General features: G+C 70.7%; 48 protein-coding genes and 1 tRNA gene (1 of these 49 running past the window's edge). 28 read left to right on the forward strand and 21 right to left on the reverse strand.

Annotated features, from left to right (window positions below; all coding sequences use genetic code 11):
- The 4 genes from BR85_RS15580 to BR85_RS14480 form a co-directional block, all read left to right on the forward strand.
- A partial coding sequence (locus BR85_RS15580) for a hypothetical protein (RefSeq protein ID WP_197057199.1) occupies positions 1-192 on the forward strand: 192 nt, incomplete at its 5' end.
- Between the two features lie 186 nt (positions 193-378).
- Positions 379-1,062 carry a hypothetical protein gene (locus tag BR85_RS15040; RefSeq protein WP_051956225.1) on the forward strand — a complete coding sequence of 228 codons (684 nt, stop codon included), beginning with the start codon at positions 379-381 and terminating at the stop codon, positions 1,060-1,062.
- Positions 1,063-1,220: 158 nt separating this feature from the next.
- Complete coding sequence (locus BR85_RS14475) at positions 1,221-3,098, forward strand: dynamin family protein (RefSeq protein WP_051526428.1); 1,878 nt, start codon at positions 1,221-1,223, stop codon at positions 3,096-3,098.
- A 2-nt stretch (positions 3,099-3,100) separates the two neighbouring features.
- Positions 3,101-4,804 carry a dynamin family protein gene (locus BR85_RS14480; RefSeq protein WP_081782841.1) on the forward strand — a complete coding sequence of 568 codons (1,704 nt, stop codon included), beginning with the start codon at positions 3,101-3,103 and terminating at the stop codon, positions 4,802-4,804.
- Between the two features lie 340 nt (positions 4,805-5,144).
- On the opposite strand, the gene BR85_RS14485 is transcribed toward BR85_RS14480, so the two are convergent.
- From BR85_RS14485 to BR85_RS15050, 3 genes are all read right to left on the reverse strand, one after another.
- Positions 5,145-5,924, reverse strand: coding sequence for an IniB N-terminal domain-containing protein (locus BR85_RS14485; protein WP_051526429.1), 780 nt, complete (start codon positions 5,922-5,924; stop codon positions 5,145-5,147).
- A 121-nt stretch (positions 5,925-6,045) separates the two neighbouring features.
- Positions 6,046-8,568 (reverse strand): helix-turn-helix transcriptional regulator, encoded by a 2,523-nt coding sequence (locus tag BR85_RS15045; RefSeq protein WP_092897039.1) that lies wholly within the window; start codon positions 8,566-8,568, stop codon positions 6,046-6,048.
- Positions 8,565-10,466: an Hsp70 family protein gene (locus BR85_RS15050; RefSeq protein WP_081782842.1), complete on the reverse strand. Its 1,902-nt coding sequence runs from the start codon at positions 10,464-10,466 to the stop codon at positions 8,565-8,567. Before BR85_RS15050 ends, BR85_RS15045 begins: the two co-directional genes overlap by 4 nt.
- A 308-nt stretch (positions 10,467-10,774) precedes the next feature.
- Here BR85_RS15050 and groES point away from each other — a divergent pair, with 308 nt between their 5' ends.
- From groES to BR85_RS14510, 3 genes are all read left to right on the forward strand, one after another.
- The gene (groES, locus tag BR85_RS14500; protein WP_028497279.1) at positions 10,775-11,071 is read left to right on the forward strand and encodes a co-chaperone GroES; all 297 of its coding nucleotides are present in this window, start codon (positions 10,775-10,777) and stop codon (positions 11,069-11,071) included.
- A 150-nt stretch (positions 11,072-11,221) separates the two neighbouring features.
- Entirely contained in the window at positions 11,222-12,142 is a 921-nt protein-coding gene (gene rarD / locus BR85_RS14505) for an EamA family transporter RarD (RefSeq protein ID WP_028497280.1), read from the forward strand.
- 120 nt (positions 12,143-12,262) lie between these two features.
- Positions 12,263-13,531, forward strand: a complete 1,269-nt coding sequence (locus BR85_RS14510; RefSeq protein ID WP_028497281.1) for an ABC transporter substrate-binding protein — start codon at positions 12,263-12,265, stop codon at positions 13,529-13,531.
- 275 nt (positions 13,532-13,806) lie between these two features.
- Here the strand turns inward: BR85_RS14510 and BR85_RS14515 are convergent, their stop codons facing one another.
- The 4 genes from BR85_RS14515 to BR85_RS14530 are packed head-to-tail and all read right to left on the reverse strand — an operon-like array spanning position 13,807 to position 17,885.
- Positions 13,807-14,571 carry an ABC transporter ATP-binding protein gene (locus tag BR85_RS14515; RefSeq protein ID WP_028497282.1) on the reverse strand — a complete coding sequence of 255 codons (765 nt, stop codon included), beginning with the start codon at positions 14,569-14,571 and terminating at the stop codon, positions 13,807-13,809.
- Entirely contained in the window at positions 14,568-15,578 is a 1,011-nt protein-coding gene (locus BR85_RS14520) for an ABC transporter ATP-binding protein (RefSeq protein WP_081782843.1), read from the reverse strand. The genes BR85_RS14515 and BR85_RS14520 overlap by 4 nt, the downstream gene beginning before the upstream one ends.
- Before the next feature lie 52 nt (positions 15,579-15,630).
- On the reverse strand, positions 15,631-16,620 hold the full coding sequence (locus BR85_RS14525; RefSeq protein WP_028497284.1) for a branched-chain amino acid ABC transporter permease: 990 nt from the start codon (positions 16,618-16,620) through the stop codon (positions 15,631-15,633).
- 5 nt (positions 16,621-16,625) lie between these two features.
- On the reverse strand, positions 16,626-17,885 hold the full coding sequence (locus BR85_RS14530) for a branched-chain amino acid ABC transporter permease (RefSeq protein WP_036273267.1): 1,260 nt from the start codon (positions 17,883-17,885) through the stop codon (positions 16,626-16,628).
- 291 nt (positions 17,886-18,176) lie between these two features.
- Here BR85_RS14530 and guaB point away from each other — a divergent pair, with 291 nt between their 5' ends.
- The 6 genes from guaB to guaA all read left to right on the forward strand — a co-directional run bounded on the left by guaB (position 18,177) and on the right by guaA (position 25,161).
- Positions 18,177-19,679 carry an IMP dehydrogenase gene (guaB, locus tag BR85_RS14535; protein ID WP_028497286.1) on the forward strand — a complete coding sequence of 501 codons (1,503 nt, stop codon included), beginning with the start codon at positions 18,177-18,179 and terminating at the stop codon, positions 19,677-19,679.
- A gap of 174 nt (positions 19,680-19,853) precedes the next feature.
- A complete protein-coding gene (locus BR85_RS14540) occupies positions 19,854-20,966 on the forward strand; it encodes an FAD-dependent oxidoreductase (RefSeq protein ID WP_028497287.1) in 1,113 nt (370 codons plus the stop codon).
- A gap of 178 nt (positions 20,967-21,144) precedes the next feature.
- Positions 21,145-22,263, forward strand: coding sequence for a GuaB3 family IMP dehydrogenase-related protein (locus BR85_RS14545; RefSeq protein WP_028497288.1), 1,119 nt, complete (start codon positions 21,145-21,147; stop codon positions 22,261-22,263).
- A 1-nt stretch (position 22,264) separates the two neighbouring features.
- Positions 22,265-23,089 (forward strand): SURF1 family cytochrome oxidase biogenesis protein, encoded by an 825-nt coding sequence (locus tag BR85_RS14550; RefSeq protein WP_036273204.1) that lies wholly within the window; start codon positions 22,265-22,267, stop codon positions 23,087-23,089.
- 9 nt (positions 23,090-23,098) lie between these two features.
- Positions 23,099-23,581 carry a DUF3817 domain-containing protein gene (locus BR85_RS14555; protein WP_028497290.1) on the forward strand — a complete coding sequence of 161 codons (483 nt, stop codon included), beginning with the start codon at positions 23,099-23,101 and terminating at the stop codon, positions 23,579-23,581.
- Positions 23,578-25,161, forward strand: coding sequence for a glutamine-hydrolyzing GMP synthase (gene guaA, locus BR85_RS14560; protein WP_028497291.1), 1,584 nt, complete (start codon positions 23,578-23,580; stop codon positions 25,159-25,161). The genes BR85_RS14555 and guaA overlap by 4 nt, the downstream gene beginning before the upstream one ends.
- 124 nt (positions 25,162-25,285) lie before the next feature.
- On the opposite strand, the gene BR85_RS14565 is transcribed toward guaA, so the two are convergent.
- Complete coding sequence (locus BR85_RS14565) at positions 25,286-26,206, reverse strand: Bax inhibitor-1/YccA family protein (RefSeq protein WP_028497292.1); 921 nt, start codon at positions 26,204-26,206, stop codon at positions 25,286-25,288.
- Positions 26,207-26,341: 135 nt separating this feature from the next.
- Here BR85_RS14565 and BR85_RS14570 point away from each other — a divergent pair, with 135 nt between their 5' ends.
- The 4 genes from BR85_RS14570 to BR85_RS15820 all read left to right on the forward strand — a co-directional run bounded on the left by BR85_RS14570 (position 26,342) and on the right by BR85_RS15820 (position 32,682).
- Positions 26,342-27,349 (forward strand): glycerophosphodiester phosphodiesterase family protein, encoded by a 1,008-nt coding sequence (locus BR85_RS14570; protein WP_028497293.1) that lies wholly within the window; start codon positions 26,342-26,344, stop codon positions 27,347-27,349.
- Positions 27,350-27,419: 70 nt separating this feature from the next.
- Entirely contained in the window at positions 27,420-28,352 is a 933-nt protein-coding gene (locus BR85_RS14575) for an ABC transporter ATP-binding protein (RefSeq protein WP_028497294.1), read from the forward strand.
- Entirely contained in the window at positions 28,349-29,431 is a 1,083-nt protein-coding gene (locus BR85_RS14580) for an ABC transporter permease (RefSeq protein WP_028497295.1), read from the forward strand. The genes BR85_RS14575 and BR85_RS14580 overlap by 4 nt, the downstream gene beginning before the upstream one ends.
- A gap of 131 nt (positions 29,432-29,562) precedes the next feature.
- Positions 29,563-32,682, forward strand: a complete 3,120-nt coding sequence (locus BR85_RS15820; RefSeq protein WP_028497296.1) for a S8 family serine peptidase — start codon at positions 29,563-29,565, stop codon at positions 32,680-32,682.
- A gap of 65 nt (positions 32,683-32,747) precedes the next feature.
- Here the strand turns inward: BR85_RS15820 and BR85_RS14590 are convergent, their stop codons facing one another.
- The 5 genes from BR85_RS14590 to BR85_RS14610 form a co-directional block, all read right to left on the reverse strand.
- A complete protein-coding gene (locus BR85_RS14590) occupies positions 32,748-33,164 on the reverse strand; it encodes a hypothetical protein (RefSeq protein ID WP_028497297.1) in 417 nt (138 codons plus the stop codon).
- A 109-nt stretch (positions 33,165-33,273) separates the two neighbouring features.
- Positions 33,274-34,224 carry a manganese catalase family protein gene (locus BR85_RS14595; RefSeq protein WP_028497298.1) on the reverse strand — a complete coding sequence of 317 codons (951 nt, stop codon included), beginning with the start codon at positions 34,222-34,224 and terminating at the stop codon, positions 33,274-33,276.
- Positions 34,225-34,345: 121 nt separating this feature from the next.
- Positions 34,346-34,921, reverse strand: a complete 576-nt coding sequence (locus BR85_RS14600) for a DUF3618 domain-containing protein (protein ID WP_028497299.1) — start codon at positions 34,919-34,921, stop codon at positions 34,346-34,348.
- The gene (locus BR85_RS14605) at positions 34,918-35,331 is read right to left on the reverse strand and encodes a phage holin family protein (protein WP_028497300.1); all 414 of its coding nucleotides are present in this window, start codon (positions 35,329-35,331) and stop codon (positions 34,918-34,920) included. Before BR85_RS14605 ends, BR85_RS14600 begins: the two co-directional genes overlap by 4 nt.
- The gene (locus BR85_RS14610; RefSeq protein ID WP_155947990.1) at positions 35,328-36,071 is read right to left on the reverse strand and encodes a hypothetical protein; all 744 of its coding nucleotides are present in this window, start codon (positions 36,069-36,071) and stop codon (positions 35,328-35,330) included. The genes BR85_RS14605 and BR85_RS14610 overlap by 4 nt, the downstream gene beginning before the upstream one ends.
- Before the next feature lie 223 nt (positions 36,072-36,294).
- Here BR85_RS14610 and BR85_RS14615 point away from each other — a divergent pair, with 223 nt between their 5' ends.
- The 4 genes from BR85_RS14615 to BR85_RS15500 all read left to right on the forward strand — a co-directional run bounded on the left by BR85_RS14615 (position 36,295) and on the right by BR85_RS15500 (position 41,645).
- Positions 36,295-37,383 carry an FUSC family protein gene (locus BR85_RS14615; RefSeq protein ID WP_028497301.1) on the forward strand — a complete coding sequence of 363 codons (1,089 nt, stop codon included), beginning with the start codon at positions 36,295-36,297 and terminating at the stop codon, positions 37,381-37,383.
- A gap of 42 nt (positions 37,384-37,425) precedes the next feature.
- Positions 37,426-37,815: an ester cyclase gene (locus BR85_RS14620; protein ID WP_028497302.1), complete on the forward strand. Its 390-nt coding sequence runs from the start codon at positions 37,426-37,428 to the stop codon at positions 37,813-37,815.
- Between the two features lie 124 nt (positions 37,816-37,939).
- Positions 37,940-41,305, forward strand: coding sequence for a DEAD/DEAH box helicase (locus BR85_RS15055; RefSeq protein ID WP_166657814.1), 3,366 nt, complete (start codon positions 37,940-37,942; stop codon positions 41,303-41,305).
- A gap of 49 nt (positions 41,306-41,354) precedes the next feature.
- Positions 41,355-41,645, forward strand: a complete 291-nt coding sequence (locus BR85_RS15500; RefSeq protein ID WP_155947991.1) for a hypothetical protein — start codon at positions 41,355-41,357, stop codon at positions 41,643-41,645.
- Positions 41,646-41,649: 4 nt separating this feature from the next.
- On the opposite strand, the gene BR85_RS14635 is transcribed toward BR85_RS15500, so the two are convergent.
- From BR85_RS14635 to BR85_RS14645, 3 genes are all read right to left on the reverse strand, one after another.
- The gene (locus BR85_RS14635; protein WP_051526434.1) at positions 41,650-42,132 is read right to left on the reverse strand and encodes a dienelactone hydrolase family protein; all 483 of its coding nucleotides are present in this window, start codon (positions 42,130-42,132) and stop codon (positions 41,650-41,652) included.
- 6 nt (positions 42,133-42,138) lie between these two features.
- Positions 42,139-42,214 (reverse strand) — tRNA-Met (locus BR85_RS14640).
- An 89-nt stretch (positions 42,215-42,303) separates the two neighbouring features.
- Positions 42,304-42,705 (reverse strand): YccF domain-containing protein, encoded by a 402-nt coding sequence (locus BR85_RS14645; RefSeq protein ID WP_028497304.1) that lies wholly within the window; start codon positions 42,703-42,705, stop codon positions 42,304-42,306.
- A 103-nt stretch (positions 42,706-42,808) separates the two neighbouring features.
- Between BR85_RS14645 and BR85_RS14650 the strand changes: the two genes are divergently transcribed.
- The 4 genes from BR85_RS14650 to BR85_RS14665 are packed head-to-tail and all read left to right on the forward strand — an operon-like array spanning position 42,809 to position 46,665.
- The gene (locus BR85_RS14650) at positions 42,809-43,972 is read left to right on the forward strand and encodes a PP2C family protein-serine/threonine phosphatase (protein WP_028497305.1); all 1,164 of its coding nucleotides are present in this window, start codon (positions 42,809-42,811) and stop codon (positions 43,970-43,972) included.
- Positions 43,969-45,927, forward strand: a complete 1,959-nt coding sequence (locus tag BR85_RS14655) for a glycosyltransferase family 2 protein (RefSeq protein ID WP_028497306.1) — start codon at positions 43,969-43,971, stop codon at positions 45,925-45,927. Before BR85_RS14650 ends, BR85_RS14655 begins: the two co-directional genes overlap by 4 nt.
- On the forward strand, positions 45,924-46,256 hold the full coding sequence (locus BR85_RS14660; protein WP_028497307.1) for an STAS domain-containing protein: 333 nt from the start codon (positions 45,924-45,926) through the stop codon (positions 46,254-46,256). Before BR85_RS14655 ends, BR85_RS14660 begins: the two co-directional genes overlap by 4 nt.
- Positions 46,246-46,665, forward strand: coding sequence for an ATP-binding protein (locus tag BR85_RS14665; protein WP_036273206.1), 420 nt, complete (start codon positions 46,246-46,248; stop codon positions 46,663-46,665). The genes BR85_RS14660 and BR85_RS14665 overlap by 11 nt, the downstream gene beginning before the upstream one ends.
- A gap of 92 nt (positions 46,666-46,757) precedes the next feature.
- Here BR85_RS14665 and BR85_RS14670 read toward each other — a convergent pair whose 3' ends face one another.
- Positions 46,758-48,245: a serine/threonine-protein kinase gene (locus tag BR85_RS14670; protein WP_231478755.1), complete on the reverse strand. Its 1,488-nt coding sequence runs from the start codon at positions 48,243-48,245 to the stop codon at positions 46,758-46,760.
- A gap of 119 nt (positions 48,246-48,364) precedes the next feature.
- Positions 48,365-49,897 (reverse strand): M16 family metallopeptidase, encoded by a 1,533-nt coding sequence (locus tag BR85_RS14675; RefSeq protein ID WP_028497309.1) that lies wholly within the window; start codon positions 49,895-49,897, stop codon positions 48,365-48,367.
- A gap of 96 nt (positions 49,898-49,993) precedes the next feature.
- Between BR85_RS14675 and BR85_RS14680 the strand changes: the two genes are divergently transcribed.
- The 3 genes from BR85_RS14680 (at position 49,994) to ligD (ending at position 54,591) form a co-directional block, all read left to right on the forward strand.
- Positions 49,994-52,438 carry an ATP-dependent helicase gene (locus BR85_RS14680; protein WP_028497310.1) on the forward strand — a complete coding sequence of 815 codons (2,445 nt, stop codon included), beginning with the start codon at positions 49,994-49,996 and terminating at the stop codon, positions 52,436-52,438.
- A 74-nt stretch (positions 52,439-52,512) separates the two neighbouring features.
- Entirely contained in the window at positions 52,513-53,511 is a 999-nt protein-coding gene (locus BR85_RS14685) for an SseB family protein (RefSeq protein ID WP_028497311.1), read from the forward strand.
- 54 nt (positions 53,512-53,565) lie between these two features.
- Positions 53,566-54,591 (forward strand): non-homologous end-joining DNA ligase, encoded by a 1,026-nt coding sequence (ligD, locus tag BR85_RS14690; RefSeq protein ID WP_028497312.1) that lies wholly within the window; start codon positions 53,566-53,568, stop codon positions 54,589-54,591.
- A gap of 3 nt (positions 54,592-54,594) precedes the next feature.
- Here ligD and BR85_RS14695 read toward each other — a convergent pair whose 3' ends face one another.
- From BR85_RS14695 to BR85_RS14705, 3 genes are all read right to left on the reverse strand, one after another.
- Positions 54,595-55,785 (reverse strand): AI-2E family transporter, encoded by a 1,191-nt coding sequence (locus BR85_RS14695; protein ID WP_051526436.1) that lies wholly within the window; start codon positions 55,783-55,785, stop codon positions 54,595-54,597.
- Between the two features lie 32 nt (positions 55,786-55,817).
- Positions 55,818-57,128, reverse strand: a complete 1,311-nt coding sequence (locus BR85_RS14700; protein WP_028497313.1) for a threonine/serine exporter family protein — start codon at positions 57,126-57,128, stop codon at positions 55,818-55,820.
- Between the two features lie 195 nt (positions 57,129-57,323).
- Positions 57,324-57,671, reverse strand: the final stretch of a protein-coding gene (locus BR85_RS14705; protein ID WP_028497314.1) for an ATP-dependent DNA ligase. The gene runs 693 nt beyond the window's last position; only the last 348 of its 1,041 coding nucleotides appear in the window; its start codon lies beyond the right edge, outside the window — the gene reads right to left on this strand; it ends in the stop codon at positions 57,324-57,326.

A 57,671-nucleotide genomic window follows, 5' to 3' on the forward strand; every position in this document is an offset into this window, starting at 1 on the left:
GTCAACGGGTGGGCGAACAACTCGGACAACTCGTACACCGACAACTCGGACAACTCCGACAACTCCGATAACTCGGACAACTCGGACAACTCCGACAACTCGATGACGGACAACTCCGACAACTCCGACAACAGCGACAACTCGGACAACTCCGACAACTCCGACAACTCGGACAACTCGGTCAACGGCTAGGCGAACAACTCGGACAACTCGTACACGGACAACTCCGACAACTCCGACAACTCGACGACGGACAACTCCGACAACTCGACGACGGACAACTCCGACAACTCCGACAACTCCGACAACTCGGACAACTCCGACAACTCGGACAACTCGATCAACGACTCGCAGAACCACGGCTCGTACAACCAGCACATGGACTACGACCAGGACAACTCGATCCACGACTCCGCGAACGACAACTCCGTCAACGCCGGCATCCGGGAGTACGGCAACATGTTCAGCGGCGCCGCGGCCGGCGCGCCCCTCGCCGGGCTCGGCACGGTGAGCGGTGGGATGTCCGTCAGCAGCAACGCGACCGTGATCGACCAGTCCGTCAACGCGAACGTCAACGCCGGCGGAGACGTCGGGCTGGAGTCGGCCTCGTCCGCCATCGCTGCGACGGCGCCGAACGCCAATGCGGCCGGAGGCGACATCGTCTTCGACAGCTCCGTCGACAACTCGGTGGACTACACGATCGGCGGGGACGCGCACATCGGCAACACGACGACGATCGAGAACACGTTCGGGTCGTACAACAGCGCGGTCGACAACTCGACGACGGACAACTCCCTGCACACGGAGATCATGGATTCGTTCAACCACGAGCTGACGAACACCCTGGGCTCCTACAACACCGACAACAGCTCGGTGGACGAGAGCGTCACCACGACGATCTCCGAAACGTTCAACGACTCGTTCAACGAGGAGTTCGCCCCCACGATGACCAACACGCAGTCGTGGAACGACGAGTCGAGCAGCATCTGGACGTCGGGCGACGACGCGGACATCGTCGATGGAGGAGCGACGAACACTGAGACGGACGTGGACACGTTCTGAACGTTCGCAACCGCCTCACCGACCAGCGCCCCGGGTGGCCACCACCCGAGGCGCTGGTCGCGTCGCGACCCGATCGCCGGCTCTTGAGGCGTGCGTGTCGAACAGCTACGTTGGCCGCGGGGGCGTCCGCGACGGCGTGGACAGCGGAATGAGTATCCATGGCTGAACCGACGACGGACGCCACGACCGACGAGGCGTCGCAACGGGAGACGGCCGAGCTCGTGCGCTACTCGGAGACGCTGGCGGCGCTCAGTCGCGCGGCGGGTCGGGAAGACCTCGCGGATCGGCTCCGGCACACCCGTGCGCGCCTGCTGGACCCGTACGTGCGCGTCCTGGTGGTGGGGGAGTACAAGCAGGGGAAGAGCAAGCTCATCAACGCCCTCGTCGGCGCGCCCGCGTGCCCCGTGGACGACGATGTCGCCACCCGTGTTCCCACGGTCGTGGCCTACGGTGAGACGCCATCCGCAGCCCTGCTCGTGCGCGCGACGGCCGGCGGCGAGGTCGCCCGCCGGGAGGTCCCGCTCGACGATGTGGCGGAGCACATCACGAGTCATCCCGCCACGTTCGACGGCGAGGAGGTCGTCGGCGCGGAAGTCCTGCTGCCGCGGGAGATCCTCAAGGGCGGCCTCCGGCTGGTCGACTCGCCGGGCGTCGGGGACGTCGAGTCCTTCCGCGCCCTGGCCACCCTTTCCGCCCTCGCCGGGGCGAGCGCCATGCTGCTGGTCTCCGACGCCTCCCAGGAGTACACGGCATCCGAGCTTCGGCTGATGGGCCAGGCGCTGCGGATCTCGCCGCAGGTCTCGGCGGTCCTCTCGAAGACGGACGTCTACCCGCACTGGCGCCGCATCGAGGAGATCGACCGGGGGCACCTCTCCTCGCTCGGCGGTATCCCGGTGTTCGCCGTCTCCAGCGATCTGCGGCTGGCCGCCGGTGCGACGAACGACGCGGGGCTCAACGACGAGTCCGGGTTCCCCGCCCTGGTCCAGCACCTCCGGCGCGAGGTGGTGGCGCCCGCCGACGACCTGCAGCGCCGCGCGGCCGCGCTCGACCTCGCGTCCGTGGTCGATCAGCTGGCCATGGCGGTGCAGTCGGAGCAGCACGCTCTGCAGCATCCGGAGCAGACCCCCGAGCTCATCGCTCGACTCGAATCCGCACGTCAGCAAGCGGAGGACTTCCGCAGCCGATCCTCGCGCTGGCAGGTGATCCTCACGGACGGCATCGCCGACCTGATCGCCGACACCGAGCACGACCTGCGCGACCGCCTCCGTCGCGTGCAGCGCCAGGCCGAAGAGGCGATCGAGGAAGGCGACCCCTCACCGATCTGGGACGAGTTCTCCCAGTGGCTGGACGAACGCGTCGGGGAGGCGGTGGCGGACACGTTCATCTGGACGAATGAGAGGCAGCAATGGCTGACCCAGGAGGTCGCTGCGCAGTTCCTCGAGGGCGAGCACGACATCCCGGACATCGATGTGAGCGACATCACCGGTGTGCTCGACCCCGTCGACGAGATCGCCGGGATGGATGCCGCACCCCTGTCGGCCGCGGAGAAGATCTACATCGGCGTCCGCGGCTCGTACGGCGGAGTGCTGATGGTCGGGCTGGCCACGAGCGTGCTGGGGATGGCGGTGCTCAATCCGCTGTCGCTCCTCGCGGGCGTTCTCGTGGGGCGGCGGGCCTATCGCGAGGACAAGCAGGCCCGGCTCTCGCGGCGGCAGTCCGAAGCGAAGAACCTCGTGCGTCGCTACATCGACGAGGTGGCCTTCCAAGTCGGCAAGCAGCTGCGCGACCGCCTTCGCGTGGTGCAGAGGGCGACGCGCGACCACTTCGGCGCACGGGCCGATGAGATCCACCGCTCGCTCACGGCCGCCGCCGATGCCGCTCGTCAGGCGGCGAGCGTCTACACGAAGGATCGCGACGTGCGACTGGAGCAGCTCCGCCAGCACGCTCAGGCGCTCACGGAGCTGAGAAAGGCGCTGCCCGCGGTCACGAGCGCCGCGGGCACGGGCGAGCGGCCCAGCATCGCGAGGCGCGCGTGAACATGGCGCTCCTGGACGACGCGGCGGGCCTCGTCCGTGTCGCGGCGGAGGTCTACGGCGACCACCCGCGGAGCGCTGCGCTCCTGGAGGAATGGGGGAAGCGGCTTCGAGAACCGCTCCGGCTCGGGGTGGCGGGCATGGTCAAAGCCGGGAAGTCGACGCTGCTGAACGCGCTCCTCGGTGAGCGCATCGCCCCGACCGACGCGGGCGAGTGCACGCGCGCGATCACCTGGTACCGGTACGGGGACACCCCGGCCGTCTCCGCGCTGCTGTCGGACGGGTCGGCGAAGCGGCTCGCGGTGCGCCGGACCGACGGCCGGCTCGCCTTCGACCTGGGCGGCACGGGTGTCGATGAGGTCGAGCGGATCGACGTCCGCTGGCCATCGGCGGGCCTGAGATCCACGGTCCTGATCGACACCCCGGGGATCGAGTCCGTGTCCGAGCGCATCGCGGCACGGACCGTGTCCTTCCTCACGCCCACCGAGGGCGCCTCGAACGCGGACGCGATCATCTACCTCATGCGCCACGTGCATCCGTCGGACCTCACGTTCCTGGAATCGTTCCGGGATACCGCTGCGGGCTCCGCGCACACCGTGAACGCCATCGCGGTCCTCTCCCGCGCCGACGAGGTGGGCGCGGGCCGCATCGACGCCCTCCTGTCTGCGCGCAAGATCGCCGACCGCTATCGCGCCGACCCTCGGATGCGCGTCCTCGCCCTCACCGTCCTGCCGGTCGCGGGCCTGCTCGCCGAGACCGCCCGGACCCTCCGAGAGGGCGAGTTCGCTGCGGTGCGGTCGCTCGCGCACCTCGACCGCGCACGGCGGGACTCCCTGCTGCTGTCGGTGGACCGGTTCGTCGGAAACGACGTCATCGATGGGGTCGACTCCGCAGCGCGGCGGGGTCTCATCGACCGGTTCGGGGTCTCCGGCATCCGTCTGGCGATGTCGCTCGTGCGCGGGGGCGCGCGGTCCGCGCAGGAGCTCTCCGAGCAGCTCGTGCTGCAGAGCGGGCTGGAGGAGCTCCGCGGGGCGATCCGTCAGCAGTTCCGGGCCCGGCAGGCCGCCCTCAAAGTGCGCGCGGTCGTGGCCGGGCTCGAGGCGCTCCTCGCCGAAGAACCCCGGCCGGGCACTGCGCCGATCGCCGAGGGGATCGAGCGGATCATGGCCGCGTCCCACGAGCTGCGGGAACTGGAACTGCTGGCTCGAGCGCGCACGGAGGGTCTCGCCCTCCCGGTGGAGGTGGCGGGAGAACTCGAGCGCCTCCTCGGCGCGGACGGCACGGAGGCCGCCGAACGGCTCGGCCTCAGGGCGGGAGCCGACCGGGAGGAGGTGCGGGCGCGGAGCGAAGCCCTGCTCGCCGACTGGCGGGCCCGGCTGGAGTCGCCCTCGACCACGCGGGCGGCGGCCCGCGTGTGCGGCGAGGTCGTCCGGACCCTGGAGGGACTCCTGTCAGAGGTCGCCGGTACCGACGGCCTCCGGGCCGCGGCGGATGTCGACTCCGCGGGCCGTCCACCGCAGCGCGGCGGGGATGAGGGAGACCAGCAGACCGAGCGCGGCGAGACCGAGCTCGGCGAGCAGGATGAGCCTCAGGGGCTCGGCAGAGGTCTCCAGCGCCGCGAACTCCACGGCCACCACGAGCAGTCCGCCGTGCAGCAGCATGCTGCCGAACAGCCACCAGCGCGCACGCGGTCGGCGGTTGGCGAATGACACCAGGAACACCAGCTGCACCAGGAGCACGGCGACCAGACCGCCGAAGAGCGACCAGTAGAGGATGTCGGATGTGAGGGTCACGGTCTCCTCGGCGCGGCCGGGATCGATCGCCAGCACCCGCTCGCCGATCACATCGAGAAGATCCTTCCGCACGATGAACGCGTAACCCACGCCGACGCCCCCGGCCGCGAGACTCAGGATCCACAGGAGCTGGCTGGCGCGCACCGACAGCGGTGGCGGGACGTGGGCCACGACGGGTGCGTGGTTCCGTGTCGTCAGGGCCGGTCGGTCGGGCTGGTCGCGTGTCGTGCGGAGGCGGCCGACCGGCACACGCGGTTCAGTACTCATCGTCCGCCAGCGGGTCGTCCAGCGGGGCCGCTTCCACCATCGCCGCGCTCTCGTCCACGAACGGCTCGGACTCGACGAGCGGCTCGGGCGCGGGCGCAGGCTCGGCTGCGGGCTCGGGTGCGGGCGCGGCCGCCGCGGCGGGGGCCGTGGCCTCGACCGTCACGGTCGAGTCGGTGATCTCCGTCGTCGTGGAGTTGTCCGTGGCCGACGAATCCGTGGCCTGGTTGTACGAGTCCGTGATGGTCGTGGAGTCGAACGTGCTGTCCACCGTGGCATCCCCGCCGGCGACGATCGTCGTGGAGGAGTCCGTGCTGTCGTCGTAGACGACATCGTTGCCGGCGGCGGTCGATCCCTCCCCGCTGGCGATCACCGCTTCGTTGTCGAACAGCTGCATCACATCGCCCTCGGCCCAGATGTTCTGGTTCACCGACTGATCGAGCACGGTGGCGTTGTTCGTGATGTAGGAGTTGTTGTTGATGACGTTCTGCAGCTCGCGGATGATGTTCGAATGCTCCTCGACGGAGGGCCGGGGGCTCACCGGCGGCGGGGTGCTGGCCGGCGTCGGGTCACTCCGCTGCACGACGCTCGGGTGGTCGTAGACGAGCGGCAGCACCGAGCACACGTCGGCGTAGCTGACCCCGTCCAGGCCCCGGTTCGTCAGGGTGGCCTCCGGATCGGCCTCGAATTCGGCAGCCGTGTCCGGATCGCGGAGCAGGCTGAGGATGAATTCGATCAGGGCGTTCGCGATGGTCGAGATCACGGTGCTCATGAGGCTTCCTTCGAGTCGCTGGCCGACACTCCCACGTTAGGGATGTCGGCGGTGGAAGGCATCGGGGAGGTCCCCCTCCGCTGCGGGGCTTCGGTAGGGGCTGGGCCCCTGTGCGGCGCGCTCATGCGACACCCTCCTTGTCGGACGGCGGCTGCGCACCGAGCGCGTGGTGGAGCTTGGTCAGCAGATCCGATCGGGACGTGGCATCGAGGCGGCGACGGATGCGGGCGATGTGGTGCTCGGCGGTTCGGGGCGAGATGAAGAGCGTCTGCCCGATCTCGACATATGTCCTGCCCTGCAACACGAGCCGGGCCACTTCGACCTCGCGAGCGCTCAGCAGCGTCCCATCGCCGGTATCCCCGAACGGCTCGGGCCGGTCGGCCTCGGGCTGGAGCAGCTGGCGCGGGTGGAGCTCGCGCGCGCACGCCAGCAGCTGCGTGTACGACGGACGATCGGACGAGCGCGCGGCGCCGTGGGCGGCCAGGCGCGCGCCGTCCCATGCCATGCCGTCCCGCGCGAGCGCGTGTGCGGCTGCTTCGACCGCCATGGTGTCCACCCGTCCGGCCAGCACCTCGGTCCAGATCCGGCCGGCCTCGGCCAACTGCGCGGCGAAACCGCTGTGCGGTGCCGCAGCGAGCAGGGCGCGCGCGTGGGGCACGAGCAGCTCCGGCCGGTTGGTGAGGATGCCGTGCTGCACGCCGCTCCAGTGCAGCAGCGGCGTCCACAGCGGCGGGTTCCCGAGCCGGTCGAGCGTCGCCTGCGCTTCGCGCATGTGCAGGTGGGCCGACGCGGCGCCGACGCGGGCCGCAGCCAGCATGAGCTCCCCGAGAAGGGGATGCAGGTACAGATCGAACCGCTGCCGGAGGAGATGCTGAGAGGCGTCGCGGAAGACGCCCATGAGCGTGGCCGTATTCGCGTACCGACGAGCCAGCGCCGTCTCGCAGGCCGCCGCGATCAGGCGGTCGCGCGGCGTCGCCGCGCCCCCTTCCGCGGCCAGGCGATCCAGGATCGACCGGGCGTCGTCAGGCTGTGCTCCGTGGATATGCGTCCAGGCCCGCCACAGGAGCAGCCGACGACGCGCCCACGGTCCGGCTTGGCCGGCCTGGATCGCCGCGTCGAGGACCGCTGACGCCACCGCCGGTCTCCCCGATCCGAGCGCCGCGAGCGCCGCCACCACCGCGGGCGGCTCGACGAGCGGGAAGTCCGAGTGCGTCAGGCTGTACAGCTCGGAGGCGTGGACCAGGTCGTCCACGGCTCGTTCGGTGTCGTGGCCCAGGGAATCGCGCACCGCGGACGCGAGTGCCGCCGAAGCGATCGAGAGAGTGTCGCGCGGGCGGGCCGCCGTGCGCCCGGCCGGCTCGGGCCGTTCGCCGACACCGAGCTGGGCGAGCGCCGTGCGCGCCGCGGAGACCGGCGAGGCCGGCGGCAGCAGCGCTCCCGCGGTCGCCTGCAGGCTGCCGCGCGCAGCCCAGATCGCGTGCGTCGCGTCGACGGCGTCCGCCAGTGCCGGGTGATCGGGGTGCGAAAGGATGTCGTCGAAGCATGCCGCGGCGCCCTCGACGTCCCCCGCGTTCATCGCGGCCACACCGTATCGCCCCGCCAGCGGCACGGGGTCGGCGCCGGCGGCGACGGCCTCCCGATACAGGGCGATCGCGCGGGTGGGCTCGGTCAGGCGCTCCCGGTCGCCGCGAGCGGCGAGTCGTGCGCCGAGGGAGTCGGATGCCGGGCCGCCCCAGCGCTCGTGGCCGGCCTCGGCATCCACCATCGCCCGCGCGACGAGCTCGGTGAGACGATGCGGGGGAAGAAGGGTGCGGACGGCGTCGCGCACCGCCACGGGGGGCCGCCCATTCTGCGAGAGGAGACCCGCGGCGTAGCCGGCGGCGATGGCTTCGTCCCAGGAGATGCGCGGCGGATCCAGCCGCGAGATCTCCGCGGGCGCGAACACGCAGAGCGCTTCGATCGCGCTGCGGACGTCGGCGTCGAGGGAGTCCAGGCGGTGCGCGATGTGCGCGCGCAGGCGGCGCGAGAGGCTGTGGTGGTCGGCGGGCCCCGCGCACTCCGCCTCGTGATGGGCGTCCGCGGCGATGAGGGCGAGCCACGTGACACCGTCGGTCAGCCGGACGATCCCCTCCGCGCATGCACGGTGGATGTCCGCGGCGGCCGTGACGGCGGCGTCGTCGACCTCGCCGAGGAGAACGGGCGGGCGACTCTTCTCGAGCTCTGCGGCGAGCAGCTGCACGTGGGGAGCGGGACCGGGGCGATGTGCGATGACGATCGCCGTCGTCTGATCGGCGGCGAGGTCCAGCAGGGCGCGGGCCTCATCGGCGTCCAGCCCATCGGCGTCGTCGATCACGACGGCGTGGGCGGAGTGCGGGCGCGGGCCCGCCGTGACCGATACGCCGCGGCTGCGCAGCACGGCGCGCAGGCCGCGCAGCGTCGCCGACTTCCCCGATCCGGAGGGGCCGACCACCACGCCGCGGATGGGGCCATCGCCGGCGAGGAGGTCGGCGAGCGCCTCGTCGACGATGTGGGCGACCAGTGCATCGGCCGGCCGGTGCCGGCGCGGGACCGCGGCCACCGCTGCGAGCCGCGTGACGTGGGCCGGCGGTGTCTCCCTGGGGTCGTCCTCGGGCGGCCTCGTCATTGCGGCACCTCGGGGCCGGGCTGGGGCGTGGGCTCAGGCGTCGGGGAAGGCTCCGGCTCGGGTGTCGGAGTCGGCTCCGGCTCGGGTGTCGGAGTCGGCTCCGGTTCGGGCTCGGGCGTGGGCTGCGGATCCGGTTGCGGTTCGGCGGTGGGCTCCGGGTCCGGTGCCGGGTCGGGTGCGGGTGCCGGGTCCGGCTCGGGCGTCGCGGGTGGCTCGGTGGCTGCCGGCGTGGGCGCGGGGGCGGGGGTCGGACTCGCCGGCGCGGCGACATCCGGTGCGGGCACCGACCGTGCGGGCGTCAGCACGGGCTGACCGGGGGTCGATCCGCCGGGGGCCGGTGCGACCGGCTTGAGGGGAGGCTGGCCGACCTGCCCCGCCTTCGGATTCGCCGGCGGCGGGCGGAACCCTGCGCCCAGTCGCTCGGCCGGGTTCGATCGGCGCACGTCGGGGAGCAGGCGTGGCGCGGGAGCGGGCTCGCGCGGCGACTCGGCGGTCGGGACGTCGGGCGCGGCGATCGGCGCGGCGATCGGTTCGACCGGTGCGGTGCGGGCAGCGACGTCCTCGTCGACGGTCCGCCACGGCACAGCCCACGGGCCGAGCTCGGCACCGTCCGCCACCGCGGTGACGGCGCCGGCGGCGTGGAGCCGTGCGTCGGTGCGATCGACACCGGATGCCACCGACGCGCCGAACGCGACGCCGCCGGAGACGATCGCGGCCGCGGCCGTCGCGCCGATGACCCCCCGCCAGCGCGACGGGACGGAGGCGCGGAGCGCGGGCACGAGCGCCCTCAGCGGCGCCCGGGCATCGTCGGTCGTGGTCGACTCGTCCGCGATCGACGCAGCCGCCGGGCGAGCCGCCGCCGCGGCGGCGGCCGCGCGGGACGCGCCGAGCGCGACCACGGCCTTCGGATCGGCATCCGCTCGCAGCGGGAGGTCGAAGCACTCGGAGAGCAGCTGGGCGACGCGGGGGATGCGGCTCGACCCACCCGAGAGGAGGACGGCCTCGACGTCGTCGTCGGCGACGCCGGACGCGAGCCGGGCGCGGGCGAACACGTCCATGGTGCGGGCGATATGACGCTCGATCATCCCCTCGAACTCGCTGCGGATCAGCCGCACGGTGCCCCCAGCGCCCAGCAGGACGGGGATGACCGCTTCCGCATCGAAGGAGAGGGCCTCCTTCGCGGCGACGCACTCGCGCCGCAGCGCCGCCAGCCCCACCGCCGAGGCCGCCCCCACCGCGGGGGAGGACGCCAGGACGTGGCCCATGACGGCGTCGTCGAAATCGGCGCCGCCCAGGTCGTCGAGACCGGTCGTGTGGACGACCGTGACCTGCTCCCCGTCGCCGATGCGCACGAACGTGACGTCGAAGGTCCCCGCCCCGAGGTCGTAGACCGCGAGCACCGCGCCGGGCGTCAGGGGGTGGGCGGCCGCGTAGTGCCGCGCCGCTGCCTCCGGCTCGGACAGCAGTGCGACCTCCCCGAGCCCGCAGTCGTCGAGGGCGCGACCGATCGCGTCGCGGCGATGCGTCCCCCACGACGCCGGGACCGTGACGGTCAGGGTCTCGATGGGCAGTCCCTCCGATGACTGCGCGGTGGTCGCCGCCCACTCGACCGCGCGGGCGAACAGCTCCTGCGGTGCGAACCGGCGGCCCCCGGCGGCCAGCGGGATAGGGTCCCCCACCCGGCGCTTGTAGTCGCGGAGCAACAGCGCCGGCTGCCCGACGCCGCGCCGCTCGGCTGCATCGCCGTGCAGGAGCCCGTCCTCGGTGACGAAGATCGCCGAGGATGCGGTGTCGGTTCTCTGCCCGAGCCGGACGCTCCGCACGGAGAGGCCCGCCGGGTCCATGACGGCGACCGCGGCAGCGATCTGCGATGACCCCACATCGACAGCTAGATGCATGATTCGACCCGACACGACGTTCCCCGATGACCCGCTTCGACGCGGGTCCTCCTTCTTGCCGGCCCCCGCGATACTTCCTACTCCGCAGGAGCGTGGGAGGGAAGGGGTGATACGCCGATCCCCCAGCAGATCCTCGATTAGGGGGTTGGGGGTGCGGTGCCGAGGGGGGATTAGGGGGAGGGGTGGGAGTGCGTCCGGGGGGATGGCTGGCACTCGCGTTGCGAGAGTGCCAGTCGCGCTCTAGACTTGCCGTTAGCACTCTCAGTGTGTGGGTGCTAACCAGTCTTGAAGCAAGAAAGAGGTAGACCGTGTCGGTTTCCATCAAGCCGCTCGAGGACCGCATCGTCATCAAGCAGGTCGAGGCCGAGCAGACCACTGCCAGTGGTCTGGTCATCCCCGACACTGCGAAGGAGAAGCCCCAGGAGGGCGAGGTCATCGCAGTGGGTCCGGGTCGTATCGATGACAACGGCAACCGCGTTCCGCTCGACGTCGCCGTCGGCGACCGCGTGCTCTACAGCAAGTACGGCGGCACCGAGGTCAAGTTCGGTGCGGACGAGTTCCTCGTCCTGTCGGCGCGCGATGTCCTGGCGGTCGTCGTCCGCTGATCTCGCGTCCGCGCGTTTTCCGGGAGGCCCGGATGCTTCGGCATCCGGGCCTTTCCGCGTCTCCGGCCTGGCAGTCTGCGGACGGAGGACGGCAGGATCCCGCATCCGCGGTGAACGCGGCGCAGTCATGACCGTTCTAGTCTTGGACCCATGACACCCGAGGAATCCGCCCGCGAGCAGACCCTCGGCGGCGTCTACGCCTTCTCGGCGTACTTCCTGTGGGGCTTCATGCCCCTGTACTTCCTGGCCCTCACGCCGACGGGGCCGTGGGAGGTCGTCGCGTGGCGCATCCTGCTCTCCCTCGCCTTCTGCGCCATCCTGCTGACGATCACGCGCACCTGGGCGAAGCTCTTCGCCATCCTCCGCAACCGGCGGCTCGTGCTCTGGACGATCGTCGCGGGCCTCCTCATCTACGTGAACTGGCAGGTGTTCCTCATCGGGACGCTCACGGGCCATGTGATCGAGGGCAGCCTGGGGTACTTCATCAACCCGATCGTGACCGTGCTGCTGGGCGTCCTCGTGCTGAAGGAGCGCATGCGGGTCGCCCAATGGGTCGCGATCGGCATCTCCGTCGCGGCCGTGATCGTCATCATCGTCGGCTACGGCGCGTTCCCGTGGATCGCGCTGACGCTCGCCGCCAGCTTCGGCACGTACGGTCTCGTGAAGAAGCAGATCGGTCCCTCCGTGGATGCCGTGAGCGGCCTCACGCTCGAGTCGCTGTGGCTCGCGCCGGTCGCCGTCATCCAGCTGATCGTCGTCGCGACGACCGCGGGCCTCACGATGGGGCAGGTGAGCGGATGGCACACCGTCCTGCTCCTGCTCGCCGGCGCCGTCACGGCCACGCCGCTCCTCTTCTTCGCAGCCGGCGCACGGCGGGCCCCGCTCACCGTCATCGGGATGCTCCAGTTCGTCGCGCCGATCCTGCAGTTCATCACCGGCGCGTGGATCATGCAGGAGCCGATGCCGCTCGAGCGCTGGATCGGGTTCGGGCTCGTGTGGCTCGCCCTCGTCGTGCTCATGGTGGACTCCCTGCGCAACGCGCGTCGCCCCGTGCTCGGGACCGCAAGGTAACGATTCACCTCCGTTACACATCGTTAACGAGACGCAACACTCGCGAGACGTGGACTTGGTTAGGTTTGTCCCACTGGGCGGCGCCCGAGCCACCCGTGTCCAAACACAGCAAGGAGCAACATGAGCGTCTTTACACGTTCGCGTGCTGGCAAGGCTCTCGGCGGCATCGCCGTCGTCGCCGTCAGTGCGGTTCTGCTCGCGGGGTGCGCCGGTGGGGGAACCACCGCCGAGCCCAGCGAGACCAATGCGCCTCCCGCAGAGGACCTGACCCTCAAGATCGGCACTGTGCTGCCGCAGACGGGCAGCCTCGCGTTCCTCGGCCCGCCCGAGGAGGCCGGTGTCCTGCTCGGCGTCACGGAGGTCAACGAAGCCGCGAAGGGCCTCACGATCGACCTGACTCCGGGTGACTCGGGCGACGCCGACAACAAGGCGTTCGAGACCACGGTCCCGAAGCTGCAGAACGCGGGAGTCTCCGCGATGATCGGCGCCGCTGCGTCGGGTGTGACGAAGCTGTTCCTCGACTCCAACGTGTCCGCCGGCGTCATCACGTTCTCGCCCGCGAACACCTCGCCGGACTTCACCGAGTGGCCGGACGACGACCTCTACTGGCGGACCGCCCCGAGCGACCTGCTCCAGGGCGAGGTCCTCGGCAACCTCGTCGCCGAGGACGGCCACAAGAACATCGGCATCCTGTACCAGAACGACGCGTACGGCACCGGCCTGCGCGCCGTCGTCAAGGAGGTCTTCGAGTCCACCGGCGGTACCGTCGTGGCCGAGGCGTCCTACAACGACGGTGACGGCCAGTTCGACGCTCAGGTCCAGACGATCTCGGCGGCCAACCCCGACGCGATCGTGCTGATCACGTTCGACCAGTTCGCGACCATCGCGCCGCTGCTGGTGAACGCCGGTCAGGACGCGGCGAACTTCTACCTCGTGGACGGCAACCTCAAGCAGTGGGGCGCCGACGTGTCGGTCTCGCTCGAGGGCGCGAAGGGCACGACGCCCGGTCCGGTGCTCGAGGACGACTTCCAGGGCCGCCTCAACGACGCCTGGACCGCCGACGGCAACGAGGAGCTCACGGACTTCTCGTACGCCGCCGAGTCGTACGACGCCGTCATCCTCCTGGCGCTCGCCTCCCTGGCGGCGGGCTCCACGGACGGTGCCGACATCGCAGCGAAGCTGCAGGAGGTCTCCGGTGGCTCCGGCGAGGGGGAGAAGTGCAGCTCGTTCGCCGAGTGCGCCGACATCATCCTCGACGGCGGCACGGCCGACTACGACGGCTACTCCGGCCCGGTCACGTTCGACGAGAACGGCGACCCGACCGAGGCGTCCATCGGCATCTTCCAGTACAAGGCCGACAACATGCACGAGCGCATCGAAACCCGCTGACGCTCAGCACACGCGGAAGGGCCCCGGAGCGATCCGGGGCCCTTTCCCGTGTGCCCGGGGCCTGTCACGGGCACGCGGGTCGGCCGCGCCGGGCCGGCGACCGCGCCCGGGCCGACGGGTCCGCGACGAAATGCAGGACCGGGTGTGACGCGTGGGGCGCATCTCCTGCCGCGCGCCTCATCCGTCACACTCGATCCTGCAGTTCGCACCGCGCGCACTGGCACGCACGCAGAGGGGGCGGATGCCGCAGCATCCGCCCCCTTGTCGGCCCTGGGTCAGTCGTTGCCGAGCGTGCCCAGGTACAGGCCGATGACGTGCGGGTCGTTGAGGAGGTCGCGGCCGGAGCCGGTGTGGGCGTCGCGGCCCTGGTCCAGCACATAGCCGCGGTCGCAGATCTGCAGGCAGCGCCGGGCGTTCTGCTCGACCATGATGGTCGTCACGCCGGCCTTGTTGATGTCGGAGACGCGGAGGAACGCGTCGTCCTGGCGGACGGGGGAGAGGCCGGCGCTGGGCTCGTCGAGCAGCAGCACGGAGGGTTCCATCATGAGCGCCCGGCTCATCGCGACCATCTGCCGCTCGCCGCCGGAGAGCGACCCGGCGCGCTGCTTGAGGCGCTTGCCGAGCTCGGCGAAGATGCCCGTGACGAACTCGAGGCGCTCGGCGTAGATCTTGGGGTTCTGGTAGAGCCCCATCTGCAGGTTCTCCTCGATGGACAGCGACGGGAAGACGTTGTTCGTCTGCGGGACGAACGCGACGCCGCGCTGCACGAGCTTGTCGGCGTTGAGGCCCACGATGCTCTCGCCGTTGACGGTGATGTCGCCGCCGCGGATCTTCACCATGCCGAAGATCGCCTTCAGGAGCGTCGACTTCCCGGCGCCGTTCGGCCCGATGATGCCGATCAGCTCGCCCTTGCGGGCGACGAGGTTCGCGCCGTTGATGATGTTGATGCCCGGCAGGTACCCGGCCGTCAGATCCTGCACGTTCACGACGACGTCGGATCCGGTCGTGGCCGGCGCCGCGGCGGGGGCGGGAGTGCTCACTTGGTCTCCTCTTCGGCGTTGGCGATCGATGCCGCCTCTTCCTCCTTGATCTCCTCGAGCAGCTCCTGTGCGGAGCTGTCGAGCTCACCGGCGACACGGCCGGTCACGACGCCGAGGTCGACATCCTGGTGGCTGCCGAGGTACGCGTCGATGACCGCCTGGTCCTGCATGACGCTGTCCGGCGGACCTTCCGCGACGACGCGCCCCTCGGCCATGACGACGACCCAGTCGGCGATGTGGCGCACCATGTGCATGTCGTGCTCGACGAAGAGGACGGTGACGCCCAGGTCCTTCAGGTCGAGGATGTGGTCGAGCAGCGACTGCGTGAGGGCCGGGTTGACGCCGGCCATCGGCTCGTCGAGCATCACGAGGTTCGGGTCGCTCATGAGCGCCCGCGCCATCTCCAGGAGCTTGCGCTGGCCGCCGGAGAGCGACGCGGCGAAGTCCTTCTCCTTGGCGTCGAGCTTGAACCGCTTGAGCAGTCCGCGGGCCTTCTCCTCGTTGTCGGTCTCCTGCTTGCGCCACACGAAGGGGAAGAACGCCTGCCAGAACTTCTCGCCGCGCTGCTTCGGTGCGCCGAGCTTCATGTTCTCCAGGACGGTCAGCAGCGACAGCGCCTTCGTCAGCTGGAACGTGCGGACCTGGCCCATGCGGGCGACCTTGAAGGCGGGGATGCCGGCGAGGCTCTGCCCGTCGTAGGACCACGTGCCCGTATTCGGCTTGTCGAAGCCGCACAGCAGGTTGAACAGCGTCGTCTTCCCGGCGCCGTTGGGGCCGATGAGCGCCGTGATGGCGTTCCGCGGGATCTCGAGGTGCTCGACGTCGACGGCGGTGAGACCGCCGAAGCGGCGCGTGACCCCGTCGATCACCATGATGGGGTCGACCTTGGTGACGCCGGGCACGCCGGGTCCGGTCGCGAGTCCCGTGGCCTTGGGCCGGGGGATGCTGCCGGTGGCGGATGCCGGTTCGGTGACGCCGTCCGTCTCCCCGGCGGGCGTGTCGCCCATCGGGACGTAGGCCGGCTCGCTCGGGCGGTCGCCCGGCGGGGTGCTTGGCGGGTTATTTGACAAAGGTCATCTCCCTCTTGTCGCCGAGGATGCCCTGCGGCCTGAAGATCACGATGAGCATGAGCGCTACGCCGACGAGGATGTACCGCAGCGTTCCCGCCTGGATGTCGGTCATCGGCAGCCAGCCGGCCTGCGCCATCTGGGGGAGCAGGTTGCCGAGCAGCGCGAGCACCATCCAGAAGATCACCGCGCCCAGCGACGGTCCGAAGATCGTCGACGCGCCGCCGAGGAGGAGGATCGTCCAGAGGAAGAAGGTGAGCGCCGTCGTGTAGCTCGACGGGATCACGGCGGACGGCAGCACGTAGATGATGCCGCCGAGCGCCCCGATGACACCGCCGACGACGAGCGCCTGCATCTTGTACGCGAAGACGTTCTTGCCGAGCGAGCGGACGGCATCCTCGTCTTCCCGGATGCCCTTGAGGACGCGGCCCCACGGGCTGCGCATGAGCGCCCAGACCACGAACAGCGCGAGGGCGAGCAGGAGGACGCCGAACACGATGACCCAGAGCTGGGCCGCGGTGTACTGCCACGGGCCGAAGCCGTAGCGCTCGCCCTTGGGCAGCTCGGGGAACGGGTTCGCGGACTGGAAGCTGCCGTTGTACCCGCCGAGGCCGTCGGCGGAGTTGGTGTACTCGTCGAAGACCTGGGTCGTGAAGAGCAGTCGCACGATCTCGGCCGCGGCGATGGTCACGATCGCGAGGTAGTCGGCGCGCAGACGCAGCGTCGGCACACCGAGGATGATCGCGAACAGCGCCGCGAGGAGGAGACCGACGAGCATCGCGAGGTACCACGGCATCCCGAAGCTCAGGACCGAGATGGCGTACCCGTACGCGCCGAGGGCCATGAAGCCCGCCATACCGAAGTTGAGGAGGCCGGCATAGCCGAAGTGGACGGCGAGACCCGTCGCGGCAAGCGCGTACGCGATCGTGACCGGGCTCAGCAGGTAGCCGAGCGTGTTGGTGAGGATGGCGCCCCAATCCATGGCGGCTACCCCAATCTTTCTTTACGGCCGAGGAGACCCTGCGGCCTCACGAGGAGGATGAGGATCAGGACGACGAGGGCGCCTGCGTACTTGAGGTCGGACGGGATCCACAGGGTCGACGTCTCCACGACGATGCCGACGATCAGCGAGCCGAGGAGGGCGCCGAACGCCGTTCCCAGTCCGCCGAGCGTGATGGCCGCGAAGATCAGCAGCAGCATCTGCGTGCCCATGTCCCACCGCAGCCCCGGGCGGAAGTACGCCCACAGCACGCCCGAGAGGGCGGCGAGGATGCCGGCGACGACCCAGACGATGCGGATGACGCGGTCGACGTTGATGCCGGATGCGGCCGCGAGCTGCGGGTTGTCGGAGATCGCCCGGGTCGCCTTGCCGATGCGCGTGCGCAGCAGGAAGTAGGCGACGGCGAGGATCGCCACGATGCTGACGCCCATGCTGATGAGGTCGATGTAGGACAGCTGGATGGGCCCGAGCTGGATGGGCGTGGGGCTGGCCCCTTCCAGCTGGTAGGTCTTGCCGCCGATGAAGTACTGGAACGTGTACCGCATCGCGAGCGACAGGCCGATGCTCACGATCATGAGCTGCACGACTCCGAGACCCCGGTGCCGCAGCGGACGCCAGAGTCCGGCATCCATCGCGAGCCCGAGGACCGCGCCGCCCAGGACCGCGGCGATGACGCCCGCCCAGAGCGGAAGCTGCCACATGGTCGTCGCGACGAGGGTCACGAGAGCCCCCCACGTCACCATCTCACCGTGGGCGAAGTTCGACAGGCCGGTCGTCCCGTAGATGAGAGCCGCGCCCATCGCCGCCAGGGCCAGGAGGAGGCCGAAGTTCAGCCCGCCGATGAGGCGGACGAACAGCTGCTCGGCGAAGCCCTGCGTGACGCGCTCGCCCTCGCCGAGGAAGAGGTTCACGATCTTCGACTTGGTGAGGCCGAACTCCAGCTTCTGCGAGGCCGATTCGCCTTCGACGATGACGCCGTCGGGCAGGGTCGACTCATCCACCGTGAGCGTGTACTCGGCCTTCTCGGGCACGTACAGCCGCCAGCGGCCATCGTCGCCGGTCAGCGTCTCGGCCTCGAAGCCGCCGCCTTCGATCCTCAGGGTGACGTCGGGTACCGGCTTGTCTTCGAAGGTGATGACGCCGCCGAAGTAGAAGTCGGTCTGCTCCTGGTCACCGCCGGGCTCGTCGGGGGCGGCCGCCATCGCAGCGACCGGACTGCTGAACAACAGCAGAGCGGCGGCCAGCATGGCGCCCAAGAACAGCACAAGCCACCTCAACGGGCGTCTTGCGGTCACGGTCGTGGGACTCACGAATCCTCCAGTCCGGCGCACCTAACGGGTGATGCGGTCGCATCGGCATTGATCAACGACGGTACGAGCGTAATGTGTCGATTTTGTTTCGCCTATCGCACGCTTTTCCGCGCCACGCCCGGAAGGCCCGCGGATGCCCGGATTCCCGGCGATCACGCACCCGGATCCGGAATGAAACGCCCGGCGCGCCGCTTAGAATCAGTAGGCCCGGAAGATGCAGGAGAGCGCATGGAGCACAACGACCCGTTCGGTTTCGTCGGACTGACCTACGACGACGTCCTCCTCCTCCCGGGGCACACGGACGTGATCCCGTCCGAGGCCGACACCTCCTCGCGCGTCTCGCGCCGGATCACGGTCGCGACGCCGCTGCTGTCCTCGGCCATGGACACGGTCACCGAGGCGCGGATGGCGATCGCCATCGCCCGCGAGGGCGGGCTCGGCATCATCCACCGGAACCTCTCCATCGAGGACCAGGCCTCCATGGTCGACCGGGTCAAGCGCTCCGAGTCGGGCATGATCACCGACCCGATCACGACCACGCCGGACGCGACGATCGACGAGGTCGACGCGCTGTGCGCCCAGTACCGCATCTCCGGACTCCCGGTCATCGACGAGGAGGGGCGCCTCCTCGGCATCATCACCAACCGTGACATGCGGTTCGTCTCCGGCTTCGAGCGGCAGAGCACGAAGGTCCGCGACGTCATGACGAGCGAGGGCCTCGTCACCGGCAAGGTCGGCATCGGCGCGAACGAGGTCATCGCCCTCTTCGCCCGGCACCGCGTCGAGAAGCTCCCGCTCATCGACGACGAGGGCAAGCTGGCCGGCCTCATCACCATCAAGGACTTCGACAAGAGCGAGAAGTACCCCCTCGCCACGAAGGACGAGCACGGCCGGCTCCGCGTCGGCGCCGCCATCGGCTTCTTCGGCGACGCGTGGGAGCGCGCCGAGGCCCTCCGCGACGCGGGCGTCGACGCGATCGTGGTCGACACCGCCAACGGCCAGTCCGCCGGTGTCATCGACATGGTGCGGCGCCTCAAGTCCGACCCCACATTCGCGCACATCGACGTGATCGGCGGCAACGTCGCGACCCGCGAGGGCGCGCAGGCGCTCATCGACGCGGGCGTGGATGCCGTGAAGGTCGGCGTGGGCCCGGGCTCGATCTGCACGACGCGTGTCGTGGCGGGCGTCGGCGTCCCGCAGGTCACGGCGATCTACGAGGCGTTCCTGGCCGCGCGCGAATCCGGCATCCCGATCATCGCCGACGGCGGCCTGCAGTACTCCGGCGACATCGCCAAGGCGCTCGTCGCGGGCGCCGACACCGTCATGCTCGGCTCGCTCCTCGCCGGCACCGACGAGTCGCCGGGCGAGATCGTCTTCCAGGGCGGCAAGCAGTTCAAGCTGTACCGCGGCATGGGATCGCTCGGCGCGCTGCAGACGCGCGGCAAGAAGACCTCGTACTCCAAGGACCGCTACTTCCAGGCCGACGTGCCCAGCGACGACAAGCTCATCCCCGAGGGCATCGAGGGTCAGGTCGCGTACCGCGGCCCCGTCTCGGCCGTCGCCTACCAGCTCGTCGGCGGCCTCCGGCAGTCGATGTTCTACGTCGGAGCCCGGACGATCGAGGAGCTGAAGGCCCGCGGCAAGTTCGTGCGCATCACCTCCGCGGGGCTCAAGGAGTCGCACCCGCACGACGTGCAGATCATCGTCGAGGCCCCGAACTACAAGAAGTAACCGGCGGCATCCGGCGGCGCCGCCATGCGGCATCCATCTCGCTGAGAAACCACTTCTGGCGCGAGAAACCACGCCTGCCGTGGTGTCTCATGCCGAATCTGGTTTCTCAGCCAGGGTGCCCCGCCCTCGGCGGCGGGAGAGTGGATGCCGTCCCCCCGGCGAGAGGAAGCCGCCATGCCCGAGCAGTCTCGGTTCGTCGTCGTCGGCGGCGGCGTCATGGGGCTCGCCGCGGCGTGGGAGCTGGCCCGCCGCGGTGCGCGTCCCATCGTGCTGGAGCGCTTCGCGCGCGGCCACACGCGGGGCGCCTCGCACGGCGCGACCCGGAACTTCAACAACGCGTATGCGGAGGAGCACTACCTCGACCTGCTCATCCGTGCCCGGGCGGGCTGGGAGGCGCTCGGCGAGGTGGAGGGCGAGCCGCTCCTGCGCCTGCACGGCCTCGTGTCGCACGGCGCGGGCGCGACCCTCGGCGGCACCGGCGGCGGGCTCGTCGAGGTCGAACGCCGGCTGCGTGAGCGCGGCATCCCCGCGACGCTCCTCGATCCGGTCGACGCCGCGCGGCGCTGGCCCGGCATGCGTTTCGAGGACACCGTACTGTACTCGCCGGATGCCGGAGTGGCCCGCGCCGATGCGACGCTGCGCGAACTCGAGCGGCGCATCGTCGCGACCGGCGGCGAGGTGCGCTGGGAGACACCGGCGGTCGACATCGACCAGGATGCCGATGGCGTCACGGTGCGGACGGCGCTCGGGGCGATACGCGCGGACGTCGTCGTCGTCGCCGCCGGAGCGTGGACGAAGACGCTGCTCACCGGCATCCGCCTGCCGCGCCTCTCGGTCACGGAGGAGTCCCCGGCCCACTTCGCTCCGCGCGATCCGCGCTCGCCGTGGCCGTCGTTCAACCACTTCGTGACGCCGGGCGCCTGGCCCGCGCCGGTGTACGGCATGCCGACGCCCGGCGAGGGGATCAAGGTCGGCTTCCATCACGTCGGCGACGAGGTCGACCCGGACGCGCGCGCGTTCCGCACCGACGCGCACGCGGACCTCCTCGCCGCCTACGTGCGGGAATGGATGCCGGGGCTCGATGCCGGCACCGCCGTGCCGATCAGCTGCACCTACACGTCGACGCCCGACGACGCTTTCGTGCTCGACCGGCGCGGGCGGATCGTCGTCGGTGCCGGGTTCTCCGGCCAGGGCTTCAAGTTCGCGCCCGGCGTCGGCGCCGTGCTCGCTGACCTGGCGCTGGATCCGGCGGCGCTCGCCGCGCCGGCGTTCCGCCTCCCGGACTGACGCCGCCCCGTCGCGGCACGGGTCCGGTCGGGTCCGGCCGACCCGCGTCCCCGAGAAACCACATCCGGCGTGAGACATCACGTCAGGGGTGGTTTGTCATGCTGGATGTGGTTTCTCAGTGCGGCCGAGTGGGGCCGGGAGGCCCCGAGACGCGGGGCGGTAGGCTGGGACGGTGACCATGGAGATCGAGCTCGGCCGCGCAAAGCGTGCCCGCCGCGCATATGCGTTCGACGACATCGCGGTCGTGCCGTCCCGGCGCACGCGCAACCCCGAGGACGTCTCGACGGCCTGGTCGATCGACGCCTTCGGCTTCGGCATCCCCGTGCTCGGGGCGCCCATGGACTCCGTCATGAGCCCGCGCACCGCGATCATGCTGGGCCAGCTCGGCGGGCTCGGCGTCCTCGACCTCGAGGGCGTCTGGACCCGCTACGACGACCCCGAGCCGCTGCTCGCCGAGATCGCCGCGCTCCCACCGGATGCCGCCACGGCGCGCATGCAGGAGCTCTACTCCGCACCCATCAAGCCGGAGCTCGTCCGCGACCGCCTCGCCGAGATCCGCGCCGCCGGCGTCACCGTCGCCGGCGCGCTCACCCCGCAGCGCACCCAGGAGCTCTACGAGACCGTCGTCGCCGCCGGCGTCGACCTCTTCGTCATCCGCGGGACCACGGTCTCCGCCGAGCACGTCTCCAGCGTCTCCGAGCCGCTGAACCTGAAGAAGTTCATCTACGACCTCGACGTCCCCGTCATCGTCGGCGGAGCCGCGACCTACACCGCCGCCCTGCACCTCATGCGCACGGGCGCCGCGGGCGTCCTCGTCGGGTTCGGCGGCGGCGCCGCCTCCACGACGCGCGCGACCCTCGGCATCCACGCCCCGATGGCCACTGCCGTCGCCGACGTCGCCGGCGCGCGCCGCGACTACCTCGATGAGTCGGGCGGGCGCTACGTGCACGTCATCGCGGACGGCGGCGTGGGCACCTCCGGCGACATCGTCAAGGCGCTCGCGATGGGCGCGGATGCCGTCATGCTCGGCGTCGCCCTCGCCCGCGCGACCGATGCGCCCGGCGGCGGGTTCCACTGGGGACCCGAAGCGCACCACGCGAAGCTTCCGCGCGGCAACCGCGTCGAGGTCGGCCAGGTCGCCCCGCTCGAGGAGATCCTCTACGGGCCGGCCCCGGTCGCCGACGGCACCGCGAACCTCATCGGCGCCCTCCGCAAGTCGATGGCCACCACCGGGTACTCCGACCTCAAGGAGTTCCAGCGCGTCGAGGTCGTCGTCGCCCCGTACACCTTCGGCTGAGATGAGCTCTGCCGACCCTGAGGTCTTCCCGCCGACCCTGCGCGAGGTCATGCTGCGCCCGTGGTGGCTCGGCATGCTCGCGTTCGCGCTGCTGCTGGCGGCGGTGTTCGCGTGGCTCGGGCAGTGGCAGCTCTCGAGCGCCCTCGACACCGCTCCCGTCGAGCCGGGCGCAACCGAGAACGTGCGCCCCCTGGATGACGTCGCGACGCCGGGGGAGTACCTCTCCGACCCGCTCGTGGGTCAGAAGGTCGAGGTGACGGGGTCGTTCGTCGCCGACGACTTCGTCATCGTCTCCTCCCGCTACAACGACGGCGCGGCGGGGTTCTGGGTGACGGGTCAGCTGCGCATCGCGGATGCCGCCGCCCCCACTTCGCTCGCCGTCGCGGTCGGCTGGACCGCCGACCGCGACGAGGCCGAGGCCGCGGGATCCGCGCTGAACGACGACCCCCCGCAGGGCGTGACGCTGACCGGCCGGATCATCTCCGACGAAGGCCCGGCGCTGCCCCGTGCCGGCGCGCCCGCCACCGAGATGGCCCGCATGTCGCCGGCGGCGCTGCTGGGTGTCTGGCACGACGTCGACGGGCTCTCGGTCTACCGCGCGTACCTCACGGCCGCCGAGCCGCTGGGCGGACTCACGGCCATCCACTCGCCGGCCCCCGAGGAGCGCGGCGGGGTCAACTGGCTCAACATCTTCTACGCCGTCGAGTGGGCGATCTTCGCGGGCTTCGCGTTCTACATGTGGTACCGCCTGGCGCGGGACGCGTGGGAGAAGGAGCTCGAGGAGCTCGAGGTCCTCGAGGAGAGCCCGCTTCCGACCCGCGACTAGACTTGAGGCATGCCTCAGCCCAAGCTCGCCACCTTTCCGGCGATCCGCGGAGCGCTGAAGTTCTACCAGGTCGCGTCGGTCATCACCGGCGTCATGCTGCTGCTCTTGTGCGCCGAGATGATCGTGAAGTACTTCCTGAAGTACGAGCTGTTCCTCGGCGGCGCCGGCGGGTTCCTGTGGTTCGCGCAGGTGGATGCGTTCGGCGAGTCCACCGGCGACGGGATCAACCTGTCGCTCCTGATCCTCATCGCGCACGGCTGGTTCTACGTCGTGTACCTCTTCGCCTGCTTCCGCGTGTGGAGCCTCATGCGCTGGGGCTTCGTGCGGTTCGTGACGCTCGCCCTCGGCGGCATCGTCCCGCTGCTGTCCTTCTTCATGGAGCAGCGCGTCGCGCGCGAAGTGCGGGCCTATCTCGCCCAGCGGGAAGCGTCCGAGCGCGACACCGCCCCGCCCTCCGAATCCGCCCCGATCCCGACGGAGAACATCCGGTGACCAGCCAGACCGAGACCGCCCAGCGGCCCGTCCTCGTCGTCGACTTCGGCGCACAGTACGCGCAGCTGATCGCGCGCCGCGTGCGCGAAGCCGGCGTCTACAGCGAGCTCATCCCGCACACCGCGACGGCTGCCGAGGTCGCCGAGCGCAACCCGGTGGGCATCATCCTCTCCGGCGGCCCGTCGTCGGTGTACGAGCCCGGCGCGCCGACGCTCGACCCCGGCGTGCTCGAACTCGGCATTCCGACCCTGGGCATCTGCTACGGCTTCCAGGTGATGGCGCAGCAGCTCGGCGGCGAGGTCGCCAACACGGGGCTCCGCGAGTACGGCGCCACCGACGCGACGCTCGCCGGTGACGGCGGCGTGCTCCTGGGCGGTCAGCCCGCCGAGCAGAACGTGTGGATGAGCCACGGCGACCAGGTCGCGAAGGCCCCCGAGGGCTTCGACGTCCTCGCCTCGACCGCCGCGACCCCGGTCGCCGCCTTTGGCAACGCCGAGCGCAACCTCTACGGCGTGCAGTGGCATCCCGAGGTCAAGCACTCCGACCACGGCCAGGACGTCCTGGAGAACTTCCTGCACAAGGCCGCGGGCCTGCCCGCCGACTGGAACAGCGGCAACGTGATCGCCGAGCAGGTCGAGAAGATCCGCGCCCAGGTCGGATCGGGCCGCGTCATCTGCGGTCTCTCCGGCGGCGTCGACTCCGCCGTGGCCGCAGCACTCGTGCACAAGGCCGTCGGCGACCAGCTCGTCTGCATCTTCGTCGACCACGGGCTGCTCCGCAAGAACGAGCGCGAGCAGGTCGAACAGGACTACGTCGCCTCCACCGGTGTGCGCCTCGTCACGATCGACGCGCGCGACCAGTTCCTCTCCGCGCTCGCCGGCGTCAGCGACCCGGAGCAGAAGCGCAAGATCATCGGCCGGGAGTTCATCCGCACGTTCGAGCAGGCCGAAGCCGCGCTCGTCGCGGAGGCCGCCGCGGACGGCGAGCCGATCCGCTTCCTCGTGCAGGGCACCCTGTACCCCGACGTCGTCGAGTCGGGCGGCGGGGCGGGCACCGCGAACATCAAGAGCCACCACAACGTGGGCGGCCTGCCGGAGGATCTGCAGTTCGAGCTCGTCGAGCCGCTGCGGACCCTGTTCAAGGACGAGGTCCGCGCGATCGGCCGCGAGCTCGGGCTCCCCGAGGTCATCGTCGGCCGCCAGCCGTTTCCGGGGCCCGGTCTCGGCATCCGGATCGTCGGTGAGGTCACCGCTGACCGTCTCGCGATTCTGCAGGATGCCGACGCCATCGCCCGCGAGGAGCTGACCAAGGCGGGCCTCGACGACGAGATCTGGCAGTGCCCCGTCGTGCTGCTGGCCGACGTGCGCTCGGTCGGTGTCCAGGGCGACGGCCGCACGTACGGACACCCCATCGTGCTGCGCCCGGTCTCCAGCGAGGACGCCATGACGGCGGACTGGAGCCGCCTCCCCTATGACGTCCTGTCGAAGATCTCGAACCGCATCACGAACGAGGTCCGCGAGGTCAACCGTGTCGTCCTCGACGTCACGAGCAAGCCCCCGGGGACCATCGAGTGGGAGTGAGCGTGTGACGGATGCCGTGGCCTGAGGGTCACGGCATCCGTCGTTCGCGGGTCATGTCGCGCGCCCGCGGACGCACGAAGAAGGGCCGCCCGGCGTACCGGGCGGCCCTTCTTGTGGAGTGCGGTCAGTTGCTGCCGCGGACGATCGCGATCATGCGCAGGATCTCGACGTACAGCCACACGACGGTGACCATGATGCCGAAGGCGCCGAGCCAGCCGAACTGGCGCGGGGCGCCGTTGCGGACGCCCTGCTGGATCTGGTCGAAGTCGAGCACGAGCGAGTACGCGGCCATGATGACGACCAGGACGCCGATGATGAGGCCCAGCGGGATGCCGGCGATCGTGGCGCTGTACAGGCCGAAGGTCTGCTCTGCCGGCAGGACGTTGGTCCACATGAGGACGAGGTTCAGCAGCGAGAAGACGAGGTAGCCGATCATCGCGATCATGAAGATCTTCGTGGCCTTCTTCGAGGCACGGATCTTGCCGCTCGCGAACAGGGCCAGCGTCACGCCGACGACGGAGACGGTCGCGAGGGTCGCCTGCATGACGATGCCGGGCCACATGATCTCGAAGAACGCCGAGATGCCGCCGATGAAGAGCCCCTCGAACGCCGCGTAGGCGAAGATCAGCGCGGGGCGGATCTTCTTGCGCGACGTGAAGGTGATGACCATCGCGAGGACGAAGCCGCCGAGCGCGCCGATGATCCAGGGCATCATGGTGAACGCCTGGTTCGGGTCGCCGGTGATGCCGAACGATCCGCCGAGCGTCCACAGCCAGCCGACGACCGCCGTGACCAGCAGGATGGCGAACAGGCTGAACGTCTTGATGACGGTGTCCTCGACGGTCATGCGACCGGTCTCGATGGATCCCGCGGGCGGGGCGGCGAACATGCCCTCGAGCTGCGCGTTGGCGGCGACGTCGGCGCCCTGGTGGGCGGCGGTCGCGTACTGCGTCGAGGTGCCCGCCTGCTGCGCCGCGGGAGGGGTCAGGCCCGGCCGCTGCTCTTTGAAGGCCGGGTTGTTGAATGCGAAGTTGCCGGAGGCCATGGTCTCTCTCACTCCAAGAATCGGGTCACAGCGCGGTGCTGTGGATTACAGGGTATCGGACGGGGTTCCCGCAGCGGCAGTACAGGCTGTGAGAGCGCTACGAACCGCGGGGATGGCGACGGGTAGCCTGGAGCGATGCCCCGCCGCAGACCCCTCGTGATCGGTCATCGCGGCGCGCCCGGCTACCGCCCCGAGCACACCCGCTCCTCCTATGACCTGGCCCTCGAGCTGGGTGTCGACGCCGTCGAACCCGACGTCGTCGTCACGAAGGACCGGGTCCTCGTCGTCCGTCACGAGAACGAGATCGGCTCGACCACCGACGTCGCCGCGCACCCCGAATTCGCCGACCGCCGCACCACGAAGACGATCGACGGCGCGGAGATCACGGGATGGTTCACCGAGGACTTCACGTGGGCCGAGCTCGCGACGCTGCGGTGCCGGGAACGGCTGCCGCAGCTGCGGCCGGGGAGCGCGAGCTTCGACGGCGAGCAGCCGCCGCTGCGGCTGCGCGACGTGCTCGACATCGTCCGCCTCGCCTCGCTGGACCAGGGCCGCGAGATCGGCGTCGTGCTGGAGATCAAGCACGCGACCTACTTCGCCGGACTCGGGGTCGACGTCGCAGGCCTCGTCACCGCGGAGCTGCAGGCCAGCGGCTGGGCCGACGGCGCGTTGCCGCTCGTGCTCGAGTCGTTCGAGTCGACCGTGCTGATGCAGCTGCGGGAGCACGGCATCCGCGGGTCGTACATCTACCTCTTCGAAGCGGCCGGCCGCCCCTACGACCTCGTCGCAGCCCTCGGCCGCAACGCACCGACCTACCCGTCGCTGGCCACGCCGGCGGGCCTGGACGGACTCGTCGGGGTCGTCGACGGCATCAGCCTCGACAAGCGCATGATCCTCGCTCCCGACCGGCTCGGGCGGCCCACCGGTCCGGCGCCGATCGTCGCCGAGGCGCACGCGCGCGGCCTCCGCGTCTTCACGTGGACCTGCCGGCCGGAGAACTCGTTCCTCCTCCCGTCGTTCCGCCGCGGCCGGGACAAGTCGGCCCTCGGCGACTACGAAGCCGAGTGGCAGGTCATCGCCGACGCCGGGGTCGACGGGGTGTTCGTCGACCACCCCGACCTCGGAACCGCGTTCTTCCGCTGATCCGCCGGTGCGCCGAGACACATGCCCCGGCGTTCATGCACGGTCCACAGGGAACCCCTAGGGTGAGCGCATGAGCACCCCCGGCATCGTCGCGCGCGGAGTCAAGCGGTCCTTCGGGAACGTGCACGCGGTCCGCGACGTCACACTCGAGGCGCGCGAGGGCGCCGTCACCGGCCTCGTCGGCCCGAACGGGTCGGGGAAGACGACGCTGCTGCTGATGCTGGCGTCCCTGTTGCAGCCCGACGAGGGCGAGGTGCGCATCGGCGGGATCGACCCGATCGCCGACCCGGCCGGCGCGCGCGGCGTCCTCGGCTGGATGCCGGACGCCCTCGGCGCGTGGCAGACCCTCACCGCCCGCGAGACCATCGTCACGACGGGCCGGCTCTACGACCTGGACAAGGAGCGCGCCGCCGCCCGGGCGGCGGAGCTGCTGAGCATCGTCGGCCTGGAAGACCTCGCCGACGCCCCGGCGCGGGTCCTCTCCCGCGGTCAGAAGCAGCGGCTCGGCCTCGCCCGCGCGCTCGTGCACGACCCGCAGGTCCTCCTCCTCGACGAGCCGGCGTCCGGCCTGGACCCGCAGGCGCGGATCGACCTGCGACTGCTGCTGCGGCGTCTGGCCGCCGAGGGGCGCACCATCCTCATCTCCAGTCACATCCTCTCCGAGCTGGAGGAGGTCGTCGACGACGCCGTCTTCCTCATCGCGGGGGAGACCGTCAGCGCCGAGCGCGTCGCCGCGGCCGCAAGCCGCGGACGGATGTGGCGTCTGCGCCTGGCCGACCGTGACGCGACGGCCGCCGCCCTCCCGGTGGCGCAGGCGCTCGGCTGGGATGTGAACCACATCCCCATCGAGCGTCGCGACCTGCTGCTGCACTTCGCCACCGACACCGACGCGGCGGCCGGGATCGCCGCGCTCGTGCGCGCCGGGCTCCCGGTGGCCGAGTTCAGCGCCGCGACGGGCCTCCTCGAACACACCTTCCTCGACCTCGAAGGGGGTGCGCGATGAACCTCGCGCGACTGTGGACCATCGCCCGGCTGGAGCTCGTCCAGCGGATGCGGACGGTGTCGTGGTTCGTCCTCCTCGGCATCTTCGCCACCCTCCTGGCCGGGGTCACGCTGCTGTCGTTCTTCGCCTTCCAGCGCACCGAGCAGAGCGGCGCCGCGATCTACTCGACGGTGGTCTACATCACGCTGCTGCTCGTGATCCTCGTCTCCCCGACGCTGAGCGGGAACAGCATCAACGGCGACCGGGATGCCGCGACCCTCGCCCCCGTGCAGGTCACGCTCGTCACGACCGGGGAGATCCTGCTCGGCAAGTTCCTCGCCGCGTGGATCACGGGCCTCGCGTTCGCCGTGGTCGCCGTGCCGTTCCTCGTCATCGCCTCGTTCGGCGGCGGCGTGCAGGCGGCGACGGTGCTGGTGTCCCTTGCCATCCTGGTCCTCGAGACCGGCATCATCGCCGCGATCGGCATCGCGATGAGCGGCATCCTGCCCCGCCCGCTGTTCTCCGTCGCCGCGACCTACCTCGTCGTCGCGGCCCTCGCGATCGGGAGCGTCATCGGGTTCGGGCTCGTCGGCGCGAGCATCACGAGCGAGGCCACGAACTCGTACCGGACGGCCGTGTACGACGACACCACCGGCGAGCCCGAGTGCAAGGCCGGCGCGGAGAACTGCTGGAACGATCCGGAGGAGATGGTCTGCGGCGAGTGGCAGGTCGACACCTGGCATGTCCCGCGCTTCGACTACGTCTGGTGGATGCTGGCGGCGAACCCCTTCGTCATCCTCGCGGACGCCACGCCCACGCAGTTCGACCGGCAGGGGAACGCCGTCGACGCGTTCGGCGCCCTCAAGTTCGGTGTGCGCTCCGCGCAGCTGCCACCCGAGCTCGAGCAGCGCTGGGACGAGTGCGCCCCGTACGAGGAGCAGCTGTTCCCGAACGCCCGAGAAGTGATCGGGAAGACCGTGCCCAGCTGGTTCGTGGGGCTCGGGGTCCAGATCGCCCTCGCCGCCGCGCTGCTCTGGTGGGCGTGGGCGCGGACCCGCACGCCGGCGCGGCAGCTGCCTCCCGGGACGCGCATCGCGTGACCCCGTCCCGAGTAGATGAGAGCCTTCTCATCTACCCGGGACTATCGGCAACTGTCAGTCGATGCATAGCCTCCTATCAGCCTCCGCACACGAAGCGGAGGCAGTGCTCTGCACAGAAAGGCGGTCCCCCTTTGCACCGACGAATCCTGGCAGCAGCCGGCGTCATCGCGCTCTCGCTGCCCACGTCCGCGGCATTCGCCGCGACAGCCGACGACGACCCGTCGTCGCGTTTCACCCAGACGGAGGCCACCGGTCAGATCGACTCGAGCTTCCGTCCCGCCGCGCTCGACGCCTCGGGCCGTGTCACGGTCGTCATCGAGATGGCGGGCGACCCCGTCGCCGTCGTCCAGGCCGAGAAGGGGCGCGACCTCACCGCGGATGAGCGGTCATCGGTCAAAGCACAGCTGAAGCAGGCGCAGGACTCGATCCGCGGCTCGATCACCGGCAAGGGCGGCAAGATCCAAGCCCAGATGCAGTCCGCGTACAACGGCTTCCAGGCCTCCGTGCCGGCCGCCGAACTCGACGCCGTCGCCCAGCTCCCGGGCGTCGTCGCGATCCACCCGGTGCGCACCTACGAGATCGACAACGCCGTCTCCGTCCCGTACCTCGGCGTCCCCCAGGTCTGGGAGAACACCGGCTACACGGGTGAGAACGTCAAGGTCGCCATCCTCGACACCGGTATCGACTACACCCACGCCACCTTCGGCGGCCCCGGTACGGTCGCCGCGTACGAAGCCGCCAAGGCCACGTCGACTCAGCCCGCCGACCCGGCGCTCTTCGGCCCCGACGCGCCGCGCGTGAAGGGCGGCATCGACCTCGTCGGCGACGCCTACGACGCCGGCGGCACCGGCGCCGCGCTGACCCCCGTCCCGGACACCAACCCGCTGGACTGCCAGGGGCACGGCTCGCACGTCGCCGGCACCACGGCCGGCAGCGGCGTCCTTGCCGACGGCTCCACCTACGCGGGCGCCTACGACTCGACGACGTCGTCGAACTCGTTCCGCGTCGGCCCCGGTGTCGCCCCGCAGGCCGACCTGTACGCCGTCCGCGTGTTCGGCTGCGACGGGTCGACGGATGTCGTCGTCCCCGCCATCGACTGGGCCGTCGCGAACGGCATGGATGTCATCAACATGTCGCTCGGCTCGTCCTTCGGCCGCGGGGATGATCCCGACGCCGTCGCCGCCTCCAACGCGGTGGGCGCCGGCGTGGTCGTCGTCGCCTCCGCCGGCAACTCCGGCCACAACCCGTATCTGACCGGTTCGCCGGGCACGGGCGACGGCGTCATCGCGGTCTCCGCGGTGGACAGCGCGGAGAGCTTCCCCGGCGCGACGATCACCGTCAACGGCACCGCGATCGAAGCGATCAACGCCAACGGCGCGTCCCTCGAGGGCATCGGCGACCTCACCGTCGTCCGCCTCGTCGACGACCCGGCCACGCCCGAGAACGAGGCCCTCGGGTGCTCCGTCGCGGCGTACACGAAGGCCGGAATCACGGCAGGCGGCAACCAGCTCGCCGTCATGCAGCGCGGCACCTGCGCCCGGGTGGCGAAGGCCATCTACGCGCAGCAGGCCGGAGCGGCAGCGGCGGTCATGGTCAACTCCGACAACACGCTGCCTCCATATGAGGGCATGATCACCTCGAACCCCGACGACGGCACACCGTACGTCGTGACGATCCCGTTCCTGGGCGTCCGCGCCTCGGACGGCGCCGCGCTCGTCGCCGGTGCCACCGCGACCCTCGCGGCGGCGCAGATCGCCAACCCCGGGTTCCGCGGCTACGCGTCGTTCACCTCCTCGGGCCCCCGCAGCGGTGACAGCGCCATCAGCCCCGACGTCGCGGCGCCCGGCGTCTCGATCGCGTCGGCGGACGTCGGCTCCGGCAACGGGGCGGCGATCATGTCGGGCACGTCGATGGCGGCCCCGCACGTCGCCGGTGTGGCGGCCCTGTCGGTGCAGGCGCACCCGGCCTGGTCGGCCTCGCAGGTGTCGGCATCCATCGTCTCCACGGCGGACCCGGAGAAGGTCGCCGGTCAGAGCCTCACCCTCGGCGGCGTCGGCCTCGTCGACACGGCGCAGGCTGTCGCGACGACCGTGACGGCGACCGGTGACGCGTTCCGCACGGAGAGCGGCTGGGCGCGCGAGTCGGCGCTGAGCTTCGGCTTCCAGGAGTCGCAGATCGGCTTCGGCGGCGTGAAGACCGTGACGATCCGCAACGACGGCAGCAGCGCCGTCACGTACGCGGTGTCGACCACGCCGTCCGCGGCCTCGAAGAACGCCAAGGTCAGCGTCAGCGCGAAGTCGGTGACCGTCCGCCCGGGCGGCACGGCCAAGCTGCTCGTGACGGTCGCGGCCCTCGCGAAGGACATCCCGACGTCGAACGCCGGCGACGACCAGTTCTCGTTCTACGAGATCTCGGGCGACATCGTCCTCACGGCGGCGGACTCCACCCTGCGGGTCCCGTACCTCCTCGTGCCGCGCTCGAACAGCACGGTGACGGCGAACGCGACCGGCCCCTGGTTCTCCAAGAACCAGAAGGTGAAGGACGGCACGAAGCAGGTCACGCTGCGCAACACGCGCGGCGCGCTCGACGCGGACGCCGACTTCTACACGTGGGGCCTGTCCGACGCGAAGGATGCGACGAAGTCGCTTCCGGACAACGGGTACGACATCCGCGCGGCCGGAGTGCAGTCGTTCGATGTGGGCGGCGGCGACAAGCTGGTCGTCTTCGCGGTGAACACCCACAACCGCTGGTCCAACGCGGCGAGCAACGAGTACGACGTCATCATCGACACGGATCGGGACGGCGAACCCGACTGGATCGTGCTGTCGTACGACTCGGGTGCGGTGCGCGCGGGAAGCGCGAACGGGCTGGCCGAGACCTTCCTCGTGAACGCCGAGACCGGTGCGCTGTACCCGAGCGGCTTCCTCACGGCGGCTCCGACCGACAGCAGCACCCTGCTGCTGCCGGCGTTCGCGAGCGACCTCGGGATCACGGGCGCGTTCAACTACACGGTGCAGACCTTCGGGCTCTCCGGTGGCGAGGATGCGGTCTCCGCGTGGGCCACCTACGACCCGGCGGCGCCGGCGATCAGCAACGGCCAGTACGAGACGGTCCCGACGCGCGGCAGCGTGACGGTGGACGTCGCGGTGAATGCGGCGGCCTACGCGGCGCAGCAGCCGCTGGGCAGCATGATCGTCGTGCTCGACAACAAGTCGGGCGCTGACGAGGCCCTGCTCGTCAAGATCAAGTAGCACCGATGTGGGGAGGCCCGGATGCGCGAGCATCCGGGCCTCTTCGCGTGCGCGTGTCGCCGCGCTCAGCGCTCGCAGAGCGTGGGGGAGTCGCCGGTGCCGAAGCGGTAGTCGTACTGCGCGTCATCCGTCGCGACGATCACGCGCACGCCGTCGATGATGGCCTGGGTGTAGGACTGGCCGGGCTTCGCGCAGCCGAGCGACCCGTCGGTGAACGTCACGGCCTCGGCGGAGACGATCTCCGGAGTGCCGGAGACGCCGCGCGACTCGAGGTCGGCGAGGATGGCCGACCAGCGGGCGTCGGAGAGCTGCACGGGCGCACCCGTGGGCATCAGGGGACTGGTCGTGATGAACGGAGGCCGGCTCGAGCCGGAGGGTGAGCCGGGCGTGGCGTCGTCGGACATGGGACTCCCTGCACAGGCGGTGAGCGCGAAAGCGAGAGCGGCGGCGGATGCCGCGACCATGTGACGTCGTGTTCGCATGGCGCCTCCCTCGAAGCCGTTCACGTGACACTGCCAGCGTAGGGCCGCGGTCTGCGAAACGGCGGGGAGTTTCCGGCATCCGCCGCCTGGTCTCAGCTCATTCGGCGTCTCACTTCATGCGGCCGAAGGTCGCGTCGATGTCGGCCATCTCCATGGCGGCCGTCGCCTCGATGAGGGCGCGGAGGTCGGCGTCGGCACCGGGGGAGAACTCCTCCGGACGCTCCGGGGCGATCGTCATGGGAGCGCCGGCGGGCGTCTGCTCGCTGGCATCCAGGTGCGTGCCGTCACCCGACGGGGACATCCCCTGCACGATCTTCCCCGCCTGCGACTGGCCCGTGAGGTCGAACGAGTAGATCTTGCTCTGCAGGCCCATCTCCAGCAGCCGCTTGACCTCGGGGAACGACTCCGCGTTCGTCTTCGGGATCGGCAGCGATGTGCGCCAGTTGACCCCCAGCGTCTCGAGGGCCTTCGCGTAGGCGTTCTCGTGCGCCTGATCACGCACGATCAGATAGGAGATCGTGGACCGGGCGGTCTTGTTGTCGGTCATCTCGTAGAGGCGGCATTTCTGCAGCCGACCGGTGGATTCGAGCATGAGGTTGTAGAGCAGGTCGAGCACGAGGTTGCCGGAGTTGTACACGTAGCTGCCCATCCACGGGTTCCCGACGGCGTCGACCGGGAGGGCGCCCTGCGCGCCGACGAGGTAGTGGTGGATGTTGCCCTCGGACAGCGCGATGTTCAGGGGGACAGCGCCGCCGGAGCCCGGCTTGTCGACCGGATCGGCGGGCTTGCCCTGGTAGCGCGGCGACCCGTCGAGGAGACGCGCGATCGTCGTGCCGATCAGCTCGACGTGGCTGATCTCCTCGGTGCCGATGCCCTGGATGAGGTCCTTGTACGGCTTGCCGTCGGGGCCGCGGAAGTTGATGCTCTGGAAGAGGTACTGCATCATCGTGCGCATCTCCCCGAACTGTCCGCCGAGCCCCTCCTGCAGGGCGTTGGCGGCGGCCGGGTCCGGCTCGTCGGCGGCGATCTCGTTGATGAATTCCTGGACGTGGAAGTACATGATGCCTCCGGGGTGGATCATTCACGATGGAGGTGCCAGGGGCCTCCGCTTTGCCTGGCGGGGTGGACGCTGCGCGCCCTGCGGGGCGAGGGCAGGTGCCCCCGCCCCGACGGTTGCGCGGTCAGCTGCCGCTGATGTTCGACCGCGCCTGCTGCGCCTGGTCGGACACGGTGCCGGCGGCGTCGGTCGCCTCGCTCTTGACGTTCTCGACGGCCTCGGTGGCGCGGTCCTTGACGGCCGCCGCCGCCTCCTGCGCCGGTGCCTTGAGGTCGCCGGCGACCTCCTTGGCGACACTCGCGACCTCGTCGACGAGGGGCTGTGCGGTGTCCTTCACCGACTCGGCGATCTCCCTCTCCTTGCGGGAGGCGGGGATCAGCGACGCGACGAGCAGGCCCACGCCGAAGGCGATGAGGCCTACCGCGAGGGGCGCGCCCTCCGCCTTCGCCTTCACATCGTGGGCGATGTCCGCGGCGCCGTGCGCCACGCCGGACGCAGCCGACGACGCCGACGACGAGGCGTCGTCAGCGGCGCCCATGATCCGGTCGCGGACGGAGCCGAACACTCCGCGGACCTTGTCCGCCTGGCGCTGGGCGATCTTGGACGGGGTGACCTTGTCGGCGAGGGCGTCGACGTCGAGCCCCAGCTCCTCCCGGGTGCGCTCGATGTCGGCGCGGATCGCTTCGGGTGAATCGCTCATCGGTTCTCCTCATTTCTCTTGAATGCTTCGGGGATCTCCTGCAGCGTCTCCACGGTCTGCGGAGCGCCCTTCACTTCGTTCAGCTGCTTGCGACCGACCGCGTACAGGATCGCGGCGATGATCGCCCACAGCACGGCCACGACGACACCGGACCAGCCCGCGCCGATCAGGTCCGACAGGGCGGCCCAGAGCGCGATGGACAGGAACAGCACCGTCATGGATGCCGCGTACCCGGCCCCGCCGAGCATCCCGGCGCCCTTGGCCGACGTCGTCGCCGTTTCTTTCAGTTCCGCCTTCGCGAGCGCGAGCTCCTGGCGCATGAGCGTCGAGAGGTCGCGCGTCACCTCGCCGAGCAGATCGCCGAGCGACGTGTCGGCGGCGCGGCGCTCAGACGGAGTCGGATCGCTCACCTGACACCCCCTGTCCGGGTACCGCTCAGGCTCGTGCCACCCTGTGCCGTGCCACCCATGCGCGACTCGGACTCGGAGTACCGCGGCGTCTCCGCGTACGTCGGGGTCGTCTCGATGACCGGCGGCGGCGGGACGACGGTGACGTTCGACGGCAGAGCGGGAGTCCCGGATGCCGGCGCCCACGCGTCGGCCTCGGACTGCTCCTTGGCGTTGGTGGCCAGTGCGCGCGTCAGGCGCCCGACGAGCACTCCCGCGACAAGGGCGCCGCCGATGAAGGCACCGGGGCGACGCCGTGCGAACGCCTTGACATCCGTCAGCACCGCCGACGGGTCGCGGCTGCTCAGCCAGGAAGCCGCACCCGAGACGCGCTCGGAGACCTTCTGGACGAGGTCGCCGGCGACCCCGCTCCCCTCGGAATTGCGCGCCATCGATCCGAGCTCGTCGCCGAGCGCGCTGAGCCCCGTGGCGATGCGCTCCTGCTGCTTCGAGGCCTGATCGGTGAACTCGTGCCGGGCCTGGTGGTACAGATCGGTGACCTGCGCCTTGGTCTCCTGCGCGACGGAGGCGGCCTCGTCCTTCGCGGTCCCGGCGACATCCTTCGCCGCGCCCGTGGCCGTGTCCTTCATGTCGGCAGCTTCCTGCTTCGCGGTGTCGAGGGTGTGCGACTCTCCGCTCCCTGCTGTCTGGGGCTGGGCTGTCTGGGGCTCGCCCGCGCCCAGGCCGTCATTGCCGTATGACATGGTCTCTCCTTCGTTGGGGACCCATCGGGTCGTCGATGGGATACCCGGTCTACGTGGCCGTTCCGGCGTGGCGGAGGGGCTTGCATCACGCCGCGAGGTATGGCATGAGCGCGCGCGGAGGTCTGCCGGAGTGCCGTTCCGGCGCCGATCGCCGATCCGCAGGCCGGGGGCTCCGGAGTCAACCCCCTCCGTTGGTCCAGGTGAGCGCAGTTACCGTGACGGCATGGCCCGAGAACCCTCCGTCGCGCGACGGCGCCGCCTCGCGGGCGCAGTCCGCACCGCCGGCGGCGAGGTTTTCGCCGCCTCCCGGCTCGTGCTCGCGCTCAAGACAGCGATTGCCGCGGCCGTCGCCTGGTATCTGGCTCCCCTGGTCCCCTTCGCCGACGCTGAGTACTCCTACTACGCTCCGTTGGGCGTCCTCGTGGCGATGTACCCGACCGTCGTCGATTCGGCGAAGTCGGGGATTCTCGCACTCGTCGGGCTGGCCTGCGGGATAGCCCTGGGCCTCGGCGGCCTCGCAATCGTCGCCCTGGGGGCGCCGGCGATCGTCGGAGTCGCCTTCGTCGTGGGTGCGGGCGTGGCACTCGGCGGCATCCGCGCGCTCGACGCCGGGCGCGACTGGATCGCCATCGCAGCGCTCTTCGTGCTCCTTCTGGGCGGGCACGAGACGGAGGAGTTCTCCAGCTCCTACATTGTGACCATGGCCTTCGGCGTGCTCGTCGGGGTCGCGGCGAACTATCTCCTGCTGCCGCCGGTCTACCTCCGCGACGCCGCGGCGCGCCTGTCCGAGTTGCGCGAGCATCTCGAGGAACAGCTTCGGCTGATGGCGGAGATGGTGGATGCGCGGAAGGTGGATGCCGAACGGCTCACGACCGGGAGCGATGCGCTCGCCGAGCGGGCCGCTGCGGTCGCCGACGACGTCCACGAGGCCGCCCGCAGCCGGCGCGCCAACCCGCGGGCTCGCCGTCTTGACGACCTGCACGACGAGAACGCGCGGCGCTGGTGGGCGCTGGAGCGGTCGACCTTCTTGACGCGCGACGTCGCGGACATGCTCGCGCACCAAACGGCCCTCCGCGAGATGGACTCCGAGTCGGCCCGTCTGCTGGTGGAGGCTCTGCGTCGGACCGCGGACGTCGTCGCCACGCCGCTCGGCAACCCCGCCGCCGCGGACCGGTTGGGGGCCGCGGAGCGCGCGATCGACGGGTTCACCGAGACCCTGCCGCCGGCGCACCGGGTCTCGAGCATGCGACCCGAGCTCGCTGTCGCCGCGGCGCTGGGCCGGATCATCGAGATCTCGCGGCCGTTTGCATGATGCACGCACGGGCGGGGCGCCGCCGGCGTCGAAAATGGGCGGGTGGAACCGTGGGAGATGCGCGCGTGGCATGCGGAGTACCTCGACGCGTGCAACAGCCACGACCTCGATGCGATTCGCTCGTTCGTCGATCCGGCCGTGCGCCGCGCGCACCTGCCGGGCGGCAGCGATGCCTGGGTCGCGGACCTGGCCGACCTCTTCCACGCGTTCCCGGACTGGCGGTGGCGACGCATCCAACTGATCGTCGAGGACGACCGGGTCGCTGTTCATCTTCGCGGCGCCGGCATGCATCTCGGCGCCTTCCGCGGCGTCGCTCCGACGCGACGCCATGTCAACGTCGCCGAATTCGCGATGCACCGGGTGGCCGACGGCCGCATCGTGGAGTCCACCGGCACAGACGCCGTCGAACTGATCATCCACCTCGGGGCATGACTCGGATGTGACGATGGAGGGCGCCACCACCTCTCTGCGGCGGTTGGTAGCCCGCTCACCGTGAGCAACTGCCACTCGATGACCGATGCCTTGGGTACGCTTTCCCAGACATGGGAGAGCGACGGTGAGTTCGGGGGCCGAGCCTCGACGGCTGTCGAACTACGGTGACGGCGCTGACCTGCTCATCGGGCTCACGGAGGCATTGTCGAGCGCTCGTGTACGCCTCTGGGTGAAGGTGCCGTGGTGGGATGTCTCGCCGCTGGCGCGGCGGCTCCTCGACGGTGTGCTCGCGGCCCACCGGCGCGGTGTCGATGTTCGCGTGCTGTGCCGGCCTGAGGCGTCCAATGACGCGGTGATGGGGGCGCTCCGCGATGCCGGCGTATCGGTCACCGCCGTGCGGTACATCCACGAGAAGGAGATCATCGCCGACGAGCTTGCGATCACCCACTCGATGAACTTCACGTCGGCGGAGATCTCGCGCAACCAGAACTCCGGCTTCGTGCACACCGATCCCGCGATGGTCGAGGCTGTCGAACTCGGCTTCCGGTCGCTGCTCGAGAACGCGTCCACGGTCGCGGAGGGCGAGGAATCCTGGACTCCCGCTTCCGCACTGATTCCTGACTCGCTGCGCACGTACCTCGACCGGTTCGATCAGCTGAACCCGTTGCAGTCGAAGGCCGTGCCCGTCGTGCTCGCGGCGGCGGGTCATGTGATGGTGGTAGCGCCGACCAGCTCCGGCAAGACTCTCATCGGGGAGGTCGCCGCGCTGCGTTCCATCGTGACCGACGGCAAGCCGGCGGTGTGGCTCCTGCCTGCGCGGGCCCTGGCCGCGGAGGTCGCCGAGATCGCACGGCGGTGGAACGCCCACGGCATCCGGACGATCGAACTCACCGGCGAGACCAACATGTCGAGCGACGCAGTGGCGCAGGCTCAGCTCTGGGTCGCGACGACGGAGAAGTTCGAGGCGCTGTACCGGCGGGCCTCGCTCAAGGACGTCATCGGCCGGATCGGATGCCTCATCATCGACGAAGTCCATCTGGTCGGCGACCCCTCCCGCGGTGCCACGCTCGAGTCGATGATCGCGCGGCTCCGCGTCGCCGAGGGGCGCACCCGGATCGTCGCGCTCTCCGCGACCGTGTCGAACGCCCATGAACTTGCGGCGTGGTTCCATGCGGACCTCGTGCGCTCGACGTGGCGGCCGACGGTCCTCACGACGCAGCTCGTGCCATACGACCCGCCGGTGCAGGGCAAACGCGAGCAGTTCGAATCCGCGAAGGACGACATCGTCGTCCCACTCCTCCGAAGCCTCGTCGGCGCGGACCTCGGCGCCGAGTCTCCGTCCGCTGACGGCGGTTCGAGCGCGGTCGTGTTCTGCGGAAGCAAGGCCGCGGTGATCCGCACCGCCGCGCGGGCCGCCGGTGTGCGCTCCCACGGTGTCGAACTGGAGACGGTCGTGGAGGAGTGCTTCCGCCGCGGGGTCGGCATCCACTTCCGCGACGCACCCCGCGCTGGCCGCGCGCTGGACGCATTCCGCGCGCGGCAGCTGCGCGTACTCGTCGCCACGTCCGGGCTGTCGACGGGCGTCAACACGCCGGCCAAGTTCGTCATCATCCGCGACCTGGAGCTCGGGATGACGCCGCTTGAAGTCAGTCAGGCTCAGCAGATGTTCGGGCGGGCCGGCCGTGCCGGTCAGGAGCCCGAGGGATACGGGTTCATGCTCGTCCCGCGCGCCGACGAGGGAACGTGGAAGATCAAGCTCAGCGACGGCTACGCGGCGAACAGCCGCATCGTCACTCAGCTCGGCGACGCGATCCTCGCCGAGCTGCTGCTCGGATCGGTCACCGACCGCGCGAGCGCGCGCTCGTGGTTCGAGCAGACCCTCGCCTTTGCGCAGAATCGGACGTCCGTCGACCTCGACGATGTCATCGACAGCCTGCTCGCGCGCGGCTTCGCGACCGAGATCGACGGGCAGCTCGCGCCGACCGAGATCGGGATGCTGACATCCCGGCTCATGATCGAGGTCGATTCCGCGGGGGAGATGCTCCGAGCCCTCGCTGCGCTCCCGCTCCCTTCCACAGCCGATGAGGCGGAGGAGTTGGTACTCCAGACCGTCGCGAGCGCGGCCGCCGCGCTGCGGGAACGACCCGTCAACGAGCGGGTCTACGGCCGCTACGTCGACGAGCTGCTGACCGGGTGGTCGCCCCGTGTGCTCGCTCGCACGCGCGACTGGTTCGGGGCCCGACTGTGCATGGCGGCGGCGCAGATCGCGCTCCGCTCGCCGGCTCGGGCCCGCGACACCCTGCCGGCGGGAGTGTCGATGGCGGAGCTTCGTCGCGCCGTCGAAGACATGCCGCGATATCTCGCATGGGTCGCAGCGCTCGGATACGCGGACGCCGCGACCTGGGCTCCCGCGGTGGCCGGCGACCTCGCCCGCCGACTGACCTGGTGGCAGCTCACGCCCCATCCAGAGCGTGGCACGGGGCGCCTCCTGTGGATGCTGGAGCGCATGCTCGATCCTCAGCATCACCGCGCCCGGATGTCCGATCTGTGGCGCCGGGCACGCGGCGCCGGGTTTGCATCGCCGGATGGGATTAACGCACGGCCGCGTGGCGTGGACGTGACTGCGGAAGGGTTCGCCGACATCGTGGGCTCGCGCGCCGACATCAGTCTGGAACCGCTCGTCGACCTCGAACTGACCTACCGAAGCCCGAACACGCACGCCCGCGTGACAGCCATGACGTCGACCGGCGCGGCACGCGCCATCGCGACGACGAGACCTGCTCAGGGCCCGATCGACATCATCCTGCCGCCGAGATCTTCCGGCACCGTCGCCGCCGACGTCTTCCTCTACACGCGCGACGGCGACTTCGGATACGCCAGCCTCCTCGCGGACGTGCCGGAGAGTGCAGCGTCCGTCGGCCCGGTCGAGGAATCGGTCGCACTCATCGCCGATCTGCCCGACGTCCACTCCGTTCTCGCGCATCCCCGCGGTGTCCGCCGGCTGTTCCAGGGCGAACGGAAACGGCTGCGGGACAGCATGCGACCCCTGATCTCCCCCGACCCGCGTCTCGGACCGGTCGCTGTCGCGCTGTCGGAGCATCACACCGAATCCCGGCTAGCGATCATCGCCCTGCGTACCAACCTTCGCGCGCTGCTGCGCGAGGCGAGCCGGACCGACCTCAGGCCGCCGCACGCCGTGCTGCGCTCGCGCGAAGCGTCGGAGGCCGAAGTGCAGATCACGCTCGCCGCACTTCTCGCCGCGCTGCACATGGATACCGGCATCGCGACCGCCGACGGTCACCCGCTCGCCGTGGTCAGGGCGGACGACGGGTGGGCACTCGCGGGTCCGCGGCATGCCCAGCCCGGGCGCATCGAGCCGCTCATCCCGAACTCGCTGCCGCCGCAGATCGAGGCGGTCTCGGCGCCGCCGGAGACTGCCGAGGTGGAGACGGCGCCACGATGCGCGTGGATGTCGGAGTTCGTGCTGTAGCGACGATCCCGCTCACCTACGCGACCGAAAACGCCTCCGCGAGACACCGATGAGCGGCATCGACGTCGAAAGCCCCGGCGGATGCTTCCGTCATGCGTTCGATGAGGAGGCGCGGCCAGACGACGTGGACGTCGTCAACGGCGAACGAGCCTCCGAGGAGCGGCCAGTCGGCCTCGAGGAAGCACAGCACGCCCGCGATCGGGATCGTGTCGTCGGCGAGCACGTCGCGGACGCGCTGGACCTGCCGCTTCACGCCGTCGACGAGTTTCGTTTCGTCGCGACCGTCGTTGCGGAGCGATTCCACACGCGGTCGGAAGATGCCGCCCTCGACGCGGACTGAGGCGCTACCGCCCGGACAGCAGTTCGGCGAGGAAGCGGCTCGTCGCGCGCTGCGAGCGCTCCGCGCTGCGCGGTGCGTAGGCGAACAGCTCGGGGCGAGGCGAGTCGGCCATCTGCGGATTGGTGAACGCGTGGGTGGTGCCGCTGTACAGGTCCAGTTCCCAGTCGACGCCCGCGCGGCTCATCCCGGCCTGCAGCTCGGCGTGCTGCGCCGGCGTGCCCATCGGGTCGTCCGCCCCGGCGCACACCAGGACGCTGAGTCCGGCAGCCGGCTGCCACGTCGCGCCCGGCTCGAGCAGATCGAGCCCGGGGTGGACGGCCACGACGCCGCGGACCCCACCACCGGTGCGTACGTACTCGAGCGCCGAGCTGCCGCCGAAGCAGTAACCGATCGTGACGATTCGCTCCGGATCCACCTCGGGCTGCGCGCGGGCGGCATCGTGTCCGGCGGCGATCCGCGCGCCCCACTCCGCCCGGTCGCCGACCATCGAATGTGGACGCGACGGCGGGAGTCGAACCCGCAACGCACCCGGGTATGAGCCGGTGCCCGGGACCACCCGGATCGCCGCGATGGATCGACGCTAACCCGGACCTGCGGCTCCCGTCCGTGGCGTGACACGCGGTGTCTCACCGTGACGCCGTGTTGCGGCATCCCCTTGTCAGCGAAGAGGGCGGTCGAACGCGCCCTGACGCGTCGAGACGATGTCCTTGCCGAGGGGCATGAGCGAGATCGGGATCATCTTGAAGTCGGCGAGGGCGAGCGGGATGCCGATGATCGTGATGAACAGGGCGATTCCGGAGAGCAGGTGGCCGATCGCGAGCCAGATGCCGGCGAAGACCACCCAGATGACGTTGCCGATGAAGGAGCCGACGCCGGCGCCCGGCTTGTCGACGATCATGCGGCCGAACGGCCACAGGACGTAGTTCGCGGTGCGGAAGGACGCGATCGCCCAGGGGATCGTGATGATCGGGATGCAGAGCAGCACGCCCGCGAGGACGTATCCGAGGAACAGCCAGAATCCGGCGAGGACCAGCCAGATGATGTTCAGCAGGGTGCGCATGCATCCATTGTCGCGCGTGCGTGCCACTGATACATCCGCGCGCAGCGCGGCTCGGCGGCTTGCCAGGAGCCGCCGTTCATACCAGGGTGCAGGTATGGCCTTATTGGAGCAACCCGTCGACTCCGAGGTGGTGCGCCAGCGAGCCCTTGAGGCCCTCGAGATCCTCGACACCCCGCGCGATGAACGCGTCGATCGCATCACCCGGCTCGCACACGAGTTCTTCGACGTGCCGATGGTGAGTGTGTCGCTGCTCGACCGCGACCGGCAGTGGCGGCTCTCGGAATACGGCTTCGACGGTGAGCGCGAAGCGCCGCGGGCGGACTCGTTCTGCGACGCCACCGTCGGCAAGGGCAGCATGCTCGTCGTCGAGGACGCCACCGTCGACGCCGACTTCGCCACCAACCCGTTCGTGACGGGCGACCCTCATCTGCGGTTCTACGCCGGTCAGCCGCTTGAGGCCCCGGGTGGCGAGACGGTCGGAACCCTCTGCCTCATCGACACGAAACCACGGCAGCTCAGCACCAAGCAGCGCGAACTCCTGCGTGAGCTCGCGTCCTGGGTGCAGGCCGAGATCGCTCGGGAGTACGAACTCGATCAGGCCGCCGTGGTCCAGAGGGCGTTGCTGCCGCGCCGCACGCCCGCCCTCCCCGGCTACACGCTCGCGGCCGCCGCGGTGCCGGCCGGGCAGGTGATGGGTGACCTGTACGACTGGGAGCTCCACGGCACCCGCCTCCGCCTGACCCTCGCGGACGTCATGGGAAAGGGCATCGGGGCGGGCATGATCGCCGCCGGCGTGCGGGCATCGCTGCGCACGGCGCCGGATCGCCCGCTGCTGGAGGCCGTGCGCGACGTCGACCGCATGCTCGCGCGCGACCTCGACGACCTGCACATGTTCGTCACGGCGCTGCATGCCGACCTGGACGCGGAGTCCGGCCGGGTCAGGTTCGTCGACGCCGGTCACAGCCTCGCTTTCATCCTCCGCGGCGATGACACCTGGGAGTCGCTGCGTTCCACGGGCCTGCCGCTCGGAATGGGCATCGATGAGGAGCGCGCAGTGGGGGAGGCCGTCCTCGAGCCCGGCGACATCCTGATGTGCTGCAGCGACGGACTGCTGGACGTGCTCGATCCCGCCGATCCCTTCGGCCACGTCCGCCGCACCCTGCGGGAGGCGGGTCCCGCCGGCGCCGTCGCGGAGGCTGTCCGCATCGCACGCGCAGCGAAGGCGCCCGACGACGTCACCGTCGTCGTCGTGGGGCGCGACGGATGACGGCCCGCTTCGTCCTCATCCGGATCCTCGCGCTGCTGTCGGTACTCCTCGGCGTCAACTATGTGGCGTGGCGCTGGCTCGCCTCCGTGAACTGGGAGGCCTGGTGGATCGCGGTGCCGCTCGTCATCGCCGAGACCTACAGCCTCATCGACACGATCCTCTTCGCGGTGACCATGTGGCGCGCCAGAGACCGGCCGGCCCCCCGCTCCGCGCCCACCGGAACAGCCGACGTCCTCATCGCCACGTACAACGAGCCGATCGAGATGGTCATGGCGACCGCGCTCGCCGCCCAGCGCATCCGCTACCCGCACGAGACCTGGATCCTCGATGACGGCGCTCGCCCGGAGATGGAGGCCGCCGCTCAAGCCGCCGGGGTGGGCTACATCACGCGCTCCGCAGACTGGGTCGGCAAGCCCCGCCACGCGAAGGCGGGGAATCTCAACAACGCCCTGCTGCAGACCGACGGGGAGTTCCTCCTCATCCTGGACGCCGACCAGGTGCCCGATCCGATGATCCTCGACCGCACGCTGGGGTACTTCGCCGACGATCCCGAGGTCGCGCTCGTGCAGACGCCGCAGTGGTTCGTCAACGTGGACGAAGCCGACCCGCTCGGCAGCCAGGCGCCGCTGTTCTACGGGCCGATCCAGCAGGGCAAGGACGGCTGGAACGCCGCGTTCTTCTGCGGATCGAACGCCGTGCTGCGCCGGGATGCGCTCATGCAGCTCGGGATCGTGGGCTACGTCCGCAACCTGGAGCAGTCGGTCGCGACCGCGCTGCGCGCAGCGCGACGGATGCTGCAGCGCGCGGTCGCCGACCGATCCGCCCCGCCCGACGTGACCGCCGAACTCGTCCGTCTGCAGGATGTCGTCGAGCGTGCCCGTGCCGACGCGGCATCCGGCACACCGATCGCCGACGTGACCTACAACGTGCACAGCGCCATCCAGGAGTCATCCCGGCGGCTCGTGGCGTCCGATCTCCGGGCGGCACGCGCCGACCTCACGGCGATCGCCGAGCTGCCCGTGCAGCATGACGCCGAACTCGACGCGTTCATCGTCGACGAGACGGCGCTGGATGCGCTCGCCGTGCGGGAGCTGTCGCCGCTCGGTGCCGTGGCCGCCGTCGACGCCCTCATCGAGGCACTCCGCATCGACCGCCCCGACGAGGCGCAGCCCGTGCAGCCGCTCGCCACCATCTCCATCACCGAGGACATGGCCACCGCCATGCAGCTGCACTCGCTCGGGTGGCGGAGCGTCTACCACCACGAGATCCTCGCGCACGGACTCGCACCCGAAGACCTGCGGACGATGCTGAAGCAGCGGCTGCGCTGGGCCCAGGGCACGATGCAGGTGCTGCTGCGCGACAACCCGCTCATGAAGAAGGGGCTCGCCGCCGGGCAGCGGCTCATGTACTTCGCGACGATGTGGAGCTACCTGTCCGGCTTCGCCGCGATCGTCTACATCGCCGCGCCCATCATCTACCTCCTGTTCGGCGTCCTGCCGGTCACGGCGTGGACGGTCGACTTCTTCGCGCGCTTCCTGCCCTACTTCCTCATCAACCAGGTGCTCTTCGTCGTGGTGGCGAAGGGGATCCGGACCTGGCGGGGACAGCAGTACTCCCTCGCACTGTTCCCGATCTGGATCAAGGCGTGCACGACGGCGTTCGCCGACGTGGTGCTCGGCAAGTCGCTGAGCTTCGTGGTCACACGGAAGGACGGACGGGCGGCCGGCGGCCCGCCATGGCGCGAGATCTGGCCGCAACTGACGGCGATGGCCCTGCTGAGCGTCGCCCTCGTCGTCGGCATCGGCCGCGTCATCGTCGGAACGGGCGACGGCACGGGCACGCTCGTGAACTCCGTCTGGGTGCTCTACGACCTGGCGGTGCTGAGCGTCATCATCCAGGCCGTGCGGTATCGCGGCTACACCCCCCGGACGCTCGACGAGAGGGCAGACGTATGAACATCACCGTCCACACCGTGAACGGCGCGGCCGTCGTCGCCGTGGCAGGCAGGCTCACCGCGACCGGAGCTCCCCGGCTGCGGCAGGCCGTCGAGGACGCCGTCGCCGCCGGCACCCCCCGCATCGTCATCGACATGAGCGACACGGAGTTCATCGACTCCTCCGGCCTCGGCGCGCTCATCGGCGGTCTCAAATCGACGCGACTGGCAGACGGCGACCTCCGCATCGCGGCGGTGCCGGAGGCCGTGCGTCGGGTCCTCAAGCTGACGAACCTCGACCGAGTGCTCCGCGAATACCCGTCGGCGGAGGCGGCGTTCGATGGACAGTGATGCGCTCGCGAGCGAGTACATCGAAGGCCCCGCCGACCTGACGCTCGTCGACGCGGTGCACGACGCGCTCGAGGACCTCTGGCGCCGCGTGCCGGAGGTGTCGGACGAAGATCGGATGCTGTTCGCCCTGGCGGTCAGCGAGGTGGCCACGAACGTCGTGGAGCACGCCGAGGGCCCCAAGCATGCCACGGTCACCGTCCGGCTGGAGGTCGACGCGGCCATGCTCACCGCCGTCATGACCGACGACGCCGACCCCGCGCTCATCCGCCTCGATCGCGTGGCGATGCCGGGGGAAGACGCCGAATCCGGCCGCGGCCTCGCGCTCGCGCTCGCCGCGCTGGACGACCTGGAGCATGATCCGGGTGACGGCAACGTCTGGCGGCTGCGCCGGCGCCGCCGCGACGCCTGAGGCCACGGCGTCGGCGCGCTCGCGGCGCCGATAAACCACATCCCGCATGAGAAACCACGTGTGGCGGTGTTTCTCATGCGGGATGTGGTTTCTCAGGGCGTCTTGCCGGGCTTCTGCGCGTCACGCGCGGCCTTGTCGGCCGCGCGCTGCTGGGCCGCCTGCTCCTTCGCCGCGTCGCGGGCGGCCTGCTCGGCGGCCTTCTGGGCGTCGCGGGCGGCCTGCTCGGCGGCTTTCTGCTCGTTCTGCGCGGCCTGCTCTGCGGCCTTTTCCGCTTCGCGGGCCGCCTTCTCGGCCTCGCGGGCCGCAGCCGTGGCATCCTCCGCCGGGTCGCTCGGCGTGCTCTGCCGGACGTCGCCGGCGGGCAGGATGGGCTCCACCTCGTCCTCGGTGACCGCCTCCTGCACGGTGCTGACCGAGGGCGCCGGCGTGGGTCCGACCGCCGGAGCCACGCCGGACTGCAGGTGCATGCCACCCACCCACAGGCCGACCTGGAGGAAGAGCAGGGCACCGGCCGCGGCGAGCGGGAGCAGCACCGCCGCCCGCCGGCCGCGGCGGCGCGGCATCGGCGCGACGGCCGCGGTGGCCGGGTCGCCGGTCTGCGGAGGAATGTCCACCGCCGCGGAGGCCGGCGCGTCGTCGGAGACCGCCGGCGCAGCCGGGAGCCCTGCCGGCAGCGCGAGGGGGACGGTCTCGGGCGGGTGGCCCTCGACCGCCGCTGTCGAGACCGGTGCCGGCGCCACGGAGACGGGCAACCCGGCGACGCGATCGAGCACCTCGAGCGCGGTCGGTCGCGCCGCGGGATCGGTCGCGGTCATGTCCTGCAGCAGTTCGGCCCAGTCCCGTCCCATCCAGTCGGGGATGACGGGTTCCTCGATGAGCCGCGTCATGACGGCGCCGATACCGGACGCGTGCGGGAATGCGCGGTGCCCGGTGAGGGCTTCGAGGAGCATGAGGCCGAGCGAGTAGATGTCGGCCGGCCCGCCGGCGGGTTCGCCGCGCACCTGCTCCGGGGCGAGGTACGCCGCGGTTCCGATGATGAGGCCGGGCGTGGTGAGCCGTGTGGAGTCGGCGAGGTAGGCGACCCCGAAGTCCGCGAGCTTCGCGCGGTGCCGGCGTCCCGGCAGCGACGTCGGCGCGAGGAGCACGTTGGAGGGCTTGATGTCGCGGTGCACGATGCCCGCGTCGTGCACGACGTGCAGCGCGGCGGCGAGTTCGGCGGCGATCGCCGCCACCTCGCCGGCCGCCATCGGCCCCTTCGCGAGCTCCCCGGCGAGGGAGGGGCCGTCGACGAACTCCATGACCAGGTACTCGGGCTTGCCGGGCACGATGCTCGCGTCGAAGAGCGTCACCAGCGACGGATGGTTGAGCGAGGCCAGCAGCGCCATCTCCATGCGCGCACGTTCCGGCGTGGCGTGGGCATCGGCATCCCCGCGCAGCATCTTGATCGCGACCGTGCGGCCCAGCTGGAGATCCTCGGCCCGGAACACCCGTGCCATGCCGCCCTGGCCGATGCACGCGCCGAGCTGGTAGCGACCGTCGAGCAGCGCCGCCGTCGCCATCTCCTCCACCGGCTGTGTCACGTCGATCCTCCCCAAAATCCGCCCGAGGGGCGCGATGGATGCGACGCTACCGGCGCGGGGTCAAAGCGACTTCCGGGTTGACTTCGGCGTGGTTTCCTGCAAGACGGGGGAGTGGCAGGTCACGCGGGAAGCGGCGTCTCCAGGTCGACACCGGCCTGCACGTCGCCGGGGATGCGCGTTCCCAGCAGGTCGTGCAGCTTGGCCGCGCCGCGCCACTGGTCGAGGTCGACGATCATGAAGTGCCCTTCGCGACCGACGAGACACCAGAAGCGCTGCCCTTCCGAGTAGAGGGCCACCGGCATGCTGTCGAAGCGCACCTCCATGGTCCCCGCGCTGGAGGCGAAGGTCACGCGTTCCAGGTCGACGAACAGGCTGGCTCCGCGCAGGCCGCGGAACGCGCGGCCGCCGAAGACCTCGACCTCCGCGGGCATGACGTGCCGCACCCAGTCCCCCCGGGAGAGGGTGACGGCGAGCGGTGTGGGGTCTTCCGCCGGCGGCATGCCCAGCGCGGCCGTGACCTCGTCGTCGTCCGGGAGCGGGGTGTCGCCGGCGAACGTGATGAAGCGGGTCGTCATGGCGTCGGCGATCACCCGCTGGACGTCTGCGGGCGTGACGGCGTGCAGGTCGACGGCCTCCACATCGTCGCGCTCGCGGCGACCGCGGAGCACGCCGGCGGCGATCGCGTCCAGCTGCGCGGCCTGCGCCAGCGGGTCGTCGTCGGCGGCATCCCACGCCTCGATCTGCTCACGAATCGCGGCCTCGTCCGGTCCCGTTTCAGCGAGCTCACGGAGCAGCTCGACGGCGCCCGTCGCCGCCGCGAGGGCGTCCTCGGCGCGGGGATCCATCGCATACCCGACGAAGGTGGCGCCCGCGCCGAGGGGGAAGGCGAAGCCGTTCACCGAGTACACCAGGTGCCGCTCGGTCCGCAGCCGCCCGAGCAGGGCGTCCTCCAGCAGGGTCCGCGCGACCGCGGTGTGCGCGGCATCCGGGGAGCGGAGTACAAGCGAGAGGACGAGGGGGACCTCGCCGTTGGGGATCCACGCCTCATGGCGGATCGGCTCCGGGGGCGTCCGCTCCGGGACGGGCCGCGCGGGGGGCAGCGAGAGCGTGAAGCCGTCGGGGATCGGTCCGGTGAAGGTCAGCGCGGCGTTGCCGGCGTGCAGCCAGGTGTCCGCGAAGCGCAGCGCGTCGGCCCGGGTGTGGGAGCGGTGGGCGGGACTTCCGAAATCGAGCAGCCCGAGCGACTGGTTCCCGAACCGGTCGATGAGGTTCCCGCGGCCGATGCGCTCGTCGCCCTGACCGAGCTCGGCGGAGATGATCCGCCGCTGCTCGAGGACGTCATCGGCCGTGATTTCGTGCAGGGACGACACCGCGGCGGCCACGCGCGTCAGGAAGTCGCCGACCTGCGCGGGGGAGCCCTGCGCGAAGAACGCGATGACCTCGTCGGAGGTCGTGGCATTGTGCGTGACAGCGACCTTTCCCACGCGCTTCATGATCAGGTGCTCGAGCAGATGCGCTGTCCCGGCGCTGCGCGCGGTCTCGTCGCGCAGGCCCACGCCGAAGACGAGCGTCCCCGTGAAGGTCGTGGCGATATCGGACACATAGGCGGGGAGGCCGGCGACGTCGAGGACGCGGATGGCGGGCGAGGGCATGGGCCCATCCTGGCCGACCGGCGGGCTCCCGCCCGGCACCCGGCGTGCGAGACACGCCGACCGGACGTCGGCGGCCGCGCCTAGACTTGAGGGGACATGAGTGACCCGATCAAACCAGTCATCGTCGGGGCAGCACGCACCGGCACGCGTGCCGACGACGACCTCCTGAAGGGGCTCAATCCACCGCAGCGCGAAGCGGTCACCTATCGCGGGCAGGCGCTGCTCATCGTCGCGGGCGCAGGGTCGGGGAAGACCCGCGTCCTGACCCACCGCATCGCGTCGCTGCTGCGCGGCCGGGAGGCGTGGCCGAGCCAGATCCTCGCGATCACCTTCACCAACAAGGCCGCCGGCGAAATGCGCGAGCGCGTCGCGCAGCTCATCGGGGACAGCGCGCAGGGCATGTGGATCTCGACGTTCCACTCCGCGTGCGTGCGGATCCTCCGCCGCGAGGCGCAGCAGTTCGGCTTCACGAAGAGCTTCACCATCTACGACTCCGGCGACTCGCGCGCGCTCATCAAGCGGCTCGTCAAAGAGCATGAAGCGGATGCCTTCGGCCTGACCCCGGCATCCGTCCAGGGCCGCATCTCGAAGCTGAAGAACGAGCTCGCTGACGCCGAATCGTTCGCGCGGACCGCGAACATGTCCGACCCCGCCGAGCGGCTTTTCGTCGAGATCTTCGCGGACTACCAGCGCGCGCTGCAGCGGGCGAACGCGTTCGACTTCGACGACCTCATCGCCCAGACCGTCTACCTCTTCCGTGCGTTCCCGCACGTCGCGGACGTGTACCGGCGCCGGTTCCGCCACATCCTCGTGGACGAGTACCAGGACACGAACCACGCGCAGTACGCGCTCATCCGCGAGCTGACCCGTCCGGTCGTCGGCAAGGCGGGCGACGCGTTCTCCAGCGGCGGCATGATGATCTTCGAGCCGGAGCAGGCACCCGAGATGGAGGGTGCGTCTCTCACGGTCGTCGGCGACTCCGATCAGTCCATCTACGCCTTCCGCGGCGCGGACATCCGCAACATCACCGAGTTCGAGCGCGACTACCCGGGCGCGAAGGTCGTGCTGCTGGAGCAGAACTACCGTTCGACGCAGAACATCCTCTCCGCGGCGAACGCCGTCATCGGCAACAACTTCGACCGCAAGGACAAGAAGCTGTGGACCGACGTCGGCGCGGGGGAGCCGATCATCGGCTTCACCGGCTACTCGCAGCACGATGAGGCCCAGTTCGTCGCGGACGAGGTCGAGGCGATCCGGAAGGCCGGCGTCGAGTACTCGCAGATGGCCGTCTTCTACCGCACGAACTCGCAATCCCGCGCGCTGGAGGAGATCTTCATCCGCTCGGCCGTGCCGTACAAGATCATGGGCGGCACCAAGTTCTACGACCGGGCCGAGATCAAGGACGCCATGGCGTACCTCATCGCCGTCGCGAACCCGGCGGACGAGCTCTCGGTCCGTCGCATCCTGAACCGGCCCCGCCGCGGCATCGGCGATGTGACGGAGACCGCGATCGCCCGCTACGCGGCGGAGGAGGGCATCACCTTCCGCGACGCCCTGGCCAACGCGTCGGCGCTGGGCGTCGGCCCGAAGATCCAGCAGGCGATCGTGCGCCTGGACGCGGTGCTCGCGGAGGCGGCGGAGATCATGCTCCCCTCCTCCGGCGAAGTCGCGCCGCCGACCTCGGTCGCCGAGGGGCTCTCGCTGCTGCTCAACAAGTCGGGCTATCTCGACGCCCTGCGCCAGAGCAAGGACCCGCAGGACGAGGCGCGCGTGGAGAACCTGGACGAGCTCGTCGCGGTGACCCGCGAGTTCGCGCGCAACAATCCCGACGGGACGCTGCTGGATTTCCTCACCGAGGTCGCGCTCGTCTCGGATGCCGACGATCTCTCGGATGCCAGCGGCTCGGTGTCGCTCATGACGATGCACACCGCGAAGGGTCTCGAGTACGACGCCGTGTTCGTCACGGGCGTCGAAGAGGACCTCATCCCGCACCGCATCTCGGCGGGGGAGCCGGGCGGACCGCAGGAGGAGCGGCGCCTCTTCTACGTCGCGCTCACGCGCGCCCGGAAGCGCCTGTACCTCTCGCTCGCCATGACGCGGGCGCAGTTCGGCGAGGTCACCGTGGCCATGCCGAGCCGCTTCCTGCAGGAGATCCCGCACGAGCTGATCGACTGGCGCCAGTCGCCGGGCGATGTGAACTCGCGTGGCGGCATGCAGTCCCGGGCGCTGAACGCGCGCCGTCCCGGCGGCGGGGGCGGCTTCGGCGGCGGCGGGAAGCGCTACGGCGACGACCTCGTCCCTCTCCCCCCGCGCGAGAAGAGCGGCTCGATCGAGAAGTTCGCGAACCGCATCCCGGCGAAGGTGCGCGACAACGGCGATCTCGAGCTCGGTGCGGGCGACCGCATCCGCCATGACGATTTCGGCGAAGGGCGCGTTGACATGGTCACCGGCGAGGGGGCGAAGCGCGTGGCGCACGTCCGGTTCGACACCGCCGGCCCGAAGAAGCTCCTCATCAAGATCGCGCCGATCAGCAAGCTGTAGGCGGCGCGTGAGGATCCCCGACGATCGCGCGAGCTCCCGGGAGTCGCCGATGCGCAGCGGGTTAGGCTCGCAGGATGGCCCTCTTCTCCCGCCGTCCGAAGCCCGCCGAGACGCCGGCTCCTCCGTCGGCCGCTGAGCCGGCCGCGGCCCCGACCGACGCGCAGCCCGCCATCGTGCTGCCGGACGAGATCATCCCCCAGGTGGGCATCTCCGTCTCCACGTTCGGGCAGGCCGCGAGTGCGCCCCCGGTGATCCGCCCGGCCGCCGAAGCGCCCCCGCGCAGCGAGACGGTGCCCGGCATGCCCGACAACGTCGTGCTGCGCGCCGCGCTCGCCGCGCTTCCGGAGAAGCCGCAGAACCTCGACGTCATGAACGTCATGCGGCAGGCGCTGCAGGGCCACCTCTACCTGCGGGTGCGCGGCGACGCCCGCACGCTCGTCGCGGAGGGCAAGCCGCTCTCGCTCGCCGTCTCGACGATCGAGGACAAGCGCTTCCTCCTCGCCTACACCGGTGGCGAGCCGCTGCAGGCCGCCGTCCGCGCCGACGGCGACAGCGGCACGTCCGCGCTCGGTCAGCCCGTGGGGGTCGTCTTCGCGAACGCCCTTGCGGGCGACTACGCGGGCATGATCCTGGACCACGCGACCGCCGGCGGCCGGATCGTGCTCCCGATCGAGCTCATCCGCAAGGCGCTCGAGGAGGGCGACCCCGAGCTGACCCTCAAGAACCTCCTCGGCCGCCCCCGCGACCAGAAGACGGCGGTGGACGTGGCTGAGGCCCTGAGCCGCGTCAAGCTGTGGGTCGCGGCCGGCCCGGCCGACGAGAACGGCCGTTTCGGTCTGGCCGAGGCCCGGACGCCCGACGGAGCACGGACGCTCGAGGTGTTCTCCCATCCGCTCGAGGTCATCGCGATGCGTCGCGGCGACCGGCCCCTGCCGCTGACCGGCGCGCAGCTGCACGCCGCGGTGATGGGCGATCCGGCCATCACAGGCGTCGTCGTCGACCCGGCCGGCCCCTGGATCAGGCTCGACCGTGAGCCGCTGCTCGCGGCGCTCGCCCCCGGCGACGCGGGCTGAGTCGACGCGCCACCCCCTCGACCCGTGTCGAGCGCTCCGCCTAGGGTGGGGCGCATGGCGACTGAGCGGACGACGGTGACGGTGCCCGGACCCCACGGCCCGCAGGACGTGTCGGTGTCCAGTCCCAATCGGATCCTGTGGCCCGAGCTCGGCATCACCAAGCAGGAGCTCGCCGAGTACGTCGCCGCGGTCGCCGACCCGTTCTTGCGGGCGAACGGGCATCGCCCCGTGTCGCTGGAGCGCTTCCCGGACGGGGTCGACGGGGAGAGCTTCTTCTCCAAGAACCCGCCCAAGGGAGCCCCCGACTACGTCGGCGAGGTGATGTGCACCTACAACAGCGGACGCCGTCATCCCCAGGTCGTGCTGGACAACGCCGCGGCGATCGTCTGGGCCGTGCAGATGAACACCGTCGTGTTCCACCCGTGGGCGTCGCTGGCCGCCGACACCGACAACCCGGTGGAGCTGCGCATCGACCTCGATCCGCAGCCGGGCACCGACTTCGCCGACGCCGCCGCGGTCGCGCCCGCCCTCCGCGACGTCCTGCGGGAGGCCGGCCTGGAGGCGTGGCTCAAGACGAGCGGGAACCGCGGCATCCACGTCTTCAGTCCCATCGAGCCGGCCCACGAGTTCCTCGACGTCCGGCACGCCGTCATCGCGGCGGGACGCGAGCTCGAGCGGCGCATGCCCGACCGGGTCACGACGAACTGGTGGAAGGAGGAGCGCGGGCAGCGCATCTTCCTCGACTTCAACCAGGCCAACCGCGACCGGACGATGGCCGGGGCCTACAGTCCCCGTGCCCTCCCGTCCGCGACCGTTGCGACGCCGATCACGTGGGACGAGCTGGCGGCGGGCGTCGACCCCGCGGCGTTCACGGTGCGGACCGTCCCGCAGCGCCTCGCGGACCTCGGCGACCCCTGGGCCGACCTGCAGGCCGCGCCGGGCCGCATCGACACGCTCCTGGAGTGGTGGCAGCGTGACCTCGATGCCGGTCTCGGCGAGCTGCCGTTCCCGCCGGAGTTCCCGAAGATGCCGGGGGAGCCGCCGCGCGTGCAGCCGAGCCGCGCCCGCAGCGCGGACTGATCCTCAGGCGATCGGGCGGGTCACCGGCGCGTCCGCGCCGACCTCCTCGCGGTGCTTCGGCCGGGCCCACCGTACGGGCGTGTGCGGTCCGTCCCAGACCTGGATGGCGCCCCACGCCACGGCGGTGATCGGCACGGCGAGGACGGCGCCCACGATGCCGGCGAGGACGGCGCCGACGGTCAGGGCGACGAGCACGACGAACGCGTGCAGCTTCATCGACCGGCCCATCAGCACCGGCTGCAGGAAATTCCCCTCCAGTTGGTTCACGAGCACGACGACACCCACGACGATGAGCGCGACGACCCAGCCGTTCGCGACGAGCGCGACGAGCGCGGCGAGGATGCCGGCGACGGTCGCGCCGACGATCGGGATGAACGCGAGCAGGAAGACCAGGACGGCCAGCGGGATGGCGAGCGGCACCTGGAGGATGAGGAGACCGATCAGGATGCCGATGGCGTCCACGGCCGCGACCGTCGCCGTGCCGCGGACGTACGACCCGAGGGTCTGCACCGTCTTGTCGCCGATGCGCACCGCACGCTCGTAGCTGTCCCCACGGAACGGGCGCAGCAGGAACGCCCACATCTGCGGGCCGTCCTTCAGGAAGAAGAACAGCATCGTCACCATCAGGACGAGACCCGTGATGAAGTTGGCGACCGCGCCGACGCCGGCGAGGGCACCCGAACCGAACTGCGCGCTCGTGACGAAGTCGGTCAGCGACGCGATCCACTCGTCGATCTGCGCCTGGTCGATGTCGATCGGCAGCGTCGCGGTCCACGCGAGCAGGTCCTGGAACCCCTGCTGCGCCTGCGTGTACAGCTCATCCCACTGGTCGCGCACCGCCCAGGCGATGAGCCAAGACAGCGCTCCGAGGATCGCCGAGATCGTCAGCAGCGTCAGCAGCGTCGCCACCACCGCCGGGACGCCGCGCCGCCGCATCCACGACATGACCGGGGCGAAGGCGGAGGCCAGGATGAGCGCGATCACGAGCGGGATGGTGACCACGGTGATCTGCTGGATGCCCCAGACCGCGGCGGCCGTGATCGCGACGACGATCATCACCTGCAGGGCGCGGGTCGCGGTGCGCCCCAGGCCGTCGGCCCACAGGCTCCACGGCCGGCCGGGGGCGTCGACGCGCAGCGGCGTGCCGGCGGTGTCGAAGCGGACGGTCTTGGGGGTCGAGCTGAACAATCCCATGGCTCGACGCTAGACGACGCGGCGCCGCGCGGTCATCCTCTGCGCCGAGACCATTCGCGTTCCGTGAGCACCCGCGACACCGTCAGGCCGATCGCGAGGGCGACCACGACGAAGACCGCCTGCACCCCGTTCTGGATCGCGGCCAGCGTGTCGCCGTCGATGACGCCCGCGATCGAGCGGTACGCCGCGGCGCCGGGGACCATGATGAGGACCGCCGGCACGGTGAGCGTCACGCGGGCGGCGCGCATCCGGTCGGAGACGAAGAACGCGCCGAACCCGACCGCGATCGCCGCGACGGCCGCGGCGACGGCGGGCATGGTCCCCGCGTCGACGAGGGCGAGTCGCGCGACGTTGGCGATGGCGCCGAGCGTCGCCGCGACGAGTGCGATCGCCCAGGGTGTGGCGAACAGCGCGGCGAAGCCGAGCACGCCGATGAAGCCGGCGATGAGGCGCACGATCGACAGGACGGGCTCGTCGAAGGCGGGTGCGGCGGTCTGCGAGACCGAGACACCCACGAGGGCGGCCGTTCCCCAGACGGCCGTCCCGGTGGCGAGGAGGATGAGGCACGCATAGACGACGCGCGCGATCCCGGCGTTGAGGTCGAGGCGGGCGAGGTCGAGGGCACCCGTCACGAGGGGGAACCCCGGGACGAGGTAGAGGACGGCGCTGGTGAGCGCGGCGTCATGCTGCCCGCCCGGCACCCCGGCGAGGTCGAGCAGACCGGCCGCGGCGAGGTAGACGCCCAGGGCGACGAGTGCCGACGTGAACACGAGCAGGAACTCGTTGACGTGGATGCGACCAAGGAGCATCCGCACCCACTGCCCGAGACCGGCCGCGATCCCCACCGCCAGGCACTCCTGCCAGCCGCCGTTGTTGAGCAGCGCGAACGCGGCGCAGGCCAGCGCCGCGGCGAGGATCTTGACGGGGTCCGCGACGCGGCGGGCGCGCTGCTCCACCGCGTCGAGGCGCTCCTGCAGCGATGCCGCGGTGGTCGGCGGCGCGAGATCGTTCGTGAGGCGCTTGAGGTGGGTGAGCCGGTCGGCATCCACGGCCGGGCGGCCGATCTCGACCACCCGGGTGCGGAACATCTGGCCGCGGCCCGTCGTGGCGACGAGGTCGGTCATCCCGATCCGGGTATGCAGCTGCGCGATCCCGACGGCCTCCGCGGCACGGTGCATGCTGTCGCGCACGCGCGCGGCGGATGCGCCGGCGCCGAGCATCATCGACCCGAGCCGCACGACGGCATCCGTCCGCGCGATGAACTGCACCGGCTCCAGCCGCAGCTCCGCCGTGTGCGACGACTCGCCGGACGGGTCTGCGGGGGGTGCGGACGGGTCGGTCATGACTTGATCCTCGCACCGCCGGACGGGTTCCGCGAAAGGCGTTTATTCACGGCCCGCCGCGGATCTGCGTCACCCGGACGTGCGTAGTGTCAGGGGCACAGGACGAGCAGCGGCAGCTGATCGGACGCAGATTTCGGGCCCGCACGACGAGCCGCCGGATCCCGGCGCCGGTGCGGGCCCGATCTGCGTGCGGCGTCAGTCCAGGACGTCGCCGAGGTCGTACGCCGCCACCGTCTCCAGCTGGTCGAACCGGCAGGAGCGCGGGTCGCGGTCGGGGCGCCAGCGCTCGAACTGCACGGTGTGCCGGAAGCGCTCGCCCTCCAGCTGGTCGTAGCGCACCTCGAGGACGCGTTCCGGACGCAGCCGGACGAACGAGACGTCCTTCGAGCCGCTGAACCGCGACCGGTCGGTCTCGCCCGTGACGGCGGCACCGTCCTCGTCGCGTTCGACGAGCGGCGCGAGCTCGTCGATGAGCTCGCGGCGACGCGCGTCGCTCCACGCCGCGACGCCGCCGACGCTGCGCAGCGTGCCGGCCGCGTCGTA

Source organism: Microbacterium sp. UNCCL10 (genome assembly GCF_000746195.1).
In the GTDB taxonomy this organism is placed as follows: domain Bacteria; phylum Actinomycetota; class Actinomycetes; order Actinomycetales; family Microbacteriaceae; genus Microbacterium; species Microbacterium saccharophilum.

Coding starts and splice junctions, on each gene's coding strand:
- BR85_RS14590 (WP_028497297.1), bottom strand. CDS start 33,164: ATGCGAACACGACGTCACATGGTCGCGGCATCCGCCGCCGCTCTCGCT.
- BR85_RS14660 (WP_028497307.1), top strand. CDS start 45,924: ATGAACATCACCGTCCACACCGTGAACGGCGCGGCCGTCGTCGCCGTG.
- BR85_RS14510 (WP_028497281.1), top strand. CDS start 12,263: ATGAGCGTCTTTACACGTTCGCGTGCTGGCAAGGCTCTCGGCGGCATC.
- BR85_RS14595 (WP_028497298.1), bottom strand. CDS start 34,224: ATGTACTTCCACGTCCAGGAATTCATCAACGAGATCGCCGCCGACGAG.
- BR85_RS14700 (WP_028497313.1), bottom strand. CDS start 57,128: ATGACCGACCCGTCCGCACCCCCCGCAGACCCGTCCGGCGAGTCGTCG.
- BR85_RS14565 (WP_028497292.1), bottom strand. CDS start 26,206: ATGGCCTCCGGCAACTTCGCATTCAACAACCCGGCCTTCAAAGAGCAG.
- BR85_RS14685 (WP_028497311.1), top strand. CDS start 52,513: ATGGCCCTCTTCTCCCGCCGTCCGAAGCCCGCCGAGACGCCGGCTCCT.
- BR85_RS14520 (WP_081782843.1), bottom strand. CDS start 15,578: ATGGGCGACACGCCCGCCGGGGAGACGGACGGCGTCACCGAACCGGCA.
- BR85_RS15040 (WP_051956225.1), top strand. CDS start 379: ATGGACTACGACCAGGACAACTCGATCCACGACTCCGCGAACGACAAC.
- BR85_RS14480 (WP_081782841.1), top strand. CDS start 3,101: ATGGCGCTCCTGGACGACGCGGCGGGCCTCGTCCGTGTCGCGGCGGAG.
- BR85_RS14575 (WP_028497294.1), top strand. CDS start 27,420: ATGAGCACCCCCGGCATCGTCGCGCGCGGAGTCAAGCGGTCCTTCGGG.
- BR85_RS15045 (WP_092897039.1), bottom strand. CDS start 8,568: ATGACGAGGCCGCCCGAGGACGACCCCAGGGAGACACCGCCGGCCCAC.
- BR85_RS15050 (WP_081782842.1), bottom strand. CDS start 10,466: ATGCATCTAGCTGTCGATGTGGGGTCATCGCAGATCGCTGCCGCGGTC.
- BR85_RS14655 (WP_028497306.1), top strand. CDS start 43,969: ATGACGGCCCGCTTCGTCCTCATCCGGATCCTCGCGCTGCTGTCGGTA.
- BR85_RS14615 (WP_028497301.1), top strand. CDS start 36,295: ATGGCCCGAGAACCCTCCGTCGCGCGACGGCGCCGCCTCGCGGGCGCA.
- guaB (WP_028497286.1), top strand. CDS start 18,177: ATGGAGCACAACGACCCGTTCGGTTTCGTCGGACTGACCTACGACGAC.
- BR85_RS14540 (WP_028497287.1), top strand. CDS start 19,854: ATGCCCGAGCAGTCTCGGTTCGTCGTCGTCGGCGGCGGCGTCATGGGG.
- BR85_RS14475 (WP_051526428.1), top strand. CDS start 1,221: ATGGCTGAACCGACGACGGACGCCACGACCGACGAGGCGTCGCAACGG.
- BR85_RS14555 (WP_028497290.1), top strand. CDS start 23,099: ATGCCTCAGCCCAAGCTCGCCACCTTTCCGGCGATCCGCGGAGCGCTG.
- BR85_RS14695 (WP_051526436.1), bottom strand. CDS start 55,785: ATGGGATTGTTCAGCTCGACCCCCAAGACCGTCCGCTTCGACACCGCC.
- BR85_RS14665 (WP_036273206.1), top strand. CDS start 46,246: ATGGACAGTGATGCGCTCGCGAGCGAGTACATCGAAGGCCCCGCCGAC.
- BR85_RS14570 (WP_028497293.1), top strand. CDS start 26,342: ATGCCCCGCCGCAGACCCCTCGTGATCGGTCATCGCGGCGCGCCCGGC.
- ligD (WP_028497312.1), top strand. CDS start 53,566: ATGGCGACTGAGCGGACGACGGTGACGGTGCCCGGACCCCACGGCCCG.
- BR85_RS14675 (WP_028497309.1), bottom strand. CDS start 49,897: ATGCCCTCGCCCGCCATCCGCGTCCTCGACGTCGCCGGCCTCCCCGCC.
- BR85_RS14635 (WP_051526434.1), bottom strand. CDS start 42,132: ATGGTCGGCGACCGGGCGGAGTGGGGCGCGCGGATCGCCGCCGGACAC.
- BR85_RS14580 (WP_028497295.1), top strand. CDS start 28,349: ATGAACCTCGCGCGACTGTGGACCATCGCCCGGCTGGAGCTCGTCCAG.
- rarD (WP_028497280.1), top strand. CDS start 11,222: ATGACACCCGAGGAATCCGCCCGCGAGCAGACCCTCGGCGGCGTCTAC.
- BR85_RS14485 (WP_051526429.1), bottom strand. CDS start 5,924: ATGAGCACCGTGATCTCGACCATCGCGAACGCCCTGATCGAATTCATC.
- BR85_RS14610 (WP_155947990.1), bottom strand. CDS start 36,071: ATGTCATACGGCAATGACGGCCTGGGCGCGGGCGAGCCCCAGACAGCC.
- BR85_RS14680 (WP_028497310.1), top strand. CDS start 49,994: ATGAGTGACCCGATCAAACCAGTCATCGTCGGGGCAGCACGCACCGGC.
- BR85_RS14600 (WP_028497299.1), bottom strand. CDS start 34,921: ATGAGCGATTCACCCGAAGCGATCCGCGCCGACATCGAGCGCACCCGG.
- BR85_RS14545 (WP_028497288.1), top strand. CDS start 21,145: ATGGAGATCGAGCTCGGCCGCGCAAAGCGTGCCCGCCGCGCATATGCG.
- BR85_RS15500 (WP_155947991.1), top strand. CDS start 41,355: ATGAGCGGCATCGACGTCGAAAGCCCCGGCGGATGCTTCCGTCATGCG.
- BR85_RS14530 (WP_036273267.1), bottom strand. CDS start 17,885: ATGCTGGCCGCCGCTCTGCTGTTGTTCAGCAGTCCGGTCGCTGCGATG.
- BR85_RS14645 (WP_028497304.1), bottom strand. CDS start 42,705: ATGCGCACCCTGCTGAACATCATCTGGCTGGTCCTCGCCGGATTCTGG.
- BR85_RS14550 (WP_036273204.1), top strand. CDS start 22,265: ATGAGCTCTGCCGACCCTGAGGTCTTCCCGCCGACCCTGCGCGAGGTC.
- BR85_RS14525 (WP_028497284.1), bottom strand. CDS start 16,620: ATGGATTGGGGCGCCATCCTCACCAACACGCTCGGCTACCTGCTGAGC.